The sequence below is a fragment of the Achromobacter mucicolens genome, assembly GCF_029866465.1.
GTDB classification, from domain to species: domain Bacteria; phylum Pseudomonadota; class Gammaproteobacteria; order Burkholderiales; family Burkholderiaceae_B; genus Achromobacter; species Achromobacter mucicolens.
In genome coordinates this window covers 2,099,856-2,157,526 of record NZ_CP123364.1, presented here as the reverse complement: position 1 = coordinate 2,157,526, position 57,671 = coordinate 2,099,856, and the positions used below count along the sequence as shown (strand labels likewise).

Annotated in this window: 48 protein-coding genes, 1 tRNA gene and 1 riboswitch (2 of these 50 cut by a window edge); of the genes, 27 read left to right on the top strand and 22 right to left on the bottom strand. The window is 67.7% G+C overall.

Features of this window, described 5'->3' with window-relative positions; translation table 11 throughout:
- Together QEP15_RS09800 and QEP15_RS09795 are read right to left on the bottom strand one after the other, a co-directional pair.
- Nucleotides 1–699, bottom strand: the start of a protein-coding gene (locus tag QEP15_RS09800) for an NAD(+) synthase (RefSeq protein ID WP_280148727.1). The gene continues 1,368 nt to the left of window position 1, outside the view; only the first 699 of its 2,067 coding nucleotides appear in the window; its start codon is at nt 697–699; its stop codon lies off the left edge, out of view.
- A gap of 102 nt (nt 700–801) precedes the next feature.
- Nucleotides 802–2,175, bottom strand: a complete 1,374-nt coding sequence (locus QEP15_RS09795; protein ID WP_280148726.1) for a mechanosensitive ion channel family protein — start codon at nt 2,173–2,175, stop codon at nt 802–804.
- A 136-nt stretch (nt 2,176–2,311) separates the two neighbouring features.
- Between QEP15_RS09795 and argH the strand changes: the two genes are divergently transcribed.
- Nucleotides 2,312–3,733, top strand: a complete 1,422-nt coding sequence (gene argH / locus QEP15_RS09790) for an argininosuccinate lyase (protein ID WP_056316393.1) — start codon at nt 2,312–2,314, stop codon at nt 3,731–3,733.
- Between the two features lie 128 nt (nt 3,734–3,861).
- A complete protein-coding gene (locus tag QEP15_RS09785; RefSeq protein ID WP_280148725.1) occupies nt 3,862–5,880 on the top strand; it encodes a PEP/pyruvate-binding domain-containing protein in 2,019 nt (672 codons plus the stop codon).
- A gap of 127 nt (nt 5,881–6,007) precedes the next feature.
- Here QEP15_RS09785 and lpdA read toward each other — a convergent pair whose 3' ends face one another.
- The 6 genes from lpdA to cadR form a co-directional block, all read right to left on the bottom strand.
- The gene (gene lpdA, locus QEP15_RS09780; RefSeq protein WP_175157362.1) at nt 6,008–7,411 is read right to left on the bottom strand and encodes a dihydrolipoyl dehydrogenase; all 1,404 of its coding nucleotides are present in this window, start codon (nt 7,409–7,411) and stop codon (nt 6,008–6,010) included.
- A gap of 2 nt (nt 7,412–7,413) precedes the next feature.
- Nucleotides 7,414–8,814 (bottom strand): dihydrolipoamide acetyltransferase family protein, encoded by a 1,401-nt coding sequence (locus tag QEP15_RS09775; RefSeq protein WP_217617893.1) that lies wholly within the window; start codon nt 8,812–8,814, stop codon nt 7,414–7,416.
- 1 nt (nt 8,815) lies between these two features.
- The gene (locus QEP15_RS09770; RefSeq protein WP_063952498.1) at nt 8,816–9,859 is read right to left on the bottom strand and encodes an alpha-ketoacid dehydrogenase subunit beta; all 1,044 of its coding nucleotides are present in this window, start codon (nt 9,857–9,859) and stop codon (nt 8,816–8,818) included.
- A 2-nt stretch (nt 9,860–9,861) separates the two neighbouring features.
- Nucleotides 9,862–11,094: a 3-methyl-2-oxobutanoate dehydrogenase (2-methylpropanoyl-transferring) subunit alpha gene (locus QEP15_RS09765; RefSeq protein WP_056316373.1), complete on the bottom strand. Its 1,233-nt coding sequence runs from the start codon at nt 11,092–11,094 to the stop codon at nt 9,862–9,864.
- A 199-nt stretch (nt 11,095–11,293) separates the two neighbouring features.
- Nucleotides 11,294–11,887, bottom strand: a complete 594-nt coding sequence (locus QEP15_RS09760; RefSeq protein WP_253857013.1) for a nitroreductase family protein — start codon at nt 11,885–11,887, stop codon at nt 11,294–11,296.
- 105 nt (nt 11,888–11,992) lie between these two features.
- On the bottom strand, nt 11,993–12,427 hold the full coding sequence (cadR, locus tag QEP15_RS09755; protein WP_056316368.1) for a Cd(II)/Pb(II)-responsive transcriptional regulator: 435 nt from the start codon (nt 12,425–12,427) through the stop codon (nt 11,993–11,995).
- 97 nt (nt 12,428–12,524) lie between these two features.
- Here cadR and QEP15_RS09745 point away from each other — a divergent pair, with 97 nt between their 5' ends.
- The 5 genes from QEP15_RS09745 (at nt 12,525) to QEP15_RS09725 (ending at nt 19,131) form a co-directional block, all read left to right on the top strand.
- A complete protein-coding gene (locus QEP15_RS09745; RefSeq protein WP_483069189.1) occupies nt 12,525–14,927 on the top strand; it encodes a heavy metal translocating P-type ATPase in 2,403 nt (800 codons plus the stop codon).
- Nucleotides 14,928–15,006: 79 nt separating this feature from the next.
- Complete coding sequence (locus tag QEP15_RS09740) at nt 15,007–15,906, top strand: helix-turn-helix domain-containing protein (RefSeq protein WP_280148724.1); 900 nt, start codon at nt 15,007–15,009, stop codon at nt 15,904–15,906.
- 149 nt (nt 15,907–16,055) lie between these two features.
- The gene (locus tag QEP15_RS09735) at nt 16,056–17,741 is read left to right on the top strand and encodes a thiamine pyrophosphate-binding protein (RefSeq protein ID WP_280148723.1); all 1,686 of its coding nucleotides are present in this window, start codon (nt 16,056–16,058) and stop codon (nt 17,739–17,741) included.
- Nucleotides 17,742–17,791: 50 nt separating this feature from the next.
- Nucleotides 17,792–18,781, top strand: a complete 990-nt coding sequence (locus QEP15_RS09730; protein ID WP_152384124.1) for a tripartite tricarboxylate transporter substrate binding protein — start codon at nt 17,792–17,794, stop codon at nt 18,779–18,781.
- 32 nt (nt 18,782–18,813) lie between these two features.
- Nucleotides 18,814–19,131, top strand: a complete 318-nt coding sequence (locus tag QEP15_RS09725; RefSeq protein WP_056316357.1) for an NIPSNAP family protein — start codon at nt 18,814–18,816, stop codon at nt 19,129–19,131.
- 21 nt (nt 19,132–19,152) lie between these two features.
- Here QEP15_RS09725 and speG read toward each other — a convergent pair whose 3' ends face one another.
- Nucleotides 19,153–19,737, bottom strand: coding sequence for a spermidine N1-acetyltransferase (gene speG, locus QEP15_RS09720; protein ID WP_056316355.1), 585 nt, complete (start codon nt 19,735–19,737; stop codon nt 19,153–19,155).
- 181 nt (nt 19,738–19,918) lie between these two features.
- Between speG and QEP15_RS09715 the strand changes: the two genes are divergently transcribed.
- Nucleotides 19,919–21,415: a M81 family metallopeptidase gene (locus tag QEP15_RS09715; protein WP_280148722.1), complete on the top strand. Its 1,497-nt coding sequence runs from the start codon at nt 19,919–19,921 to the stop codon at nt 21,413–21,415.
- 72 nt (nt 21,416–21,487) lie between these two features.
- Here QEP15_RS09715 and QEP15_RS09710 read toward each other — a convergent pair whose 3' ends face one another.
- Nucleotides 21,488–22,192, bottom strand: a complete 705-nt coding sequence (locus QEP15_RS09710) for a riboflavin synthase (RefSeq protein ID WP_062840838.1) — start codon at nt 22,190–22,192, stop codon at nt 21,488–21,490.
- A 101-nt stretch (nt 22,193–22,293) separates the two neighbouring features.
- The gene (locus tag QEP15_RS09705; RefSeq protein ID WP_174245458.1) at nt 22,294–23,730 is read right to left on the bottom strand and encodes an aldehyde dehydrogenase family protein; all 1,437 of its coding nucleotides are present in this window, start codon (nt 23,728–23,730) and stop codon (nt 22,294–22,296) included.
- Between the two features lie 294 nt (nt 23,731–24,024).
- On the opposite strand from QEP15_RS09705, the gene QEP15_RS09700 reads away from it, so the two are divergent.
- From QEP15_RS09700 to QEP15_RS09680, 5 genes are all read left to right on the top strand, one after another.
- A complete protein-coding gene (locus QEP15_RS09700) occupies nt 24,025–24,828 on the top strand; it encodes a FadR/GntR family transcriptional regulator (protein WP_175236109.1) in 804 nt (267 codons plus the stop codon).
- 17 nt (nt 24,829–24,845) lie between these two features.
- Nucleotides 24,846–25,628 (top strand): 3-oxoacyl-ACP reductase, encoded by a 783-nt coding sequence (locus tag QEP15_RS09695; RefSeq protein ID WP_280148721.1) that lies wholly within the window; start codon nt 24,846–24,848, stop codon nt 25,626–25,628.
- A gap of 86 nt (nt 25,629–25,714) precedes the next feature.
- Nucleotides 25,715–25,936: a hypothetical protein gene (locus tag QEP15_RS09690; RefSeq protein ID WP_063952506.1), complete on the top strand. Its 222-nt coding sequence runs from the start codon at nt 25,715–25,717 to the stop codon at nt 25,934–25,936.
- Nucleotides 25,937–26,263: 327 nt separating this feature from the next.
- Nucleotides 26,264–27,046, top strand: coding sequence for an exodeoxyribonuclease III (gene xth, locus QEP15_RS09685; RefSeq protein WP_175157358.1), 783 nt, complete (start codon nt 26,264–26,266; stop codon nt 27,044–27,046).
- Between the two features lie 68 nt (nt 27,047–27,114).
- Nucleotides 27,115–27,190: transfer RNA gene (locus QEP15_RS09680), tRNA-Ala, on the top strand.
- 417 nt (nt 27,191–27,607) lie between these two features.
- Here the strand turns inward: QEP15_RS09680 and QEP15_RS09675 are convergent.
- The gene (locus QEP15_RS09675) at nt 27,608–29,059 is read right to left on the bottom strand and encodes a sodium:solute symporter family protein (RefSeq protein ID WP_280148720.1); all 1,452 of its coding nucleotides are present in this window, start codon (nt 29,057–29,059) and stop codon (nt 27,608–27,610) included.
- A gap of 98 nt (nt 29,060–29,157) precedes the next feature.
- Nucleotides 29,158–29,264: riboswitch (TPP riboswitch) on the bottom strand.
- A 181-nt stretch (nt 29,265–29,445) separates the two neighbouring features.
- Between QEP15_RS09675 and QEP15_RS09670 the strand changes: the two genes are divergently transcribed.
- Entirely contained in the window at nt 29,446–30,747 is a 1,302-nt protein-coding gene (locus QEP15_RS09670) for an LLM class flavin-dependent oxidoreductase (protein WP_280148899.1), read from the top strand.
- A gap of 103 nt (nt 30,748–30,850) precedes the next feature.
- Here QEP15_RS09670 and QEP15_RS09665 read toward each other — a convergent pair whose 3' ends face one another.
- Nucleotides 30,851–31,534, bottom strand: coding sequence for a MarC family NAAT transporter (locus QEP15_RS09665; protein ID WP_056316331.1), 684 nt, complete (start codon nt 31,532–31,534; stop codon nt 30,851–30,853).
- Nucleotides 31,535–31,785: 251 nt separating this feature from the next.
- Between QEP15_RS09665 and hutG the strand changes: the two genes are divergently transcribed.
- On the top strand, nt 31,786–32,589 hold the full coding sequence (gene hutG, locus QEP15_RS09660; protein ID WP_152384067.1) for an N-formylglutamate deformylase: 804 nt from the start codon (nt 31,786–31,788) through the stop codon (nt 32,587–32,589).
- Nucleotides 32,590–32,621: 32 nt separating this feature from the next.
- On the top strand, nt 32,622–33,635 hold the full coding sequence (locus tag QEP15_RS09655; RefSeq protein ID WP_056316326.1) for a LysR family transcriptional regulator: 1,014 nt from the start codon (nt 32,622–32,624) through the stop codon (nt 33,633–33,635).
- 9 nt (nt 33,636–33,644) lie between these two features.
- On the opposite strand, the gene QEP15_RS09650 is transcribed toward QEP15_RS09655, so the two are convergent.
- From QEP15_RS09650 to QEP15_RS09630, 5 genes are all read right to left on the bottom strand, one after another.
- The gene (locus QEP15_RS09650) at nt 33,645–34,577 is read right to left on the bottom strand and encodes an electron transfer flavoprotein subunit alpha/FixB family protein (protein ID WP_175157355.1); all 933 of its coding nucleotides are present in this window, start codon (nt 34,575–34,577) and stop codon (nt 33,645–33,647) included.
- A complete protein-coding gene (locus tag QEP15_RS09645) occupies nt 34,577–35,326 on the bottom strand; it encodes an electron transfer flavoprotein subunit beta/FixA family protein (RefSeq protein ID WP_056316320.1) in 750 nt (249 codons plus the stop codon). The genes QEP15_RS09650 and QEP15_RS09645 overlap by 1 nt, the downstream gene beginning before the upstream one ends.
- Nucleotides 35,327–35,394: 68 nt before the next feature.
- The gene (locus QEP15_RS09640; RefSeq protein WP_175157354.1) at nt 35,395–36,024 is read right to left on the bottom strand and encodes a HutD/Ves family protein; all 630 of its coding nucleotides are present in this window, start codon (nt 36,022–36,024) and stop codon (nt 35,395–35,397) included.
- On the bottom strand, nt 36,008–37,195 hold the full coding sequence (locus QEP15_RS09635; protein WP_175157353.1) for an NAD(P)/FAD-dependent oxidoreductase: 1,188 nt from the start codon (nt 37,193–37,195) through the stop codon (nt 36,008–36,010). The genes QEP15_RS09640 and QEP15_RS09635 overlap by 17 nt, the downstream gene beginning before the upstream one ends.
- 111 nt (nt 37,196–37,306) lie before the next feature.
- The gene (locus QEP15_RS09630; protein ID WP_280148719.1) at nt 37,307–38,200 is read right to left on the bottom strand and encodes an AraC family transcriptional regulator; all 894 of its coding nucleotides are present in this window, start codon (nt 38,198–38,200) and stop codon (nt 37,307–37,309) included.
- A gap of 164 nt (nt 38,201–38,364) precedes the next feature.
- Here QEP15_RS09630 and QEP15_RS09625 point away from each other — a divergent pair, with 164 nt between their 5' ends.
- The 4 genes from QEP15_RS09625 (at nt 38,365) to QEP15_RS09610 (ending at nt 41,897) form a co-directional block, all read left to right on the top strand.
- The gene (locus QEP15_RS09625; protein ID WP_280148718.1) at nt 38,365–39,120 is read left to right on the top strand and encodes an SDR family oxidoreductase; all 756 of its coding nucleotides are present in this window, start codon (nt 38,365–38,367) and stop codon (nt 39,118–39,120) included.
- A 213-nt stretch (nt 39,121–39,333) separates the two neighbouring features.
- Nucleotides 39,334–40,332: an aliphatic sulfonate ABC transporter substrate-binding protein gene (locus tag QEP15_RS09620; RefSeq protein ID WP_180100109.1), complete on the top strand. Its 999-nt coding sequence runs from the start codon at nt 39,334–39,336 to the stop codon at nt 40,330–40,332.
- A gap of 18 nt (nt 40,333–40,350) precedes the next feature.
- Nucleotides 40,351–41,121, top strand: a complete 771-nt coding sequence (locus tag QEP15_RS09615; protein ID WP_056316301.1) for an ABC transporter permease — start codon at nt 40,351–40,353, stop codon at nt 41,119–41,121.
- Nucleotides 41,109–41,897, top strand: a complete 789-nt coding sequence (locus tag QEP15_RS09610) for an ABC transporter ATP-binding protein (protein ID WP_152384062.1) — start codon at nt 41,109–41,111, stop codon at nt 41,895–41,897. The genes QEP15_RS09615 and QEP15_RS09610 overlap by 13 nt, the downstream gene beginning before the upstream one ends.
- Before the next feature lie 45 nt (nt 41,898–41,942).
- On the opposite strand, the gene QEP15_RS09605 is transcribed toward QEP15_RS09610, so the two are convergent.
- Complete coding sequence (locus tag QEP15_RS09605) at nt 41,943–42,878, bottom strand: LysR substrate-binding domain-containing protein (RefSeq protein WP_056316296.1); 936 nt, start codon at nt 42,876–42,878, stop codon at nt 41,943–41,945.
- A 94-nt stretch (nt 42,879–42,972) separates the two neighbouring features.
- Here QEP15_RS09605 and QEP15_RS09600 point away from each other — a divergent pair, with 94 nt between their 5' ends.
- Both QEP15_RS09600 and QEP15_RS09595 read left to right on the top strand, forming a co-directional pair.
- Nucleotides 42,973–46,584, top strand: a complete 3,612-nt coding sequence (locus QEP15_RS09600; protein WP_280148717.1) for an ABC transporter ATP-binding protein/permease — start codon at nt 42,973–42,975, stop codon at nt 46,582–46,584.
- 357 nt (nt 46,585–46,941) lie between these two features.
- Nucleotides 46,942–48,828: an ABC transporter ATP-binding protein gene (locus QEP15_RS09595; protein WP_280148716.1), complete on the top strand. Its 1,887-nt coding sequence runs from the start codon at nt 46,942–46,944 to the stop codon at nt 48,826–48,828.
- 16 nt (nt 48,829–48,844) lie between these two features.
- Here the strand turns inward: QEP15_RS09595 and QEP15_RS09590 are convergent, their stop codons facing one another.
- On the bottom strand, nt 48,845–49,519 hold the full coding sequence (locus QEP15_RS09590) for a DJ-1/PfpI family protein (RefSeq protein ID WP_217617882.1): 675 nt from the start codon (nt 49,517–49,519) through the stop codon (nt 48,845–48,847).
- A 108-nt stretch (nt 49,520–49,627) separates the two neighbouring features.
- On the opposite strand from QEP15_RS09590, the gene QEP15_RS09585 reads away from it, so the two are divergent.
- Nucleotides 49,628–50,530: a GlxA family transcriptional regulator gene (locus QEP15_RS09585; RefSeq protein ID WP_280148898.1), complete on the top strand. Its 903-nt coding sequence runs from the start codon at nt 49,628–49,630 to the stop codon at nt 50,528–50,530.
- 706 nt (nt 50,531–51,236) lie between these two features.
- Here the strand turns inward: QEP15_RS09585 and QEP15_RS09580 are convergent.
- Nucleotides 51,237–51,959 (bottom strand): SDR family oxidoreductase, encoded by a 723-nt coding sequence (locus QEP15_RS09580; protein ID WP_280148715.1) that lies wholly within the window; start codon nt 51,957–51,959, stop codon nt 51,237–51,239.
- On the bottom strand, nt 51,956–52,948 hold the full coding sequence (locus QEP15_RS09575) for a Bug family tripartite tricarboxylate transporter substrate binding protein (RefSeq protein ID WP_253857043.1): 993 nt from the start codon (nt 52,946–52,948) through the stop codon (nt 51,956–51,958). Before QEP15_RS09575 ends, QEP15_RS09580 begins: the two co-directional genes overlap by 4 nt.
- 103 nt (nt 52,949–53,051) lie before the next feature.
- Here QEP15_RS09575 and QEP15_RS09570 point away from each other — a divergent pair, with 103 nt between their 5' ends.
- From QEP15_RS09570 to QEP15_RS09555, 4 genes are all read left to right on the top strand, one after another.
- The gene (locus QEP15_RS09570; protein ID WP_152384058.1) at nt 53,052–54,092 is read left to right on the top strand and encodes a cyclase family protein; all 1,041 of its coding nucleotides are present in this window, start codon (nt 53,052–53,054) and stop codon (nt 54,090–54,092) included.
- A gap of 3 nt (nt 54,093–54,095) precedes the next feature.
- On the top strand, nt 54,096–55,700 hold the full coding sequence (locus QEP15_RS09565) for an AMP-binding protein (protein ID WP_280148714.1): 1,605 nt from the start codon (nt 54,096–54,098) through the stop codon (nt 55,698–55,700).
- 13 nt (nt 55,701–55,713) lie between these two features.
- Nucleotides 55,714–56,457, top strand: a complete 744-nt coding sequence (locus QEP15_RS09560; RefSeq protein WP_108696996.1) for a GntR family transcriptional regulator — start codon at nt 55,714–55,716, stop codon at nt 56,455–56,457.
- A gap of 173 nt (nt 56,458–56,630) precedes the next feature.
- Nucleotides 56,631–57,671 carry the 5' portion of an ABC transporter substrate-binding protein gene (locus QEP15_RS09555; RefSeq protein WP_416372814.1) on the top strand. Its footprint extends 189 nt past the window's final position, so 1,041 of the gene's 1,230 nt are visible here — the first part of the coding sequence; the start codon lies at nt 56,631–56,633; its stop codon lies beyond the right edge, outside the window.

Genomic DNA, 57,671 nt, shown 5'->3' with positions numbered 1-57,671 from the left:
GTACATATAGGCCGACAGGCAGCGCGCCGATTGCTGCGACACGAGCTGGTGACGGTAGGCGGACTTGCCGACGACGATATTGGAGGCCGACAGGTTGACCAGCACCGTGGCGCCGGCCAGCGCGGCATAGGACGACGGGGGAATGGGCACCCAGACGTCTTCGCAGATTTCAACGTGGAACTGGAACAGGGGCAGCTTTTCCATCTGGAACAGCAGCTCGGACCCGAACGGCACCGTCTGGCCCAGCAGGTCGATCTGCGTGCCGATGGCGCAGTCAGCCGCGCTGAACTGGCGGGCTTCGTAGAACTCGCCGTAATTCGGCAGATACGTCTTGGGCACGACGCCAAGCACCCGCCCGCCGGCCGCCACCACCGCGCAGTTGAACAGTTGGTGCGCCACCCGCAGCGGCGCCCCCACGACGATGGCGATATCCAGGTCGGCGGTCGCCTCGACCACCTGAGCCAGCGCCGCCTCGCAGGCGTCCAAGAGGGCCTTCTGGTGAAAGAGGTCGTCGCAGGTGTAGGCAGATAAGCCCAGTTCCGGGAAAGCCGCCAGCACCGCGCCGCCTTGGGCAGCCTGCTGCGCCAGCGCGATGGTCTGCGCGGCATTGAACGCGGGATCGGCGACACGGCACTCGGGCACGCCGACCGCGACCCGGGCGAAGCCGTGGGAATACAGGTTGAAGAACGGATTCGACATCGGGGATTTCGCCTGGGAGGTTCGCCTGGAGATTGCGACGTGGAGGGGTGCGCCGGGGGGGCTGGAGGCCCGGGAATCAACGGCCGGATTATCTCACGGGCCCTATTCCGCCTGGCGCGGCATCTTGCCGTCGGTCAGGCCGCGCTCGAACGGCAGCGCCGGACTGCCGTCCATGGATCCTTGCCGGTCGCGCACGGCCGACAGCGCCGCCTGGATGGCGCTGTCGCGCAGGTATCCGCCCATGGCGCCGATGTCGGCGCCGGACGGCTGCTGGTACAGGCGCAGGCCCAGCTCGGGCAGGATCGCCAGCAGATGGTCGAACACGTCGCCCTGGATGCGTTCGTATTCCACCCACGCGGTCACGGCGGTAAAGCAATAGACCTCGACCGGAATGCCCTCGGAGGTGGGCTCCATCATGCGCACCATCATCGCCATGTCCTGGCGGATTTCCGGATTCTGCTTCAGGTAGGCCAGCGCATAAGCGCGCAGCGTGCCGATGTTGGTCAGACGGCGCCGGTTGGCCGGCACGCTGGCCAGTTCGCCCAGCGTCTGGTTGGCCTGGACGATGTCCTGGGTCTTGCTTTGCAGATAGTCGTGCAGCAGCCGGAACTTCATCAGCCGCTGCGCCTCGTCGTCGGTCAGAAAGCGCACGCTGGCCGCGTCGATGCGGATGGTGCGCTTGATGCGGCGGCCGCCGGATTCGAACATGTGCCGGTAGTTGCGGTAGCTTTCCGAGAACAGCTTGTAGGTCGGCACCGTGGTAACGGTGTTGTCCCAGTTCTGCACCTTCACGGTGTGCAGCGCAATGTCCTTGACGAAGCCGTCCGCATTGCATTGCGGCATCTCGATCCAGTCGCCGATGCGCAGCATGTCGTTGCTGGTGAGCTGCGTGCTGGCCACCAGCGACAGGAGCGTGTCTTTGAACACCAGCAGCAGCACCGCCGACAGCGCGCCCAGGCCGGAGATCATCCAAAGCGGCGAGCGGTCGATCAGGATGGAAAGCACCAGGACGGTGCATACCGCCATCAGGATCAGCTTGCCGATCTGGATGTAGCCCTTGATGGAGCGGGTCTGCGCGCGGGTCGTTGCCGAATAGGTGTCCTGCCAGGCGCTCAGCACGCCCGAAAACGCGATGAACACGCAGATCCAGGCGCCCGCGTGCGCCAGCCGGCCCACGATGGTGACCACCCGCTCGGCATGGGGCACCAGGTCGATGCCCATGGAAACCACCGCAAACGGCACCGCGTACCAGAGGTTCTGGTACGCGCGGCGGCGCTGCAGCGCCTTGTCCCAATCGCCGTGGCCGCTGACCACGAGCAGCCGGTGCGCCAGCAGCAGGACCACCCGCGCGACCACCCACTGCACGAACAGCGCGGTCAGGATGAGCGCGCCAATGCCGATCAGCGTCTGCGCCCAGATTTCCCGGGGCATATGGGTATCAATTTGGGTGACTAGCTCTTCCCATTCCAGGGGCATGGATCCGTACTCGCTCTACAGGGTCTAGAAATTGATCTGGATTATCCGACAACTCACGCCATCTGCGCGTTCCGGCCCAGCAAAACCGGGGCCGCCGTCGCCCCGCGTGGCGCAAGGCCCTATAATCCTGCCCATCATGGCAAACACTCCCTCCTCCGATCAAAACCAGTTCGCCAACAAGGCGCAGGCCTGGTCCGCCCGGTTCTCCGAGCCGGTTTCCGAACTCGTCAAACGCTACACGGCGTCCGTGGATTTCGACAAGCGCCTGGCGCGCCACGACATCCAGGGCTCGCTCGCGCACGCCGACATGCTGGCCGCCCAGGGCATCATCGGCGCCCAGGATCTGGCCGACATCCAGCGCGGCATGACCCAGATCCTGTCCGAGATCGACGCTGGCTCGTTCCAGTGGCTGCTCGACCTGGAAGACGTCCACCTGAACATCGAAAAGCGCCTCGTGGAACTGGTGGGCGATGCGGGCAAGCGCCTGCATACCGGCCGTTCGCGCAACGACCAGGTCGCCACCGACATCCGCCTGTGGCTGCGTGACGAAATCGACACCCTGCAGGATCTGCTGCGCCAGCTGCGCCACGCCTTGGCCACGGTCGCCCTGGAAAACGCCGGCACCATCATGCCCGGCTTCACGCACCTGCAGGTCGCCCAGCCCGTCACCTTCGGCCACCACCTGCTCGCCTACGCCGAAATGTTCGGCCGCGACGCCGAGCGCCTGGCCGACTGCCGCCGCCGCGTCAACCGCCTGCCGCTGGGCGCCGCCGCCCTGGCCGGCACGTCGTTCCCCATCGACCGCGAACGCGTCGCCAAGACGCTGGGCTTCGAGGGCGTGTGCCGCAACTCGCTGGATGCCGTCTCCGACCGCGACTTCGCCATCGAATTCTGCGCCGCCGGCGCGCTCATCATGACGCACGTCTCGCGCCTGTCCGAAGAGCTGGTGCTCTGGATGAGCCCGCGCGTGGGCTTCATCGACCTGGCCGACCGCTTCTGCACCGGCAGCTCGATCATGCCGCAAAAGAAGAACCCCGACGTGCCCGAGCTGGCCCGTGGCAAGACCGGCCGCGTCAACGGCAACCTGGTCGCCCTGCTGACCCTGATGAAGGGCCAGCCTCTGGCCTACAACAAGGACAACCAGGAAGACAAGGAAGGCCTGTTCGACACGGCCGACACGCTGCGCGACACGCTGACGATCTTCGCGGACATGGCCGGCGGCATCAAGGTCAAGGCCGACAACATGCGCGCCGCGGCCCTGCAGGGCTTTGCCACCGCCACCGATCTGGCCGACTACCTGGTCAAGCGCGGCGTGCCCTTCCGCGACGCCCACGAAGTCGTGGCCCACGCCGTGCGCGACTGCGAACAGCGCGGCTGCGACCTCGCCGACCTGTCCACCGCCGAACTCACGGCCTACCACCCCAGCATCACCGAGGACGTGCACCAGGTCCTGACGCTGGAAGGCTCGGTCGCCGCGCGCAAGCACGTGGGCGGCACCGCCCCCGAACGCGTCGCTGAAGAAGCCCAGCGCGTGCTGGCGGAAACGGCGCAAGGCTGATTTCGGCTTGCCGTAGATGCATTGGATGCAAGGCCCCCATTTGGGGGCCTTGTTGTTTCCGCCCTCAGGCAGCAATCCCGCTCCCGGGCCGGATATGATGGCGCCTTTGCCGCTCTGTCCCCGAGACCATGATCCTCGCGCGCGCGCCGCTCAGGCCCCTTATTCCACTGCGGATGTCGCTGGCCGTGCTGGCCGTCTCCGCGCTGCTCGTTGGCGCCGGCGCGCCGCCCGTCCAAGCCCAAACCGCCCGCAAACCCTCCCCGTACGAAAACGGCCGCCCCCTGCGCCCCGACGAGGTCGAGGCGCGCAAGGCCGAGGACGCGCGGTGGGGAGGCCCGCGATTCCTGGCGCAGATCAAGACCCGGGCCGAATTCGATCAACTGGCGCGGGTCTATAACGCCGGCACGCCGCTGGAAATCCCCCATGTGCTGTTCATCATCGACCGCCAGCGCGCCGACCGCATCTATTACGTCAACACGCCGCGGTACGCGCTGCACGAGACCTTTGCGCGCGAGCGGCGGCTGCTGTCCGGCGACCGGGCCGCGCTGGTGGCGCAGTACAAGGATCCCAATCGTCGTCTGCTGTTCGGCACGCTGAGCTGGCAGAACAGCCTGCCCGGCTTTACCTATGAGTTCTGGGAAGGCGATCTGCTGACGCCAGAATTGCTGACCCTGACGGCGCAGCGGCTCGCGGCCACCTTCCCCGAGCCGCTGAAATTCAAGAGCAACTCCACGCTGCAGGAAGCGACCGCACGGCGGGCCGGGCTGGACTTCGTCACGCAGGAGGCACTGCTGCGCGAGCAGACCTTCTTGCCGCTGAACACCGGGCGCGCGCAAGGACGGCTGCGCATCGTCAAGGCCGTGGATGAAACGGCTGACCTATCACCCACCGACATCGTGGTGCTGGACGAGGTGCCCGTGGCGCTGACGCCTGTGGCGGGCCTGGTCACGCAGCGCCCATCCACGCTGCTGTCCCACGTGAACCTGCTGGCAAAGGGCTGGCGCATTCCCAATGCCTATGTGCGCGACGCCGTGGCGGCCTTGCGCGAGCATGATGGCCAATGGATCGAACTGACCGTTGAAAGCAACGGCTACCGTGTGCAGCGCATCGCGCAGCCGGCCGCGTCGCCAACCACGGCGGCAACTCCATCCGCTGCCGCCTCGCTGCCCACGCCCGACCTGTCGGTGCGCGCCCTCAAACCGCTGTCCGGCATGACCACGCGCGACAGCCGCCACTGCGGGGTCAAGGCGGCAAACCTGGGCGCGCTGACGGCCGTGTTGCCGCCCGCGGCCAGCGTGCCGGATGGATTCTGCATCCCGTTTGCCCAATACGCGGCGTTCATGGACCAGTTGGGCGTGCCCGCGCGCTTGGCGGCGCTGGCGCAGCGGGCCGACTTTGCCAGCGACGCCAACGTGCGGCGCGCCGAACTGGCCAAGCTGCGCCAGGACATCGTCGACGCAACGCCCGACCCCACCCTGTCGGCCGCCTGGCGCGCCCGCTGGGAAAAGCAGTTGGGTGGCCACGGCGTCTTCGTGCGCAGCTCGTCCAATTCCGAAGACCTGCCGGGTTTCAGCGGCGCGGGCCTGTACACCACCGTGCCGAACGTCACGCAGGCCGATGCGCTGGCCCGGGCCGTGCAGACGGTGTGGGCTTCGGTCTACAACTTCGAGGCTTACGAGGCGCGCCGCACCGCAGGCTTCGGGCAGGACGCCGTCGTCATGGCGGTGCTGGTGCAACGGGCCGCGGCGTCGGACAGCTCGGGCGTCATGATCACGCGCGATCCCTTCGACGCCTCGCGCCGCCACGTCACCTACCTGTCCGCCAAGCGCGGATTGGGCATCAAGGTGGTGGAAGGCAAGCGGCAGGCCGAACAGGTCATGTACTCAAGCTGGTCCAAGGCGGTTCAGGTGCTGAGCCGTTCCGCCGAAGACACGCAGCTCGTGGCGGATGCGGGCGGCGGCGTGCGCGAAGTGCCCATCGAGGGCGGCCGGCAGGTGCTGAACGATGCGCTGGTCGCCCGGCTGGCCGCCGTGGGACGGCAGGTGAAAAAGCGCTTGGAAAATGGAGACCAGGACATCGAATGGGCCGTGCAGGCAGACAAGATCCTGATCCTGCAGGCGCGGCCTTACATCGACGGGAGCCGCTGAAGGCCAGCGCGCCAGGCGTCCGATGGGACCGCCGCGCAGGTTCTGCATGCGGCATGAACAGGACGAAAGCAAACACGGCGCGGCCTTTGCGGGCCGCGCCGTGCCGGGGCATCAGGTCTGCAGACCGTCAGATATGCAAAGCATGCCCCAGCGCCTTGAGCGCGGCCTCCTGCACCGCCTCGCCCAGCGTGGGATGCGCGTGGATGGTGCCCGCCACGTCTTCCAGCGTGGCGCCCATTTCCAGCGACTGGCCAAACGCCGTCGATAGCTCCGACACCGCACGGCCTACCGCCTGCCACCCCACGATCAGGTGGTTGTCGCGCCGGGCCACCACGCGCACGAACCCGTCGGTGGATTCCAGCGTCATGGCGCGGCCGTTGGCGGCGAAGGGGAAGGATGCCGTCACGCAATCCAGGCCGGCGGCTTCAGCCTCGTGCGGCGACAGGCCCGCCACCACGACCTCGGGATCGGTGAAGCACACGGCCGGGATGGAGGCCGGCTGGAAGTGGCGGCGCTTGCCCGCCACCAGTTCGGCCACCATCTCGCCCTGCGCCATGGCGCGGTGCGCCAGCATCGGTTCACCGGCGATGTCGCCAATGGCCCAGACGTCGCGCATGGACGTGCGGCATTGGTCGTCGATGCGCAGCGCGTTGCCCTTGCGATCCAGCTGCAGGCTTTCCAGCCCCCAGCCCTGCGTGCGCGGACGGCGTCCCACCGAGATCAGCACGCGGTCGGCCGGCAGCAGGGTTTCGGCGCCGCTGGCGTCCTGCACCCGCACCGCGTCGCCCTTGCCGTTCAACCCCAGCACCTTGCGGCCCAGGTGCAACGCCACGCCCATCTTGCCCAGCGCGGCCGAGACGGGCTTGGTGAGCTCGGCGTCGTAGGTTGGCAGGATGCGGTCCTGCGCTTCCACCACCGCGACTTCGGCGCCCAGCTTGCGGTACACGGTGCCCAGTTCCAGGCCGATGTAGCCGCCGCCCACCACCACGAGCTGCTTCGGGATGCTGGCGGGCGACAGCGCCTCGGTGGACGACACCACCATGCCGCCGAAAGGCATGGACGGCAGCGGCGTGGGTTCGGAGCCAGCGGCCAGCAGCAGGTGCTCGCACTGGATGCGAACGCGCCCCGCGTCGGGCGTTTCGACTTCGGCCGTCTTGCCGTCCAGAAGCGTCGCCCAGCCGCGCACGACTTCCACGCCGTTCTTCTTGAGCAGCGCGCCCACGCCCCCCGTCAGCTTGCCGACGATGCCGTCTTTCCAGGCGACCGTCTTGGCGATGTCGATGCGCGGCGTGTCCACGGCGATGCCGAGCGCCGATTCGCCGGCGTAGTGGCGCGCCTTGTCGAATTCCTCGGCCGCGTGGATCAGGGCCTTGGAGGGGATGCAGCCGATGTTCAGGCAGGTGCCGCCCAGCTGCGCGCCCTCGACCAGGATGGTAGGCACGCCCAGCTGCCCGGCGCGGATGGCGGCCACGTAGCCGCCGGGGCCGCCGCCGATCACCAGCAATGTCGTTGTCTTTGTGATCTGGCTCATGCTCACTCCACGAAAAGCAGCGCGGGTTGTTCCAGCAGCGCGCGCACGGCCTGGATGAAGCGCGCCGCGTCCATGCCGTCCACCACGCGGTGGTCGAAGGACGAAGACAGGTTCATCAGCTTGCGCGCCACCACGGCGCCGTTGCGGAAGGCGGGGCGTTCGACGATGCGGTTCACGCCCACGATGCCGACCTCGGGATGGTTGATGACCGGCGTGGTGACGATGCCGCCCAAGGGACCCAGGCTGGTGATGGTGATGGTCGAACCGGACAGCTCGTCGCGGCCGGCCGACCCGCTGCGCACCGCCTGCGCCAGCCGATTGATCTCCGCAGCCATGGACCACAGGTCGCGCGCCTCGGCGTGGCGCATCACCGGCACCATCAGGCCGCCGTCGCTTTGCGTGGCAATGCCGATGTGCACCGCGCCATAGCGCGTGACCACCCCCGCCTCGTCGTCGTAGCGCGCATTGATCTGCGGGAAGTCGCGCAGCGCCACCACCATCGCGCGGGCCAGGAGCGGCAGCAGCGTCAGCTTGCCGCGCGACTCGCCCCATTTGGCGTTCAACTGCACGCGCAGGTCTTCGAGCTCGGTCACGTCGATTTCCTCGACGTAGCTGAAATGCGGAATGCGGCGCTTGGACTCGGCCATCTTCTGCGCGATCTTCCTGCGCAGACCGATGACCGGCACGGCGTCTTCGTCGTTGCGTTCCACATAGGCCGACCCGGCGCGTGCGCTGCTGGCCGACCCCTGCCCTTGCAGCCAGGCGTCCAGGTCTTCGTGCAGGATGCGCCCGGCCGGGCCGCTGCCCTGCACGAAGCGCAGCTCCACGCCCAGGTCCCACGCGCGCTTGCGCACGGCGGGCGAGGCCAGCGGCTTTTCACCGGGCTGGCGAATGGCCGCGGGCGCGCCGCCGGATTGGCGGGTGGCTGGCGACTTGGCCGGCGCCGACGCGGGGCCAGAGGCAGATGCGGATGTTGATGCAGATGATGATGACCTGGCCGGCGGGGAAGTTGCGGGCGTCGATGCCGCCACGCCACTTTCCACCAGACTCGGACCACCAGCGCGCTGCGCGCCGTCGGCAGCAATCCCGCCAGCCGCAGGCACAGCCGCTTTCGCCGCCGGCGCCGCCGCCGCAGCAGCGCCCGCCTTCACATTCCCTTCGCCTTCGACTTCCAGGCGGATCAGCTCCCCGCCCACGGCCATCACCTGGCCAACATCACCGCCCAGCGAGATCACCTTGCCCACCACCGGCGACGGGATCTCGACCGTGGCCTTGTCCGTCATCACGTCCGCCAGCGGCTGGTCCTCGGCGACCGTGTCGCCCACCTTGACGTGCCAGCCCACCAGCTCGACCTCTGCGATGCCTTCGCCGATGTCGGGCATCTTGATGATATGAATCCCCATGTCATGCCTCCATCGCGCGTTTGAACGCTTCGCCGACCCGGCGCGGGCCGGGGAAGTACGCCCATTCCTGCGCGTGCGGATAGGGAGTGTCCCAACCGGTCACGCGCTCGACGGGCGCCTCCAGGTGATGGAAGCAGTGTTCCTGCACCAGCGCAATCAGTTCCGCGCCGAAGCCGCAGGTGCGCGTGGCCTCGTGCACGACCACGCAGCGCCCCGTCTTCTTGACGGAGTTGACGATGGCGTCCAGGTCCAGCGGCCACAGGCTGCGCAGGTCGATGATTTCGGCGTCGATGCCGGTTTCCTCGGCCGCGGTCAGCGACACGTGCACCGTGGTGCCGTAGGTCAGCACCGTCAGTTCCGAACCCGGCCGCACGATGGCCGCCGATTCCAGCGGCACGGTGTAGTAGCCCGTGGGCACGACGCTGCCGGGACGGCCGGTCCACGGCGTGACCGGCCGGTCGTGGTGGCCGTCGAACGGGCCGTTGTAGAGCCGCTTGGGTTCCAGGAAGATCACCGGATCGTCGTTCTCGATGGCGGCGATCAACAGCCCCTTCGCGTCGTACGGGTTGGACGGCATCACCGTGCGCAGCCCGCAGACCTGCGTGAACATCGCCTCGGGACTCTGGCTGTGCGTCTGCCCGCCGTAGATGCCGCCGCCGCAAGGCATGCGGATGGTCATGGGGGCAATGAATTCGCCGACCGACCGGTAGCGCAGGCGCGCGGCCTCGGACACGATCTGGTCCGAAGCCGGATAGAAGTAGTCGGCGAACTGGATCTCGCACACCGGCCGCAGACCATAGGCGCCCATGCCCACCGCCACGCCGACGATGCCTCCTTCGGAGATGGGGGTGTCGAACACGCGCGAGCTGCCGTACTTGGCCTGCAGGCCTTCGGTACAGCGGAACACGCCGCCGAAGTAACCGACGTCCTGCCCGAACACCACGACGTTGTTGTCGCGCTCAAGCATGACATCCATGGCCGAGCGCAAAGCCTGGATCATGGTCATCGGCGCCGAGGCCGGACCAGCGTTGTTATCGATTGCCATGGTCAGACTCCGAGCTGCTGGCGCTGCCGGCGCAGATGCTCCGGCATGTCCTTGTACACGTCTTCAAAAATGCTGGCGGCGCTGGGGACGTGGCCGTCCACCAGGGTGCCGTAGCTCTCGGCTTCCTTTTGGGCCGCCAGGATCTCGGCGTCGAGTTCGGCGCGGACCGCGTCGTGCTCGGCGTCGGACCAGATGCCCAACAGGATGAGATGTTTCTTGAAGCGCTCGATCGGGTCGCCCAGGGGAAAGTGGCTCCAGTCGTCGCCGGGCCGGTACTTGGAGGGATCGTCCGACGTTGAGTGGGGCCCCGCGCGGTACGTCACCCATTCGATCAGCGTCGGGCCCAGGTTGCGGCGGGCGCGCTCGGCCGCCCAGCGCGAGGCGGAATAGACCGCCAGGAAATCGTTGCCGTCCACCCGCAGCGACGCAATGCCGCAGCCCACGCCACGGCCCGCGAAGGTCGCGCCCTCGCCGCCGGCGATGGCCTGGAAGGTGGAAATGGCCCACTGGTTGTTGACCACGTTCAGGATGACGGGCGCGCGGTAGACGTGCGCGAAGGTCAACGCGGTGTGGAAGTCGGCTTCGGCGGTGGCGCCGTCGCCGATCCAGGCCGAGGCAATGCGGGTGTCGCCCTTGATGGCCGACGCCATGGCCCAGCCCACCGCCTGGATGAACTGCGTGGCCAGGTTGCCCGAAATCGTGAAAAAGCCGTTTTCGCGGTCGGAATACATGACCGGCAGCTGGCGGCCCTTCAGCGGATCACGCTCGTTGGACATGAGCTGGCACATCATCGTCACCAGCGACACATCGCGCGAGAGCAGGATGCTTTGCTGGCGATAGGTGGGAAAGCACATGTCCCCCTTTTCCAGCGCCATCGCGTGGGCGGTGCCGATGGCCTCCTCGCCCAGGCTCTGCATGTAGAACGAGATCTTCTTCTTGCGCTGCGCGGTCAGCATGCGCCCGTCGAAGATGCGGGTCTTGAGCATCGCCCGCATGCCGGCGCGCAGCATGTCGTGGCTGATCTCCGGCGCCCACGGCCCGACGGCATGGCCGTCATTGTCGATGACCCGGACCAGGCTGTAGGCCAGGGGACCGGTGTCGACCGCGGCAACATCAATGGGGGGTTTGGGCACCTCGCCGGGCGGCGATAGATGCAGATAGGAGAAGTCTGTCTTGCAACCCGGTCGCCCTGTCGGCTCGGGGACGTGCAACTTCAGCGGCCCATATTGGCTCATGTATTGTCTCCACGCTTGATCGTGTCATGCGTTTTCTTCCTACCAAGGCATTGCCAGAGGCGTGTGACCTCGGACGCTGCCGTCGCCGGCCTGCGCCCGGGGATACATGGGCAAGGCCGTTGACGAGATTAGCACAGGGGACAGGGCCGATGAGCGGGCCGCGCGGCCTTTTGGGGCCGCATTGGAGTGAGGGTTTTCCTCAGGCGGCGCCGGTCCATTCCGTGACGAATTCACGGTAATCGGGACGCTTGGCGGGGGGCACCGCGCACGCGGGCGTGCCCACGGCCAGAAAGCCCAGGAAGCGGTAATCCAGCGAGTCCAGACCCAGCGCGTTCTGCACGTCTTCGACGTAGGTGCCCAGGCCGGTGCTCCAGAAGGCGGCGTAGCCCAGCATGTGGACCGCGTTCAGGATGTTCATGACCGAGCAGCCCGTGGCCAGAAGCTGTTCCTGCTCGGGGATCTTGGTGTTGTCGTGGGCGATCTTCTGGGCCACGGCGATGAACAGCGGCACGCCGGCCATCCATTCGCGGACGGACTTTTCCTTTTCAGGCGTCATGCGCGGATCGCCGCTGCGCTTGACCGCGTCCAGCGCCATGTCCGCCAACTTGCCGATGGCTTCGCCCTGGATCACGACGAAGCGCCACGGGCGCAGCGCGCCATGATCGGGCGCCGCCATGGCGGCCTGCAGGATCTGTTCGAGTTCGTCGGGGTTGGGCGCCGGGGCCCGCAGGAACTTGAAGGAGCGGCGCGAAGTCAGGGCGTGGAGCGGGGTGGCGGTCTGGGTGACGGTCATTGATCGATGCGCAAATGGGAAAAAAACAGATTCTCATAGTACGCGATGACGGCCGCCGGATCGCCGATCCCCTGGCCTGCAACAAGGACATCCCGCCCCGCGCGGTCACCCCAGGTGGGTATGGCGCTCCTGCCGCTCTTCGACCTGCATTTCGGTCAGGCCGTGCAGGATGCCGCAGTCGTCCGTGTCCGGGCGCGCCGAGACGCAGCGCTGACGCAATTCGCTCAGTTGGGATTTCAGCTGCATCAGTTCGGCAATGCGCTCGTCCACGTGCGAGATGTGCTCGTCGAACAGCTGGTTGATCGGGCCGCAACCGGTGCGGTGGTTGTCGGCCACGGACAGGATGGCGCGGATCTCGTCCTGCGTCATGTCCAGCGCCCGGCAGTTGCGGATGAGGCGCAGGCGCTCCAGGTGCATCTGCCCGTAGCTGCGGTAATTATTCAGTCCCCGCTCCGGCGCGGGCAGCAGTCCTTCCTTTTCGTAGTACCTGACGGTTTCGACCGTGGTGCCGGCCGCCGTGGCCAATTCGCCGATACGCATCGCTGCCTCCCGGATCCGATCCGATGATTAGGGGTTGACCCTATAGTAACTCCAAGGTGTGGAATTGCGTCACCAGCTTATTTGAAGGGTCAAGCCGATGTCTTTACCTCCGGTCAAACAACGCGAACATCAGTCGGGCGCGCACGGCGGCGCCTGCTGCGGGCACGATGATGGCCAGGCGCCGCACACGGCCCCCGGTCACGCGGGTCATGGCCACGACGGCCACCGTCACGACGGCCACGATCACAGCGAACCGGGCCACCAGCACGCCGACGCGGCCCCAGGCCACGCCCACGGCGCGGATGCCTGCTGCGGCCACGCGCACGCCGATGCAGTCCTGCAGCCGGCCGCCGCCGCCGCGACGCTCACCGCCGGCCCCGGCCAGCTGCTGGCGCGCCTGCGCATCGGGCAGATGGACTGCCCCACCGAGGAAACGCTGATCCGCAAAAAGCTGGACGGCGTGGATGGCGTGCATGCGCTGGACTTCAACCTGATGCAGCGCATCCTGACCGTCGTCCACGCGGAGGGTGCGCTGGACCGTATCGTCGCGGCCATCAAGTCGCTGGACATGACGCCCGAACCGCTGGCCGATGGCGCGGCCGCCGCGCCCGCCCCCGCCGCCAAGGCGGTGAACTGGTGGCTGATCGGCGGCGCGGGCGTGCTGGCCGCGTTGTCGGAAGCCTCGCACTACCTGAATGCGCCGCTCTTCGTGACCGCCTTGCTGGCCGTGGCCGCCATCCTGGCTTGCGGCGTCAGCACCTACCGCAAGGGCTGGATCGCCGTGCGCAACGGCAACCTGAACATCAACGCCCTGATGAGCATCGCCGTCACCGGCGCGGTGCTGATCGGCCAGTGGCCCGAGGCCGCCATGGTGATGTTCCTGTTCAACGTGGCCGAACTCATCGAAGCCCGCTCGCTGGACCGCGCCCGCAACGCGGTGCGCGGCCTGCTGGACCTGGCGCCCGAGACGGCGACCCTGCGCCAGGCGGACGGCAGCTGGGTCGAAGTGCCCGCCGCGTCGCTGCAACCGGGCGGGATCGTGCGTGTGCGGCCGGGCGAGCGCATCGCGGCCGACGGCATCGTCGTGAACGGCACGTCGGCCGTGGACCAGTCGCCGATCACGGGCGAAAGCCTGCCCGTCGAAAAGACGCAAGACGATCCCGTCTTCGCGGCCACCATCAACACCTCCGGCTCCTTTGAGTACCGCGTGACCGCCGCGGCCGGCAACACCACGCTGGCGCGCATCATCCACGCGGTGGAACAGGCGCAAGGCGCGCGCGCGCCCACGCAGCGCTTCATCGACCGCTTCTCGCGCATCTACACGCCTGCGGTCGTCGCGATTGCGCTGGCCGTGGCGGTGCTGCCGCCGCTGCTGTGGGGCCAGCCGTGGTTCGATGCCCTGTACCGCGCGCTTGCGCTGCTGATCATCGCCTGCCCGTGCGCGCTCGTGATTTCCACGCCGGTCAGCATCGTCAGCGGCCTGACCGCCGCCTCGCGCCGCGGCATCCTCGTCAAGGGCGGGGTCTATCTGGAAGAAGGCCGCAACCTGAAATGGCTGGCGCTGGACAAGACCGGCACGCTGACGCACGGCAAGCCCGTTCAAACCGACCTGCAGGACTGGGACGCGGCGGCGCCTGGCCCTCACTCCGCCGCCCTCATCGCGGCAAGCCTGGCGGCCCGATCGGATCACCCGGTATCTCTGGCCGTGGCCAACGCCGCGCGCCAGGCCGGCAGCACGCTGCTGGAAGTCGAGGCCTTTACCGCCCTGCCCGGACGCGGCGTCAGCGGCCAGGTGGGCGGGCAGACGTACCACCTGGGCAACCGCCGCCTGATGCGGGAATTGGGCGTCTCCAGCGCCGCGCTCGACACGCGCTTTGACGAGCTGGAAAGCCAGGGCAAGAGCGTCATCGCGCTGTCGGACGGCAGCCGCGTGCTGGCGGTGGCCGCCGTGGCCGACACGGTCAAGCCCACCAGCGCGCAGGCCATCGCCGACCTGCACGGCCTGGGCGTGCGCACGCTCATGCTGACGGGCGACAACACGCCGACCGCGCAGGCCATCGCGCGCCAGGTCGGCATCGACGAGGCGCGCGGCGACCAATTGCCCGAGGACAAGCTGGCCGCCATTGAAAGCAAGCTGGCGCCGGACGTCCGGGTCGGCATGGTGGGCGACGGCATCAACGACGCGCCCGCGCTGGCCCGGGCCGACATCGGTTTTGCCATGGGCGCGGCCGGCACCGGCACGGCGATCGAGACCGCCGACGTGGCCCTCATGGACGACGACCTGCGCAAGATCGGGACCTTCCTGCGCCTGTCGCGCGCCACGCACCGCATCCTCGTGCAGAACATCGCGCTGGCGCTGGGCATCAAGGTGGTGTTCCTGGCGCTGGCCGTGACGGGCCACGCGACGCTGTGGATGGCGGTGTTTGCCGACGTGGGCGCGAGCCTGCTGGTGGTGGCGAACGGCCTGCGGCTGCTGCGCGCCGCCCCGGCCAGCCGGTAAGCGAAGCGGGCGGCGCGGCGAATCCCCGTATGATGGCGAAAAACAGAGCCGCCCCGCGCGCCATCAAGGAGACGCCCGCTTGTCCGCAGGTACGATTTCGCCCGTCCCGGAGACCTTTCCCACCTTCGAATCCTCGGATTTCTCGGGAGAGGGATCCTTTTACTTCGACCTCGTGCGCCTGCAGGACCACGACGACATCCCGCGCGGCTTCCTGCACCGGCACCGTTATTACCACCTGTTGTGGATGACCGAGGCGCAAGGCACCCACCTGCTGGACTTCGAGCAGCACGCCGTGCGCGACCACTCGGTCTTTTTCCTGTCGCCCGGCCAGATCCACGCCTGGACGTCGTCGGTCAAGCCCAGCGGCTACGTCATGAACATCAGCACCGAGTTCTTCGCGCAGATGTTCCCGCGCGCCGACGACATCGCCAAGTTCCCGTTTTTTCACCTGGCGGGCGGATCGCCGGTCATCTACCTGACGCGCGAGCAGCACGACGCCATGCTGCCGCTGCTGGCGGAAATCGAGCGCGAAACGCGCGACCGCCAGACAGGCCGTTTCGACGTGGTGCGCTCTTACCTGCTGATCCTCCTGACGCAACTGCGCCGGCTGTACCCCGCCGACGAACGCGAAACCGCCGCGGGTCCCAGCTATTCGCTGACCAAGCGCTTCACCATGCTGATCGAAGAGCACTACCTGGATTTCTCGGCCATCCGCCAATACGCCGACGCGCTGTGCATCAGCGAACGCCAGTTGAACGAGGCGGTCAAGCGCAGCGTGGGACGCACGGCCAGCCAGCTCGTGCAGGAACGCATCGCGCTGGAGGCCAAGCGGCTCCTGTGCAACACGGATCTGGGCATCGCCGAGATCGGCTTTCAGCTGAACATCGAGGATCCGGCCTATTTCGCGCGCTTTTTCAAGAAGCACACCGGCTGCACGCCGGGCGACTTCCGCAAGAAGTACTACCGCCCCATCGAGTGATGGCTGAGTGACCGGCGAACTGCGGCCGCGCAGGCCGGCCCGCAAAAAAGTGCAAAACAAGCTCTGATCTGTCCTAACGCGCCCTGACCGGGGCTGCGTAAAGTTCATCCGGACTCAACCCGCCGCGCTGCGGCCAGATTGAAATTGCGATGAACGACACTTCGACATTGATGACGGGCGGCCAGCACGTGGTGCGGGCCCTGCTGGACCACGGCGCGGATACCGTATTCGGCGTACCCGGCGAGAGCTACCTGGACGTATTGGACGCGCTGTACGCGCACAGCGACCGCATCCGGCTGGTGTCCTGCCGCCACGAAGGCGCGGCGGCATTCATGGCCGAAGCGCACGGCAAGCTGACCGGCCGCCCCGGCATCTGCATGGTCACGCGCGGCCCCGGCGCCACCAACGCCAGCATCGGCGTGCAGACGGCCTTTCAGGATTCCACGCCGCTGATCGTGCTGGTGGGCCAGGTCGGCAACGACATGGTCGAGCGCGAGGCGTTCCAGGAGATCGACTACCGCCGCATGTTCGGCCAGTTCACGAAGTGGGTGGCGCAGATCGACAGCGCCGCGCGCGTCACCGAATACCTGAACCGCGCGTTCTCCGTCGCCACGTCCGGCCGCCCCGGCCCGGTCGTCCTGGCGCTGCCCGAGGACATGCTGACCGACGTGGCCCCGGCCCTGCCCTGCGGCACGATCCAGGTGCCGCAGGCCTATCCGGCGCCCGACGCCCTGGCCGACATGCGCACGCTGCTGGCGGGCGCCGAGCGCCCCTTGATGATCGTCGGCGGTTCGGGCTGGACCGATGCGGGACTGGCAAGCCTGACCCGCTTTGCCGAACTGAACGGCCTGCCCGTGGCGTGTTCGTTCCGCCGCCAGGATCTGTTTGACAACCACCACGCGCAATACGTGGGTGAAGTCGGCATCGGCGTGAACCCCGAGCTGGCCGAGGCGGTGCGCCAGGCCGACGTCATCCTGGCGGTGGGCGCGCGACTGGGCGAGATGGTGACGGGCGGCTATTCGCTGCTGCAATCGCCGGTGCCCAGCCAGACCCTGATCCACGTGCTGGTCAGCCCCGAAGAGCTGGGCCGCGTGTACCAGCCGGCCGTGAAGATCCAGGCCGGCATGGACGCCTTCGCCAAGACGGCGGTGGAGCTGGAGCCCGTGGACGCATCGCCGTGGCGCGCGTGGGCGCAGCGCCTGCACGACAACTACCTGCGCTACACCGAGCTGCCTGCCCCGCGCACGGGCCTGGACCCGGCGCGCGTCATTGCCGCGCTGCGCGACCAGCTGGACCCCAGCGCCATCCTGACCAATGGCGCGGGCAACTACAGCGCCTGGGCGCATCGTTACTACCGTTTCACCCACCCGCGCACACAGCTGGCGCCGACCAGCGGCGCGATGGGTTACGGCGTGCCCGCGGCCATCGCGGCCAAGCTGCGTCATCCCGACCGCCAGGTGATCTGCCTGGCGGGCGACGGCTGCTTCCTGATGACTTCGCAGGAGCTGGCCACCGTGAAGCAGCACCAGCTTGGCATCGTCTTCATCGTGTTCAACAACGGCATGTACGGCACGATCCGCATGCACCAGGAAGTGCACTACCCCGGCCGCACCATCGGCACGGACCTGTGCAACCCGGATTTCGTGGCCTACGCCCAATCGTTCGGCGTGACGGCCGAACGCGTACAGACGCATGAAGCCTTCACGCCCGCGCTGGCGCGCGCGCTGGACAGCGGAACCCCGTATCTGATCGAACTCAGCCTGGACCCGGAGGTGATCACGCCCCGGGCCACCCTGACGAGCCTGCGCGAAAAGGCGCGCACCGCCGGCGCCTGAGAGACCAGGCCCGGCAACCCATAAAAAAACCCAAAACACTGGAGAGAGACATGACGAAAACCCTGACCCCCGTGCGGCGCCTGGCCGCCACCGTTCTGATGGCCGCCGCGTCGCTGGGCACGGCCGCAACGGCCGCCGCGGCCGACTTCCCCGAACGCCCCTTGCGCATCATCGTGCCCTTCGCCGCGGGCGGCGCCACCGACGTGATCGCGCGCACCGTGGCGCAGGCCATGTCGACGCGGCTTGGCCAGCCCGTGGTGGTGGAAAACAAGGCGGGCGCCAACGGCAACATCGGCGCCGTCATGGCTGCGCGCGCCGAGCCCGACGGCTACACGCTGCTGATGGCCACGTCCAGCCACGCCATCAACGCCACGCTCTATCACAAGCTCGACTACAGCCTGACGCGCGACTTCGCCGGCCTGTCCAACCTGGCGTCGGTGCCGCTGCTGCTGGTGGTGAACCCATCGGTGCCGGCCAAGACCCCGCAGGAACTGGCGGCCTATGCCAAGGCCAACGGCAACCGCGTGAACTACGCCTCGGGCGGCACCGGCACGGCTTCGCACCTGGCCGGCGCGCAGTTCAATTCGCTGGCTGGCGCGCAGATGACACACGTGCCGTACAAGGGCGGCGCGCAGGCGCTCAACGACCTCATGGGCGGACAGGTCCAGATCATGTTCGCCAACCTGCCCGAAGTGCTGTCGCAGGTGCAGGCCGGGCGCCTCACGCCCATCGCGGTCACCGGCACGCAGCGCCACTCGGCGCTGCCCAACGTGCCCGCGTTCTCCGAGGCGGCCTACCCGGCCATGAATGCGCGTTCGTGGTTCGGCCTGTTCGTGCCGGCCGCCACGCCCGCACCGGTGGTCGAAAAGCTTTCCAAGGCCGTCACCGACAGCGTCGCCGACCCGGCCGTGCAGGACAAGTTGAAGGGCCTGGGCGCCGATCCCGTGGGCGACGGCCACGCCGCTTTCCAGAAATACGTGAACACCGAAGTGGAACGCTGGAGCGAGCTGGTCAAGCAGTCCGGCGCCACGGCCGAATAACACGCTTTCCGCTACCCCTATCAAGGATCAACATGCTTTACGACGTCCGTACCTACACGTGCCGCGCCGGCACCATCAAGAAACACCTGGCGCTCTATGCCGAGCACGGCTACGAGGTGCAGAGCCGCCATCTGGGCAAGCCGCTCGCCTACATGCAGACCGAAACCGGCAACGTCAACACTTACATGCACATCTGGGTGTATGACAGCGCCGCCGACCGCGAAGCCAAGCGCCAGGCGCTGCAGAAGGACCCGGCCTGGGCGACCTACCTGACCAAGAGCGCCGAAGCCGGCTACCTGATCAGCCAGGAAAACCGCCTGATGACGCCGACGGCGTTCTTCAAGCCCTGATGTAGCACGCAGCAGGCGGCGCTAGCCCGCCTGCTCTTCCTGCGGCCAGTCCCGCAGCACGGGCGCGTCCGGCGCGCCCGGTCCCACGTCGCGCAGATGGTCATGCTGCAACAGCGCCATCCGGTAGGCATCGCGGTACGCGCCGTTGGAAAAGAATTCTTCCTTGAGCAGGCCTTCGATCTGGAAGCCGCACCGTTCGTAGATGTGCACGGCGGCGGTATTGTCCTTGTCCACCACCAGATACACCTTGTGCAGGTTCAGCACCCGAAACGCATAGCCCACCGCAATGCGCGTCGCGGCCTTGGCGTAGCCCCTGCCCTGGTAGCTGGGCGCGATGATGATCTGGAATTCGGCCCGGCGATGGATGTAGTCGATCTCCACAAGCTCGACCAGCCCGGCCGGCTGCCCCGTGTCGTGCTCGATGATGAAGCGCCGCTCGTTCTGGTCGTGAAGGTGGCGGTCGTACAGCGCGACGAGTTCGTCATAGGCTTCATACGGCTCTTCGAACCAGTAGCGCATGATGACGTCGTTATTGTTGATCTTGTGCACGAAGTGCAGGTCGCCGCGTTCGAGCGGGCGTAGTTTGATATCGGATGTGGCCGACATGGGTACCTCCGTGAGTCAGGGCATTGTATGCCGCGGCCGCGCGCGCAATCCGCATTGTCCCTGATGCCCGTGGCGCGCGCGCGCCGTTCCAACGCGCCGCATACACGGTATCCTGGACAGCTTCATGCGCCGGCTGTTGCGCGTCCGACGCGCGGGGCGGCCCCCTTCACAGGAACCGAACATGCACATCCTGGTTGCTGGCTTCCAGCACGAGACCAACACCTTTGCGCCCTCCAAGGCGGGTTACGACAATTTCGTGCGCGGCGAAGGCTTTCCCGCGATGGTGCGCGGCGCGGACATGCTGGCGCTGCGCGAGGTCAACATCCCGGCCGGCGGCTTCATCAATGCCGTGGCGGCTGAAGGCCACACCGTGCAGACGGTGATCTGGGCGGGTGCCAGCCCGTCGGCCCACGTGACGCGCGATGCCTACGAGCGCATTGCCGGCGAGATCCTGGACGCGGTGCGGGCCGGCGGCTTTGACGCCATCTACCTGGACCTGCACGGCGCCATGGTCACCGAGCACCTGGACGACGGCGAAGGCGAACTCCTGGCCCGCGTGCGCGAGATCGTGGGACCCGGCTTGCCCGTGGTCGCCAGCCTGGACCTGCACGCCAACGTCACCGCGCGGATGCTGCAAAGCGCGGACGGCCTGGTGGCGTTTCGCACCTATCCGCACGTGGACATGGCCGATACCGGCGTGCTGGCCGCGCGGCTGCTGATGGCGCGCATTCAGGCCGGAGAACAATGGACCCGCAGCGAACGCCGCCTGCCCTTCCTGATTCCCATCAACGGCATGTGCACGATGCTGCAACCCTCGCAGGGCGTGTACGCGCTGCTGAGCGAACGGGAACAGACGCCGGGGGTTGCCTCCGTGTCTTTCGCGCCGGGCTTTCCGGCGGCGGATTTCCCGGAGTGCGGGCCGGTGGTGTGGGCCTACGGCACGGACGCCGCCGCGGTCGACGCGGTCACCGAATCGCTGTATGCGCGCGTGCTGGAACTGGAACCCGAGTGGTCGCCTGATTTCCTGGAACCGGCCGAAGCCGTGCGCCGCGCGCAGGCCCTCGCCGCCGGCGCCACGCGGCCCGTCGTGATCGCCGACACGCAGGACAACCCCGGCGCAGGCGGCGACGCCAACACCACCGGCATGCTGCGCGCGCTGGTGCAAGCCGACGCGCAGAACGCGGCGCTGGGCTTGCTGTACGACCCCGAGGCGGTGCGTCGCGCCACGCAGGCTGGCGTCGGCGCCACGGTTGCGCTCAGTCTGGGCGGGCAGTCCGGCGTCGCGGGCGACGCCGCGTTCGAAGGCGAATTCGTGGTCGAGGCGTTATCGGACGGCAAGCTGCGCTTTGACGGGCCGATGATGCACGGCATGGACGTGGACCTGGGCGCGACGGCCACGCTGCGGATCGGCGGGGTGCGGGTGGTGGCCAGCGCCGGCAAGGCGCAGATGCTGGACCGCAACCTCTTCCGCGTCGGCGGCGTGCAGCCCGAACAGATGGCGATCCTGGTGGTGAAAAGCTCGGTGCATTTCCGGGCCGACTTCCAGCCGATTGCGCACGAGGTGCTGGTGGCCAAGGCGCCCGGCCCGATGCAGGCGGATCCCGCGGATCTGCCGTGGACGCGGCTTGAGCCCGGGATGCGGGTGCGGCCGCAGGGGCAGCCGTTCAGGGCGGCGTGAAAACGACATGGCCGGCGCGAAGGCGCCGGCCATTGCAGCCAAGGCGGCCACGGCGGCCGCGCTTGGGCAGTATTACTTCAGCTTGCCCTGCGGGCTGACAAAGTCTTCCAGCGTCAGTCCCTTTTCCTTCAGGATCGCTTCCAGCAGCGGTTGCAGCTTGCCCAGGCTTTCCTGAACGGTTTCGCGCACGGTGTCGACGATGACCTGCGTGCTGCGTTCGATCTCGATGTTGACCGCATCGCCCACCTGCTTGTCCTCGAAGACCGTCGTGCGGCGCGTCTCGGGAATCAGCCAGACCTCGAACCAGCCCTCGGCGCGGTTCACTTCCGACACGGTGAGGCTGGCGCCGTTGATGGCGATGTAGCCCTTGGCGAACACGTATTTGCGAAAGGCCTCGGGGATGCTGAAGCGCATCAGGCGATTGGTGTCCGACGATTTCACCATCAGCACCTGCGAGGTGAAGTCCACGTGGCCGGACAGCGGATGGCCGCCGATCTCGGCGCCGTCCTTGGCCGCGCGCTCCACATTCGCGCTGTCGCCCTCGGCATAGCTGCCCAGCGTGGTGATCGCCAGGCTTTGCAGCATGACGTCGAACGTGGCCTGGTTCTCGGACAGGATTTCCGTGACGGTCAGGCAGACGCCGTCCGTCGAGACGCTGGCGCCGATGGCCAGGTCAGTGCAGAAACCAGGGGGAAAATCCAGCGTGAAGGTGCGCAGGCCTTCGCGATCCGCGATCTTTGCGATCTTCGCGGTGCCTTGAACAATACCGGTGAACATACGGATCCTGAATGCGGGGCGGCAGGCCCCGGAAGCAAAACATCAACGTTAACCGATATTTTGCCCGGGTCCTGGGTCAGGGCCGCCGCCCCGCCCCGCGATCAGTGGCGGATCGCGATGGTCTTCAAGGACGTGAAGCCGTACAGCGCTTCAAAGCCCTTCTCGCGGCCGTAGCCCGACTGGCGCGAACCGCCGAACGGCAGTTCCACGCCGCCGCCCGCGCCGTAGTTGTTGACGAACACCTGGCCCGCGCGCAGCTTGCGCGCCAGGCGCATCTGGCGGCCGCCATCGCGCGTCCACACCCCGGCCACCAGGCCGTACAGCGTGCCGTTGGCGATTTCCAGCGCTTCTTCCTCGGTGTCGAAGACCATGGCGGCCAGCACCGGACCGAAGACTTCTTCCTGCGCGAGGCGGCTGTCCGGCGGCACGTCGCGGAACAGGACGGGCGGCTGGTAGAAGCCGGCCTCGGGCGTGCCGTCCTTCAGCTTGCCGCGCGCCGCAACCTTCATGCCTTGCGCTTCGGCTTCGGCCAGGAAGCCGCGCACGCGGTCCTGCTGGCGCGCGTTGATCAGCGGACCCACATCCAGGTCGGCCGCCGCCGGGCCGGTCACCGTGGCCGAGAACGCGTCGGACAGGCGCTTGAGCACGGTCTCGTACACGCCGCGCTGGATCAGCACGCGGCTGCCGGCCGAGCACGTCTGACCGGCGTTCTGGATGATGGCGCCCAGCAGCACCGGCATCGCGGCGTCCAGGTCGGCGTCGTCAAACACGATCTGCGGCGACTTGCCGCCCAGCTCCAGCGTGACGGGCACGTGGTTTTCGGCGGCGGCATGGGCCACCATCTTGCCCGTCTGCGGCGAGCCCGTGAACGAAATGTGGTCGATGCCGGGATGCGCGGACAGCGCGGCGCCCGCCTCATGGCCGTACCCGGTGACGATGTTCAGCGCGCCGGCGGGCAGGCCCACTTCGGCGGCGATCTCGGCCAGCTTCAGGAGCGACAGGCAGGCGTCCTCGGCGGGCTTGACCACGCAGGCATTGCCCGCGGCCAGCGCCGCGCCGACGCTGCGGCCGAAGATCTGCAGGGGGTAGTTCCACGGCACGATGTGGCCAGTCACGCCGTGGGGCTCGCGCACGGTCAGCACCGTGAAGCCGGGCGTGTAGGGAATGGTCTCGCCGTGCAGCTTGTCGACCGCGCCGGCATAGAACTCGAAGTACCGCGCCACCGCGGCGGCGTCGGCGCGTGCCTGCTTGATGGGCTTGCCCGTGTCGGCCGATTCCAGCTGCGCCAGTTCCTCCTGGCGGTCCAGCAGCGCGAAGGCGATCTTCATCAACAGGCGGCTGCGCACGGCGGGCGCCATCTGGCCCCACTCGCCCTCGAAGGCCTGCCGGGCGGCCTTGACGGCACGGTCCACGTCCGCCTCGTTCGAGCGGGCCAGTTCCTCGAAAGGCTTGCCATCGGACGGGTTCAGGACGGGAATGGTTTCACCGGTGGCCGCGGCCACCCATTGGTTGGCGATAAAGTTCTTCTGAGTCACGATGTGCGGAGTAAAGTAGCGGCCGAACGGCCGGTTGGGGGAAGTTGCATGTCTCGGTGCGCTTGCCAGCGGCTGGGCCGGCTGCGCCGCCGGCGCGTCGTGCGCGCGGGCGTTGTGGTTTGAATGGCAAGGTACGGGAGCCGCTTGCAACTTGTCAATTGGAATGACAGCTTTAATCCCAACCTTCAGGATATTTTCCTGGATGATCGGGTTATCCCTAACAATTCAGGGGCTTAGCGTCCCGCGGGTTAGTCATGCCGCATGACAACCCGTCCCCAAATCACAGGAGCACGTCCGATGAGCAACGTACGTGACCCGCAGCTGGAATCGCTGCTGGCCGCGGCCACCCGCCCCCGTCCCGAACTGGACGTTCTGGCCGAGGTGGCGTCCGGCCTGGGCTATGTCCGCGCCGAGCGTTTTGCCGAGCGCGTCTACGAAAGCCTGTTCTACGCGATCGCCACCGGCAAGATCGCGCCCGGCAACAAGTTGCCGACCGAACTGGAACTGGCCGCCCTCTTTGAAGTGTCGCGGCCCGTCGTGCGCCAGGCGCTGGACCGGTTGCGTGAAGACCAGCTCGTGGACTCGATCCGGGGGTCCGGCACCTACGTGAAGTCCAAGCCTGACCTGATGGGCGGCATGCCCGCCGTGGACCCGGCGCGCCGCGTGGGCCATATCCTCGAAGGCCTGGAACTGCGCAGGGTGATCGAGCCCGAATGCGCCCACCTTGCCGCGCTGCGCCGCACGCCCGAAGACCTGCAGGAAATGGACCGCATGCTGACCGGCTACGAAGAGGCCGACGCGTCCGGCGCCATCGCCCACCATCATGACTACGGGTTTCACCGCGCCATTGCGTCCGCCACCGGCAACCAGCGCTTCGTGCAGGTGCTCAAGTCGCTGGAGTACGACGTCAGCCACGCCGTGAACGTCATGCGCCATCTGGTCCACAGCGAACCGTGGAAGCGCACGCGCGCCGCCATCGACGAACATCGCCACATCTATAAACTGATCCGCGATCAGGATGCCGAGGGCGCCCGCAACGTCATGCGCGCCCATATCGAAAAAGCCCGCAGCCGCATGCTCAACAGCGGCTCGGAACACTAAGCAGGAAGCTTCAATTCATGTCATCGCAACGCCCGCAACCCACCCTGGACCAGCAACTCGTCATCGTCACCGGCGCCAGCCGCGGCCTGGGCGCCGCCATCGCGCAGGCCTTTCTGCGTGAAGGCGCCAAGGTCGTCATCAACTACCTGAACAGCGCCGACCGCGCGCAGGCCCTTGCTGCCACCGCCCCGGACCGCGCCCTGGCCGTGCAGGCCGACGTGCGCGACCCCGCGGACGTCGCCGCCATGGTCGCCCGCGCCAGCCAGCATTTCGGCCAACCGGTCCACACCATCGTCAACAACGCGCTGCCCGCCTTCCAGTTCAATGGCGATGCCCGCCCCCACGCCGACACGCTGGACTGGGCGCAGATGAACGCCCAGCTCGAAGGCAGTGTGCGCGCCGCGCTGAACACCACCCAAGCCGCCCTGCCCGGCATGCGCGCCGCCGGCGGCGGACGCATCATCAACGTCGGCACCAACCTCGTCCAGAACCCGGTCGTGCCCTACCACGACTACACCGCCGCCAAGGCCGCGTTGCTGGCCTTCACCCGCACGCTGTCGCACGAGCTGGGCGCGGACGGCATCACCGTCAACATGGTGTCCGGCGGCCTGCTGCGCACCACCGACGCCTCCGCCGCCACCCCCGACGCCGTCTTCGACATGATCGCCGCCGGCACCCCGCTGCGCGAGGTCACCACGCCGGAACAATTCGCCGACGCGGTCCTGTTCTTCGCCAGCCCGTGGTCGCGCGCGGTGACCGGGCAGAACCTGATTGTGGATGGCGGATTGGTCAAAGGCTAAGGAAGCGGATCGGGCTGCTGCCCGGACAACGCCGTTGTCTCGTGTGTTACGGTGGAACGGCAATCCACCGCAACCCAGGAGGCAAGATGAAGACACAGATCAGTTATCGAAAGCTCGACGGCAGCGACGGCGTGGCGCTGGTCAATGGCGGGATCTCCGATAGCCAGCAGGCGAAGCAGGAACTGGCAAATTGGCTGGACCTGCCGGCGGCAGACGCGGCGGGCGGAAATCCGGACGATGTCGACGGCCGGCTGCGGCGCGGCGGCATCGAACCGGGCTCGGTCGAGTTCAATCACATCAGTGAGTAGCAAAAGAAAAACCCCGATTCGCAGGAATCGGGGTTTTTGCTTGAAGGGGTCAGACACCTTGCGGCGACGGTGGAGCTTCGCTGGCCGGTGTCTGACACCCGTTGGGACGCCGCCACGAACTGAGGATCGTCTCCCCAGGGTGTCAGACACCTTGCGGACCTTGCGGAGATCAGCAGGCAGAAGAAGACAGCATGAGCGGGTATCATCTGGCCTTATCCCCGGCGAATGCCAACCACGCCCCGGATGCGTAGCCAGATGAGTAGCTAGACCGGGGTTTTGGAAGGCGCCACCGCCAAGAACCGCCTGAATAAACGGTCTGAAGAAAACATGAAACTCGCCACCTGGAACGTCAACTCCCTGAACGTGCGCCTGCAACAGGTCCTCGACTGGCTTGCCGCCAATCCCGTCGACGTGCTGTGCATCCAGGAACTCAAGCTCACCGACGACAAGTTCCCCGAGGCGGCGTTCAAGGAAGCCGGCTATCACGCCGTCTGGGCCGGCCAGAAGACCTATAACGGCGTCGCGATCATCTCGCGCATGCCCGGCACGACGATGGTGCGCAACATTCCCGGCTTTGAGGATTCGCAGCAGCGCGTGCTGGCCCTGACCTTTCCCAGCCCCGAAGGCGACGTGCGCGTCGTCTGCGCCTACTGCCCGAACGGCCAGTCGGTCGGTTCCGACAAGTACACCTACAAGCTGGAATGGTTCGAAGCCATGCGCAAGTGGCTGGCCGAAGAGATCAAGCAATTTCCCCGCCTTGCCGTGCTGGGCGACTACAACGTCGCCCCTGCCGACGAAGACGTGCACAACCCCGAAAAGTGGGAAGGGCAGGTCCTGGTGTCCGAACCCGAACGCCAGGCCTTGCGCTCGCTGCTGGACCTGGGCCTGACCGATTCGTTCCGGCTGTTCGAACAACCGGAAAAGTCGTTCAGCTGGTGGGACTACCGCCAATTCGCCTTCCGACGCAACGCCGGCCTGCGCATCGACCACGTGCTGCTGTCCGCCCCGCTGGTCAAGCGCTGCGTCGCCTGCGTCATCGACAAGGAACCCCGCCGCAACGAGCAGCCCTCGGACCACGCCCCGGTCATCGCCACCCTGCAATTCGTTTGAAAATTCGGTGCCGGCGCATGTTGCGCACCCAGGCCGAATTCCTGTATATTTCTGCTCTTGCTTGATTTGGGGCGGTAGCTCAGCTGGGAGAGCGTCGCGTTCGCAATGCGAAGGTCGGGAGTTCGATCCTCCTCCGCTCCACCAAATTCCAGACGGAAAAGCCTTGGACACTTTTGTGTGCCAAGGCTTTTTTGTTTCTGTGCGTCTGATTTACTTCGTGTAGGCGTTGGCCGCCGTCGCTGGCGGGCCCAGAATGTTCGCCATCGGGCCGCAATGGCCGAGCGGACTCTCTTTATGCCTTTCATCAAAGTTCAGCACACGTCCGAACCGCGGTATACCGCAGCGGGAGATCGCGTAGCCGAGCAAAGTCGCAGTAGCGATTTGAGCCTCTTCGACAATCCAGCCCCAGCCGTCCGGCCAAGCCGCCATACATGCCTAGGCTCGCTAATGGCAGCCATCGCTCATGAAGCCGGCCCACTAAGTGACGAGGAGGTCGAAATCTTCGATCTTGTTCGGGACAAGACGCCTGCCAAGCCCTTGCCTATCCGCTAGGCCCTTCCCTCAAACCCGCTCCTGATCCAACCTGCGCACCGCCCCGCTCAGCGTCGCAAAATCAAACTCCTTGCGCCCGCGCATCATCAGCCGGATCAGCACCGTCGTCACCACTGGCACAAACGCGGCCAGCAGGAACGATTCCAGCAGGAACACGGGCTTGTCGCCCGGTGCGGGAAAGAAGAACAGGCCGGCGACGAGGCCGGTGATGGTCGAGAGCGTGGCAGTGAAACCGTCATGCTTGCGGCTGAAAAGGCCGTAGAACACCGGGAACGCGGCGGCCGAGCACAGCAGGTCGGCAAGCAGGAACAGGTACAGCACGCTGTAGCCCTGCGAGGCCACGATCATCACGGGAATGGCCATCAGCAGCACCAGCGAGCGCGCCAGGCGCTTCATGGTGCCGGCAGTGGCGTTGGGCATCAGGCGGCGCAGATCGACCGCGATGATGCTGGTCACCGCGCTGATGGCGGTGTCGGCGGTGCTCATGACCAGCGCCAGGCCCAGCGGGATCAGGGCGATGACGAACCACACCGGAGCGTGCGGCATGATGACGCTGAATAGCGCAATGGAACTGTCGCCCGCCGGGGCCAGGCCGACAAACGCCAGGCCGAACAGGCCCATCAGGAAGATGAACGGCGCCACCAGCACGCCGCCCAGCAGAAAGCCGTTGCGCATCGTGCGCGCGTCGCGCGCGGCGTAGATGCGTTGCCAGTTGCCCTGGTGGAAGATGCCGGTCAAGAGGATGGCGACAAAGAAGGTCAGGCCGGCTTTGACGCCCACCGGGTCGGTCACATCCAGCAGTTGCGGCGCCTTGGCCTGCAGCGCCTCGATGGTGGGCAAGGCGCCGCCGGCCGCCTGCCAGCCCACGACGCACAACACCACCAGCAGCGGCACGATGATCATCATCTGCACCTGATCGGTGAAGATCGAAGAGCGCAGCCCGCCGTAGGTGGTGTAGAGCAAGGTCGTCCCCATCACGATGGCGGCCGTGGTCCACAACGGCACGGGCGCCAGCATCGCAACCAGCTTGGCGATGGCCGTGACCTCGGCGGACAGCGCGATGAAGAGATAAAAGAGCATGATGAACAGCGCCAGGCCATACATGGGCCGGCCGTAGCGCGCCATCAGGAACTCCGTCAGCGTGTGACCGTGCGGGATCAGTTCGCGCATGCGGCGTCCCAGCGGAATCATGACCAGCCGCGGCGACATCGAGCCCAGCGCGTAGCCGATCACGGCCGCCAGGCCGCCCCAGGTGGCCGCCTGCGCGGGCGAGAAAAGAATCCAGGCGCCCAGCGTGGACGCCATCAGCGTGAGGATCGTGCCAAACGACCCCTGGCTGTTGCGCGCGACGATGTAGTCTTCAAGCGTGCTGCGCTTGCGCCGGGTGTACAGCACGCTGGCCACGGCAAAGCCGCCCGAGAACAGCAACAGCCATATCAGGGCGGTGGTTTGGGTCAACATGAAGGTCGGTCCTCCCGCGGGCGGCCTGCGGCCACACGCGTAACGCGGCGGCCCGCCGTCGGAAGGCCGCAAGATGAGTGGAATCAGGGAGGGCGCGCGAGACTTGCGGAGTCCTTCCCTTCGCCGGCATTACCCGGATCAGGTTCAAAGGGTTACCGCGTTGCCGCGGAATCTCAGCCCATGCAGGGCTCCCCCAGGAATTGCCGCAAGGTTAGGAGAGCAGCGCGGCGATGTCAACGCGCGGCGCAGGCCGGTGTGGCGGGCGGGGGTGGCTGGCAAGGGTGGCGGGCGCCCGCGCGGGCGATTTATGCTAATTTCGCCCGCTTGCGGCACCGGCGGGCGTGCCGGACGCGGCAACCGATGACGCCAACGAAGACCTGATCGCCATGATGCACCTGAACCTGTTCATTTTCGGCTGCGGCCACCACCGCGCGGCCTGGCGCCACCCGGACTCGGCGGCAGAGCGGCTGGGGGACATCGCCTATTACGAAAGCCTGGCGCGCACGGCCGAACGCGGCAAGCTGGACGCCATCTTCTTTGCCGACGGCCAGTCGATGGACAACATCGGCGACGGTCCGCGCTGGTACCTGGAACCGCTGACCACGATGGCGGCCATCGCCCGCGCCACCACGCACATCGGCCTGATCAGCACGGTATCCAGCACATTCTTCACGCCCTTTCATGCGGCGCGCATGGTGGCCTCGCTGGATCACATCTCCCGCGGCCGCATGGGGTGGAACGTGGTGACGTCGATGTTCGACGCCGAAGCGCGCAACCACGGCTACGAAGCCATGCCCGGCCACGACTGGCGCTACGCGCGCGCCGAGGAGTTTGTCGACGTCGCGCTGCGGCTGTTCGACTCGTGGGACGACGACGCACTGGCCATCGACCGCAACGGCCACTTTGGCGTGCCCGACCGCCTGCACAAGATCGATCACCACGGCGAACATTTCCTGGTGGACGGCCCGTTGACCGTGCCGCGACCGCCGCAAGGCCATCCGGTGCTGTTCCAGGCGGGCGCCTCGGACCAGGGCCGCGATCTGGCGGCGCGGCGCGCGGAAGCCATCTACGCGGTGGCCTACGACCTGCCGGCCGCGCAAGCCTATTACCGCGACATCAAGCAGCGGGTGCGGGCCGCGGGCCGCGACGCCTTCGTGCCGATCATGCCCGGGCTGGTGACCTATGTCGGCTCGACCGAAGCCGAAGCCCGCGCCAAGCAGCGCGAACTGGACGAGCTGCTGCCCGCGGACGCCTCGCTGCGACAGCTGGGCATGTTCGTCCTGCAGGATTGCTCGGGTTGGGAACTGGACGCCCCCGTGCCGCCCCTGCCCGCCTTGTCCGAGTTCAAGGGGCCCAAGGGCCGTTACGCGACGATCCTGCGCATCATCGAGACCGAACAGCCCACGGTGCGCCAGTTGCTGGGCAGGCTGGCCGCGGGCGGCGGGCACTGCACGATGGTGGGAACGCCAGAGCAGATCGCCGACCGGATGGAACACTGGTTCCGGAACGAAGGCGCCGACGGCTTCAATCTCATGCCCCCGTCACTGCCGGGCGGCATCGACGATTTCGTGGAACAGGTGGTGCCGGTGCTGCAAAAGCGCGGGCTGTTCCGCAAAGACTACGAACACGCCACGCTGCGCGGACATCTGGGCTTGGATCGGCCGGAACGGCGAATGGCGGGAAACTGACGGGCCGTCAACGGGACCAGAACCCGCCGGACGCCCGTCACGCACGCGAGGCAGGCCCGCCCAATCAGGCCCAGGTCACGAATTCGCGGTCGGGGCCCGGCATCTACAGATTGGGGTACGTGCCCACGATCTCCAGCACGCCATTGATGACGAACTGCACCCCCATGCAGACCAGCAGAAAGCCCATGACCCGCGAGATGGCCTCGACGCCGCTCTTGCCGATCACGGCGACGATGCGGCCCGCCCAATGCAGGCAGATCCAGAACAGCAGCCCCAGCAGCGAGAAGACGATGACGGGCGCCACGGCGACCACCCAGCGCACATAGTCGGGCGCAATGGCGGAATCGACCGAGGATGCGCCGCTGATGATCATCGCGATCGTGCCCGGGCCGGCGGTGCCCGGCAGGGCCAACGGCACGAAGGCGATGTTCGGGCTTTCGCGCTCCAGCGCATCGGCCGTGGCTTCGGCCTCCAGGGCGCGTGGATGGTCCGACGGAAACAGCATGCTGAAGCCGATGGTGACCACGATGAGCCCGCCCGCGATGCGCAATCCGGGGATCGAAATGCCGAAGGTGTGCATCAAGAGCGCGCCGGCGTAGTACGTGACCAGCATGATCCCGACGACATAGAACGCCGCCTGGGTCACCTGCTTCTGCCGTTCCTTGAACGGAATCTGGTTTCCGAGCGACAGCAGCAGCGTCATGGAAGTCAGCGGATTGGCCAGCGGCAGCATCAGCGCCAGACCCAGGCTGACCAGCTTGCCCAGTTGAATCAGTTCATCGATCATGAAGGCTCGCTAGAGTGTGCGAGCCATCTACTCTACCTCACCCCGCCCGGCGGTTTGCTGCCGCAAGGACACGAAGCGGGCGCGTTCCCCCGCGTCCGCGACTTGGTCAAGGCGTTCAGCATCGCCCCGGCTAATCATCAGCATCCATTAAACTGATGCAATTCCCGCGGCGGGCCGCGCTGCCTAGCATACAAGCGCCCGCCGCCCGCGGTTCTGCCGCGGCGCATTGCCATTGCCACCCGGAGTTTCTCTTGAGCGACATCTATCACTTCAGCCGCGGCACCGCCCCGCTGCTGATCTCCATTCCCCACCTCGGTAGCCAGATTCCCGAGGCGCAACAGCCGCAAATGACGTCCGTCGCCCTGCAGTCGGGCGACACGGACTGGCACCTGGACACCCTGTACCAATTTGCCCAGGCGCTGGGCGCCTCCGTGCTGGGCGCGCGCTATTCGCGCTACGTGGTCGACCTGAACCGTCCGCCCAACGACGAAAGCCTGTATCCCGGGCAGACCAAGACCGGCCTGTGCCCCACTCAGGCGTTTCGCGGCGATGCCCTGTACCAGAACGAGGCCGTGCTGACCGACGGCGAACGCGCCCAGCGGCTGGAGGCGTACTGGAAGCCGTATCACGCCAAGCTGCGCGAAGAGCTCGACCGCATCAAGGCCGAGCACGGCACGGTGCTGCTGTGGGAAGCCCACTCGATCGCCAGCGTCCTGCCCCGCCTGTTCGAAGGCAAGCTGCCGGACCTGAACATCGGCACGTCTGACGGCGCGTCGTGCGCGCCCGATATCCTGGCCGCCGTGCAAGGCCAGCTGAATGCGTGCACCGACTACTCCTGGGCCGTCAATGGCCGCTTCAAGGGCGGCTACATCACCCGCCACTACGGTGCCCCGGCGGACAACGTCCACGCCATCCAGCTCGAGATGTGCCAGTCCACCTACATGGACGAAACGTACCCGTACGGCTATCGCCCCGACCTGGCCGGCAAGGTCATCCCGGTGGTCGAAGGCATGGTGACTGCCGCGCTGCGCCAGACCACCGCGCGCCAGCGCTGACCCACCGCCCCTCGCAGCCGGACGCCAACGCCATGACCCGCTTTTCGTTCAGCACCACGGAAAACTATCCGGAATGGAACCTGCTGCTGACCTGGGTGGCGGTCGTGGAGGCCGCGTCGGTGTCCGGCGCGGCGCGGCTGCTGGGGTTCTCGCAGGCGGCGGTGTCGCAGCGGATCAAGCAGCTTGAAGCCGCCATGTCGACCGAACTGCTGGACCGCAGCACCCGCCCGGCCCGGCCCACGCCGGCCGGCGAGCTGCTGTTCGAACACGCCGCGCGGCTGCTGGCGCAGGCCGGCGACATGACCGAGAGCGTGCGCAACCTTAGCCGGGCCAAGCGCAACATCGTGCGTTTCGGTTGCGTGGATTCCTTTGCGGGCACGCTGGGGCCCACGCTGATCCATGGCCTGTCCGGCGCGTCGCGCCAGATCCGGCTGTGGTCGGGCATCACGCCCGTGCTGGACAAGCAGCTGGAGGACCGGCAGCTGGACCTCGTCGTCACCACCAGCGCGTCCGCGGGCAAACCCAACATCCGCAAGTACAGCCTGTTCAGCGAGCCCTACGTGCTGATCGTTCCGCGCTCGATGAACATGGACCGGATCGATACGCTCAAGGAATTGGGCAAGCGCGCGCAGTTCATCCGCTACAGCGCGCGTTCGTTCATCGGCGCCGAGATCGACCGGCTGGTCGAGTCTCACGGCGTGACGATTGAACGCACCTACGAATTCGACAACACCGACCCGCTGCTCAGCCTGGTCACCGCGGGCCTGGGTTTTGGCATCAGCACGCCGCTGTGCATCTGGCAGTCGCGCCACTTTCTGGACCAGTTGCGCGTGCTGCCGCTGGCGCCGTATCTGGGCGCGGCGCGGGCCGACGATCCCAGCCTGTCGCGCACGCTGTTCCTGGCCGCGCGCCAGCAGGAAGTGGGCAAGCTGCCCTTCGAGGCCCGCGACGTGATCCTGATGGCCATGGAACGCCTGATCCAGAAGGAACTTGCGCCGGCCCTGGGGCTGCCGCCGGCCACGCTGTGGCGCAGCCTGCGGCGTTGACGCCCCTGATTACGGCAGCGATGCGGTCAGCGCCGGCACGGCCTCGAACAGGTCGCCGACCAGCCCGTAGTCGGCCACGCCGAAAATCGGCGCATCGCCATCCTTGTTGATGGCCACGATGACCTTGGAATCCTTCATGCCCGCCAGATGCTGGATGGCGCCCGAGATGCCGACTGCCACGTACAGCTCCGGCGCGACGATCTTGCCGGTCTGGCCGACCTGCCAGTCGTTTGGCGCGTAGCCCGCGTCCACCGCGGCGCGCGAGGCGCCCAGAGCGGCGCCCAGCTTTTCGGCCAGCGGATCCAGCAACTTGAAGTTCTCGGCGCTGCCCAGGCCGCGTCCGCCCGACACCACGGCGCGCGCGCCGCCCAGGTCGGGGCGTTCGGACACCGCGATCTCGCGGCTGACGAATCGCGCCAACCCGCTTCCAGCGACGGCTTCGACCGTTTCAACCGTGGCGCTGCCGCCGTCGGCGGACGCGGGGTCGAAGGCCGTGGGCCGGATGGTGGCGACGATCACCGGGTAACCGCTCTTGACCGTTGCAATGGCATTGCCGGCGTAGATGGGACGCTTGAACGTGTCGGGCGCCAGCACTTCAATGACATCCGATATCTGCGCCACGTCCAGCAAGGCGGCGATGCGCGGCGCCACGCCCTTGCCCTGCGCCGTCGCGGGCAGGAACAGGTGCGAGTAACCGGGGGCAAGCGCGACCGCCTGCGCGGCCAGGGCTTCGGGCAAGCCATCGGCAAGCTGCGGCGCTTGCGCCAGCAGCACCTTGTCCACCCCGGCAACGCGCGCGGCGGCGTCGGCCACGGGCTGCGCGTCGCCGCCCGCCACCAGCACGTGGACCGGCAGGCCCAGCCGGGTGGCCGCGGCGATGGTGTTGAGCGTGGCGCCGATGAGCGCCCGATTGTCGTGTTCGGCAATAACAAGGACCGTCATCAGATCACCTTGGCTTCGTTCTTCAGTTTGTCGACCAGCGCGGCCACGTCCGCCACCTTGATGCCGGGCGCGCGCGCCGCGGGTTCCTCGACGCGCAGCGTCTGCAGGCGGGATACGGGATCCACGCCCAGCGCGTCGGGCGTCTGGACATCCAGCGGCTTCTTCTTGGCCTTCATGATGTTGGGCAGCGTGACGTAGCGCGGCTCGTTCAGGCGCAGGTCCGCCGTGACGATCGCGGGCAGGGTCAGTTCCACCACTTCCAGCCCGCCGTCGACCTCGCGCGTGACGCGCGCCGTGCCGTCGCCGATGGCGATGGCGCTGGCGTTGGTGGCCTGCGGCCAGCCCAGCAGGGCCGCCAGCATCTGGCCGGTCTGGCAGGCGTCGTCATCGATCGCCTGCTTGCCCAGGATCACCAGCGCGGGCGCTTCCTGCTCCACGACGGCGCGCAGCAGCTTGGCCACTTCCAGCGGCTGCAGCGCGGCATCCGTCTGCACCAGCACGCCCCGGTCGGCGCCGATGGCCATCGCGGTGCGCAGCGTCTCTTGCGACTGGGCCGTGCCGCAGGACACGGCCACGACCTCGGCGGCAGCGCCCTGCTCTTTCAGGCGCACGGCGGCCTCGACGGCGATTTCATCGAACGGGTTCATCGACATCTTGACGTTGCCGATGTCCACGCCGCTCTGGTCGGCCTTGACGCGTACGTTGACGTTGTAGTCAACCACGCGCTTGACCGCGGCAAGTACCTTCATGGAAACACTCCTGAGTGAAAGGAATCAACGGCCGTTACCGCGTCGCGGCGGAAACGGATGCAGCTTGTTCAGCCGGGGCTGGCAGCGGAGACGGCGACGGTGAGGATCACGGCGAATCCGGCGGCGGGGGTGGCCGGCAGCGGGTGGGCGTGTGGTGCGGGGACGCCCCGCCACAGCAGGTATTCGCCTGATTCCAGCTCCCCCGGAAAACCACCCCGACCGCCCGCGCCACCCGCGTCCGCGGCCACGATCAACTGCGTGACCGCGCGCCCCGCCATCGCGCCGGGCAAACCGCCCACGTCGCATCGGCCCGCCGCCACGCCCGCGCAAGTCACCGACGCCACCGCCTCGCCACGCCGGACAAAGAGGTTCAGCACGCGCACGGGCCCGCCGATCAGCGTGGACTGCAGCCCGTCATCGCCCCCGAACGGCGCGGGTTCGCGAGGCCGCAGCGCCACCAAAACCCCTTCCCCTTGCAGCGTCACGCCTTCCCCGGACAGCACCACCGACACGCGGTCGTAGCCGGGAAAGCGCGAGTACGGACCGTCGCGCTCGATATCGGCGATGCTGACGCGCCAGCGCCCGTCCGGGTCAGCTGCCAGCGTGCGCGTGACGCCGCCGCCGTTCTTCCAGGGCTCGGGCGGCAGCGCCAGCCAGCTGGCGCGCTGCGGCGCGGCCAGATCAGGACACCGCGCCAAGGCCGTACTTCCCGGTCAACAACGCGCCGCGCTGAAAGCGGCCAAGTTCATAAGGCGTGAGCGACACGTCAGTCGCCAGGCCCAGCGCCTCCTGCGCCAGCACGCGACCCACCGTGGGCGACAGCTTGAAGCCGTGGCCCGAGAAGCCAAAGCCCACGATCAGGCCTTGCACGCCGGGCACGCGGCCCAGCACGGGATTCCAGTCCGGCGTCACGTCATAGACGCCGGTCCAGGACGACGCCAATCCGGCCGTCTCGTAGGCCGGAAAGCGGTCTGCGACCTGCGCGCCGACTTCGGCCACGTAGTCCAGCGGAATGTCGCCCTGTTCGGCGTCGCTCTTTTGCAGCGCCTCGCCCACGATGCCCTCGCTCACCAGCATCTGGTTGCCGCCGTAGCTGCGGCAGTACAGCATGCCGGGCGACGCCAGGTCCTTGAAGACGGGCATCGAATACGTATAGGGCGCCGCGTCGCATTCCAGCGCCAGCACGGCGTGGCGCTCAGGCACGACGGGCATGGCAACGCCCGTCCAGCCGGCAAGCTCGGGCGTCCAGATGTTCTGCGTGCTGATGACCATTGGGGCGTGGTAGTCGCCTTCCGAGGTGGAAACGCCCGTCACGCGGCCGTTGTCGATAAGCAGACGCTGGACATTGACGTTCTCGCGGATGGTGACGCCACGGCGGCGCGCGCCGCGCGCAAAGCTGGTGGCCACCAGGTACGCGTCGGCAAAGCCCGCTTCCGGCTCGTAGCCGATCAGCGCGGCGTTGTCGAAAGACGCGATGGGCAACAGTTCACGGGCCTGGGCGGCGTCCAGCAATTCCAGCGCGATGCCCTGCGCCGTTTGCTGCGCCAGCGCGCCGCGCAGCGGTTCCAGCTTGTCGTCGTCGGCGGCGGTGATCAGGTAGCCGCATTTGACGAGTCCGCAGGAGGCCTCGTCGTCGCCCAGGTAGCTGGCGAAATTGTTGAACACGCTCCAGGAGCGTTGGGCCAGCTCCACGTTCTCGCGCACGGAATAGTGCGTGCGCAGGATGCCGGACGACTGCGACGTGGTGCCCGCCCCGATGGTCTCGCGGTCCAGCACCAGCACGTTCTTCGCGCCGAGCTCGGCCAGGTGAAAGGCCACCGAACTGCCGATCACGCCGGCACCAATCACGATCACGTCATAACTTTTCACGACAAGGCTCCAAGGACAAGTGCCGCGAGTGTGGGCCCGGCCTTTCGGCGCCGCGGCAATATAAGCGCCGCGAATACTTAATAAAAGCGTTCTGGAAAAGCGCGCCGGGTGTCAGGCGGCGGCGCTGGCGGCGGCGCGTATCGCCTCGGCATCCCTGCCCGGCGGCAGGCCGAACATCCGCCGGTATTCACGGGTGAACTGCTGCACGCTTTCATAGCCCACGGCGAACGCCGCGCTGCTGGCGGACGCGCCCTCGGCCGTCATGCGCCGGCGCGCCTCGATCAGGCGCAGTTGCTTCTGGAACTGGCGCGGCGACAGCGACGTGGCCGCACGAAAGTGCTGATGGAACGATGATGCGCTCATGCCGGCCACGGCCGCCAGCCGCTCGACCGGCAGCGGTTGCGCAAATTCCGCCCGCAGCAGCCCGACGGCGCGCGCGATGCGCGGGGCGGCGCTGGCCGGCCCGGCCAGCTGGCGGATTGCCTGCCCGTGGCGGCCGGCCAGCAGCCAATAGTGCATTTCGCGCACCAGCTGGGCGTGCAGAATGGGCAGCGCCGCCGGCCTTTCGACCAGGCGCAGCAGACGCAGCGCGGCGTCGGCGACTTCGGCATCCGTCTGCTCCACCCGCACCGGCGCGCCGGGCTCTCCCGGCCCCAGCTTCATTTCCAGGGCCAGTCCGGCGATGACGGCCAGATCCAGATCCAGGACCAACGACAGATACGGCTGCGCCGCGCTGGCGCGCGTGATCTGGCTGACGGTGGGCACATCGGCCGTGATCAGCAGCGAATCGCCCGCGCCGAAATCGAAGATGTCCGCACCCAGCGACACGCGCTTGGCGCCCTGCAGCACCAGGCACGCAAGCGGCCGCGAGATCGCGTGGTCCAGCCCGCTGGGCTGCACGGCGCGGATGACGGCGAGTCCCGGGATGGGGGTTTGTGCCAAACCGGCCGGCCCGGCGTGGCACGCCGCGTAGCGGCTGGCGGCCGCGCGCAAGGCGTCGTTCATGGAGGATTCGCAAGAGGTTGCCACCAGGCCATCGTAATGGGTTCTCGCCTGGCCGGGCGCACATTTGGAGGATCAGGCCAACAACGTCAACGTTCAGGCAAAGGCCATCGGCGGCATCCGCCACAGAATGGAAGCCTCACCGCAAGCCACCAAGGAGCCATTCCATGAGCAAGATTTCTCTCGTCACCGGATCGAGCCGCGGCCTGGGCCGCAGCGCCGCCCTGGCCCTCGCCCGCCACGGCCACGATGTCGTCATCACCTACCAAAGCCGCGAGGCGCAGGCCAACGAGGTCGTCGCCGAGGTGGAAAAACTGGGCGGCAAGGCCGTGGCGTTGCAGCTCGATGCAGGCAACGTCGCCGCGTTTCCGGATTTTGCCGCCCGCCTGCAGGCGGCGCTGGCCCGGACATGGCAGCGCGACCGCTTCGATCATCTCGTCAACAATGCCGGCCATGGCGAGATGGCGCCGATTGCCGACATGCGCGTCGAGGCCTTCGACAAGCTGGTCGACGTGCACTTCAAGGGCGTGTTCTTTCTGACGCAGCACCTGCTGCCGCTGCTGGCCGACGGCGGCCGCATCGTGAACCTGTCCAGCGGCCTGACGCGCGTGTCGGCGCCCGGCTGGGCGGCGTATGCCGCGGCCAAGGGCGCCGTCGAGGTGCTGACGGTTTACCTGGCCAAGGAGCTTGGCCACCGCGGGATTGCCGTGAACACCGTGGCGCCGGGCGCCATCGAAACGGACTTCCTCGGCGGCGCGGTGCGCGACACGCCCGAGTTCAACAAGGCGTTCGCGGACATGACCGCGTTGGGACGCGTGGGCGTGCCCGACGACATCGGGCCGATGATTGCCAGCCTGCTGTCCGAAGACAACCGCTGGGTCAACGCCCAGCGCATCGAAGTCTCGGGCGGCCAGGGCATCTGACACGGGCGCCTCGGGCACGGCCGCGCGTTGCGGCCGCGCCCGCCTTTCCCTTGCTGCCTGCGGCGCGCCGATTAAGCGCCGCTGATGTTGACCATCGCCGCTCCTTATATTCATGCCGCGGCCGGATGCTCGGGCGAAAGTCTCGTCTGCCGCACCCCAGAGTGCCGGCGACATGGAATCCATCGGTCAATCTACAGACAGTAGGGGAAAAATATGAACATGAATCGCCGCGCCATGCTGGTGCGTACGGCCGCGCTTGCGGGCGCCAGCGCCCTGGGCTTTCCGATGATCGGCCGCGCCGCGGGCGCGTCCTACACCTATGGCGGCTCCGCGTGGCTGGGCCATTACTCCGCCTACATCGCCATGAAGACGGGGCTGTTCGCCAAGCAGGGCCTGGACATCAAGTGGCAGAGCTTTGCCACGTCGTCCGACCGCATGAGCGCGGTGATGGCCGGCAACATCGATCTGGCGGGCACCGGCGTGGTGTCGTCGCTGGCGCTGATGGCCGCGGGCGCGCGCCAGTTCCAGGTCATCGCCACCCCGAACAACTTCGGCCGCGCCGAGGGCGTGCTGGTGCGCGAGAACGTCAAGTCGGTGGCCGACCTGAAGGGCAAGAAGATCGGCGTCACCTACGCCTCCAGCGCCCACGTGCTGCTGCTGGACGTGCTGCGCCAGGCCGGTCTGAACCCCGACCGCGACGTGGCCATCATCAACCTGCCGGCCACCAACCTGCTGTCGGCCTACCAGGGCGGGCAGATCGACGCCGCCGTGGCGTGGACGCCGGCCTTTGACCGCATTAAGGCCGTGCCGGGCACGCATGTGCTGCTGGACGATACGGCGTTCTCGCTCTACAAGCAGTACGCCATCACCCCGGGCCCCGATGTGCTGCTGACCCATGCCAAGCTGGGCAAGGAAAACCCCGAGGCCGTGCGCAAGTTCCTCACGGCGGTGTTCCAGGCCAATGCGATGCTGACGAACCAGCCCGAGGAGGCCGCGGGCGTGCTGCTGGCGCTGACGGGCCTGTCCAAGGACGAGCAGCTTGCGGTCATTAAGCAGACGCAGTGGTATTCGGCCGAGGACCAGAAAGCGCTGATGATCGAACCGGGCAACTTCGTGAACGGCATGCAGAAACTGGCCGAGATGCTGGTGTCGCTCAAGCAGATCGACCGCGCGCCCGCCGTCAAGGACTGGGTCCAGTCCGCGTATCTCTGAACCCGGGACATTCTGCCTATGTCCGCACGTTCTTCTTCACGCGAAACACGCCTGCTCTGGGTCAGCGTGTTTTCGCTGCTCGGTTTTCTGTTGCTGTGGGAGGGGCTGTGCCGCGCCGGCGCGGTCGATCCCATTTTCCTGCCCGCGCCGTCCCAGGTCCTGGCGCGGGCGCTGTCCATGTCCGACCAGGGCACGCTGTTCTACAACGTGCTGGCTTCGACCCGGCGCGTGATGGTGGGCTTTCTGGCCGCGGTGATCGTCGCGATTCCGCTGGGCATTTTGCTGGGCACCTCGAAGGTGGCGCGCGCCGTCTTCGATCCCATCATCTCGTTCCTGCGTCCGCTGCCATCGATGAGCTGGATTCCGCTGTCGCTGCTGTGGTTCGGCATTACCGAAACGCAGAAGTACAGCATCGTCTTCATGGGTTCCTTTGTGCCCGCCCTGCTTTACGTGATGGAAGCCTCGCGCAGCATCGATCCGGTGCTGGTGCGCGCCGCGCGCAACCTGGGCGCCAACCGCTGGCAGGTCATGCGCGAGGTGCTGTTTCCCGGCTGTCTGCCGCAGATCCTGTCGGGCATGAAGATCATCCTGGGCCTGTCGTGGACTTGCGTGATCTCGGCGGAACTGGTGGCGTCCAAGGAAGGCCTGGGGTTCATGATCATGAACGGCAAGGAATTCTTCCAGACCGACACGGTGGTGCTGGGCATGGTGCTGATCAGTTTCACCGTGCTGGTGACCGATCTGTGTTTGCGGCTTCTTGAACGGTGGGTGCTGGCATGGCAGCGATAAACGACACGATGATCCGGCTGACGGACGTCTCCAAGGCCTACGGCGACGTGCCCGTGCTGGACAAGGTGAACCTGGAGGTCAAGCGCGGGGAATTCCTGGTGCTGCTGGGCGCCTCGGGCTGCGGCAAGTCGACGCTGCTGAACCTGATGGCCGGCTTCATCACGCCCAACACCGGATCGGTGCAGATCAACGGCAGAGCGGTCACTGACGTGACCGCCGCGTGCGGCATGGTGTTCCAGCAGTACGCGCTGTTTCCGTGGCGCACGGTGCAGGAGAACGTGGAGTTCGGCCTGAAGATGCGGGGCATGTCCCGCCAGGAACGCGCGCCGATCGCCCGCCGTTTTATCGAGATGGTGGGACTGAAGCACGCGGCGGACAAGTATCCGCATGCGTTGTCGGGCGGGATGAAGCAGCGCGTGTCGATCGCGCGCGTGCTGGCCAACGACCCGGACGTGATGCTGTTCGACGAGCCCTTCGCCGCGCTGGACGCGATGACGCGGCAGGTGCTGCAGGATCAGCTGTTGTCGATCTACGAGCAGAGCGGCAAGACCATCGTCTTTATCACGCACTCCATCGACGAGGCGCTGACCCTGTCGACGCGCATGGCCGTCATGGGTTCCAAGCCCGGCCGCATCGTGCAGGACATTCAGAACGACCTGCCGCATCCGCGCAGCGCGGACGTGCAGTTGTCGCCCCGCTTCGTGGAACTGAAGCGCGCCATCTGGGAGCGCGTGCAGGAGGAAGTCACGCGCAGCATGGAGCTGGCGGCCGACTAATGGCGGGGGGACCCGATGGGCGCCCCGCCCTTCCCCCAAGCCCTGCTACGCGCGGCGGCCTTCCTCGGCCAGGAACTCCACCAGCGCCGGCAACGAAGGATCCATCGGCCGGTTGGCATGGATGCGCATCACATAGCCCCACGAACCCGCCATGCGCAGGTGGGGCGCCAACGGCACCAGCCGGCCACTCGCCAGGTCTTCGTCGATGAGCGGCGCGCGGCCCAGCGCGATGCCGACGCCCGCCGCCGCGGCGGCCACCACGGTGCTCAGGCCGCTCAGCACCATCGGGTCCTGCCAGTCGTCCGGGGCCAGACCCAGCCGGGGACGCCACGTTCGCCAGTCGGTCTCGGGACTGTCGATGTGCTTTTCCTCCAGCCAGCGATGGCGCAGAAACACGCCCGGATCGTTGCGCTCGGCCTCGGGCACCAGCGCCGGGCTGCACACCGGCACCACGGTTTCGGTCATGAGCGGGATGTCGCCCGGCGCGGCAATGTGCGGTCCCATCGCCCGCACGTGCAGGAAGGCAAGATCGATGTCCTGGGTTTTCCAGGCCGGATCCTGGCTGGCGTGCAGATACACCTGAATGTCGATGTCCGGATGCAGTTCGATGAACCGCCCGATGCGCGGCGCGAGCCATAGCGCGGCCAGCGAGGGGTTGGCGGACACGTTCAACGTATAGCGCCGCTTGCCGCGGGCGCTGGCCCGGACATTGCGGCAGGCTGTCTCCAATAGGGTCAAGGCCTGTTGTACGGACGCCAGCAGCGCCGCGCCCGCTTCCGTGGTCTCGGCGCGCCGCACGGTGCCGCCCCGTCGCAGCAGCGGCGCCCCCAGATCGGCCTCAAGCGCCCGCAACTGATGGCTGACGGCGCTTTTCGTGACGTTCAGCTCTGCGGCAGCGCGGCTCAGGCTGCCCAGCCGGGCCACGGCTTCGAAGGCGCGCAAGGCGGCCAGCGGCGGAGTGCGGGTGGAGGCGTCGGACATCGGTTGAGTTTATCTCAACCCTTGATTGAAAATTCATCGCTTTCGCATGCAGGCCGGATCGGGGACCATGCAGCCTCTGGATGGAGTAATGGCTATGTATTTCGATTCGAGGCTGTGGCGCCTGACCGAGGGTCTGCGCGCCGGCATGGCGGGCGGCATCTTTCTGGGCCTGCTGGCCCTGGCAGCCGGGATTGCACGCTACGTGTTCCTGGGCCAGTTACTTGCTCGCGTGTTCGACGGTGCGCCGTGGCAGGACTGGGCGGCGCCCGCGCTGTGCGTGGCGGCGATGGTGCTGCTGCGCGCGTTCCTGGACGACTGGCGCACCGTGCAGGCCAACCGCACGTCGGCCGCCATCCAGCACACGCTGCGCGCGCGCCTCTACGACCGCATGGTCGCGCTGGGGCCGGCATGGTTTGCCAACCAGCGCACCGGCGGCATCATGCTCACCGTGGTGGACGGCGTCGAACAGTTGCAGACGTTCTTCGGACAGTACCTGCCGCAGGTCGCCATCGCAGCGGCCGCGCCGTTCGCGATCTTTGCCGTCATCGCATTCTGGGACGTGCCGACTGCCCTGGTGTTCCTGGCCGCGGCGCTGTTCGCGCTGTTCGGGCCGATGGCGGTGCACATGCTGGACCGGCGCGCCAGCCTGGCGCGCAGCCGGTCGCTGAACGAATTTGGCGAAGAATTCCTGGACGCCGTGCAGGGCCTGCCCACGCTCAAGTCGTATGGCCAGGGCAAGGCCTGGGGCGAACGGCTGGCCGCCCGCGCACGCAGCCTGTCGGACAACACCTTCTGGGTCCTGTCCGTCAGCCTGCTGACGCGCGGCATCAGCGACCTGGGCGTGGCGCTGGGCGCCGCGCTGGCGCTGACGCTGGGCGCATGGCGCGTCGCCGCCGGCGACATGAGCGTCGAGGCGCTGCTGATCGTGCTGATGGCGGGCACCGAGATCTTCCGGCCGCTGCGTGACCTGCGCGCGGTGCTGCACCGGGGCATGCTGGGCCAGTCGGCCGCCGCCAGCATCCACGCGCTGATGGACGCGCAGCCGCTGACGCCCGCCCCGGACACCGCCGGGCGAGCGGGCACCGTGCGAGCGGGTGCCGCCCGCCTGGCGCCCACCATCGAGTTCGACGACGTGGCGTTTTCGTATACGCCCGAACGCGCCGCCCATCAGGGCCTGGCGTTTCGGATCGCGGCGGGCGAGCGCGTTGGCGTGGTCGGCCCCAGCGGCGCGGGCAAGTCCACCATCGTGCGGCTGCTGCTGCGCGAATGCGTGCCGCAAGGCGGCGTGGTGCGGGTCGGCGGACACGACATCAACACGCTGGACACGCAGTTCCTGCTGTCGCACTTTGCGCTGGTCAGCCAGGACATCACGCTGTTTCACGGCACCATCGACGACAACCTGCGGCTGGGCCGCCCAGACGCCACGCGTGACGAGGTGCGCGCGGCCGCGCGCGCCGCCAACATCGACGACTTCATCATGGCGCTGCCCGACGGCTACGCCACGCGCATTGGCGAACGCGGCCTGCAGTTGTCGGGCGGCCAGCGCCAGCGCGTGGCGATCGCCCGCGCCCTGCTGCGCGATGCGCCCATCCTGATCCTGGACGAGGCGCTGTCGTCGGTGGATACCGAGAACGAGGCGCTGATCCAGCAGGCGCTTGACCGTCTGATGGCCGGCCGCACAACGCTCATCCTGGCCCACCGCCTGGCCAGCGTGATCGGCGCCGACCGCATCCTGGTCCTGGACCAGGGGCGCGTGGCGGCATCGGGACCCCATGCCGCGCTGATGCGCCAAGGCGGGCTGTACCACCGGCTGATGCACGAACAGGCCGCCGCGCATCGGAATCCCGCCGCGGGCACGACGCCCGCCGCGCGGCCCGACACGGCGCGGGCGGCTGTCCCAGACGACGGCAACGGCCAGGGCCCCGCCCTGCGCTCGCTGGACGCCGACGCCGAACAGGTCGGCTGGCGCGCCACGCTGGGCACGCTGTTGTCGGTGGTGCGGCCGTGGCGCGGCACGCTGATTGCGACCATCCTGCTGGGCGTGGCGCGCGTTGCCGCCTTCATCGGCGTGGGCGTGTTCAGCGCCCTGATCGTGGCCGCTATCCGCGATGGCCGCGAGACCGGCGCGCTGGTCGCTGGCCTCTTGATCGCCGCGCCGCTGGCCGCCCTTTTCCACTGGCTGGAGTCGTGGCTGGCGCACGCAATGGCCTATCAGCTGCTTGCCGACATGCGCGTCAAGCTCTACGACAAACTCGAACGCCTGGCGCCCGCCTATCTGCTGCAGCGCCGCTCCGGCGACCTGGTGGCGCTGGCCACCCAGGACGTGGAAATGGTGGAGTATTTCTACGCGCACACCATCGCGCCGGCCATCGTGTCGGTGCTGGTGCCGCTGTCCGTGCTGGGCTTTCTGGGGTTCTACAGCTGGCCGGTTGCGCTGGCGCTGCTGCCCTTCCTGGCCTACGCGCTGCTGTCGCCGGTGCGCGGCCGCCCGCGCGTGGACGCCCTGGGCGACAAGGCGCGCCAGGCGTTGGGCGAAATGAGCGCCCACACCACCGACACCATCCAGGGCCTGGCGGACCTGACCGCCTTCCAGGCCACCGGCCGGCGCCGCGACCAGTTCCTGAAGGTCGCCGACCACTACCGCGCGCGGCGCCTTGCCATTCTGCGCGACCTGTCGCGCCAGACCGCCTGGTTCGAAACCGCGATGGGTCTGGGCGGCCTTGCCGTGGCGGTCGTGGGCGCGTTGCAGGTGCAGGCGGGCGCGCTGTCCGCCGGCATGCTTCCCCTGCTGGTGCTGATTGCGCTGGCCACGTTCCTGCCGGTGTCGGAGATCTCGCAGGTCAGCCGGCAACTGGCCGACACCATCGCCGCCACGCGCCGCCTGCACGTGGTCGCCAACGAACCCGAACCGGTCGTGGACGGCCCCCTGCCCGCGCCGGTGGCGGCCCACGGCCTGTCGCTCGCCTTCGATCACGTCAGTTTTGCCTATCCCGGCAAGCGCCAGGACACCCTGCACGACCTCAGCTTCACCGTGCCGGCCGGCGCCACCGTGGCGATCGTGGGCGCCTCGGGCGCCGGCAAGAGCACGGTGGCCAGTCTGCTGTTGCGCTTCTGGGACCCGCGCGAAGGCGCGGTCAAGCTGGACGGCGTGGACGTGCGCCAGCTCAGGCTCGACGGCCTGCGCGAGCGCGTGGCGCTGGTGACGCAGGACACCTACCTGTTCAACGACACGCTCGAAGGCAATATCCGGCTGGCCCGCCCCGAGGCCAGCCGCGAAGACCTGATGCGCGCGCTGGAACAGGCGGCGCTGGGCGACTTCGTCAAACGCTTGCCCGAGGGCCTGGCCACGCGCGTGGGCGAACGCGGCATGCAGTTGTCGGGCGGCCAGCGCCAACGCATCTCGATCGCGCGCGCCTTCCTGAAGAACGCGCCGGTGCTGATTCTGGACGAGGCCACCTCGCACCTGGACACGCTGTCGGAAATGCAGGTGCGCGGCGCGCTGGACGTGCTGATGCGCCACCGCACCACGCTCGTGATTGCGCATCGCCTGTCCACCATCCGCGACGCCGATCTGATCCTGGTGCTGGACCGCGGCACGCTGGCCGAGTCCGGCACGCATGATCAGCTGCTGCGCAAGCAAGGCGTGTATGCGCGGCTGGCAAGCCATCAGGGCGGCTACGCGGCCGCGGCGTCGCAGGCCGGCTAGCGCCGCGTTGAAAAAAACCGACAGCCCATTTCGTCCCCCCGCACGGCCCGTTGATTCGCCTACATCACTTCGATAGAATCAGCAATTCGGGCCGTTGCCCATTCCTTTTTTCCCCCTCACCCACCGACAGGGAGGCTGCATGATGTACCCCATGCCGAACGCCGTCCCGCGCGTGTCCCCGCGACGCCATTAAGTCGTCGCCCGCGCGGCCCCGTCGCCAGTTCCTTATCTGGCGACCGGTCCGCCGTGCCTATCTGAACCCTTGAACGCAGTGGCCAGCGCCCAACAGGCGCCCGGCGTGTTTTTCCCTCTTTCCTTACAAGGAACCTGGCGCGTTCGTCCCGCCAGACCATGGCAATGGCTAGAAAAAAAATCGACTTTCGAGGACAGGCCTTCAAGGATGTCCTGGGCTTTACCTTCCGTTATTGGGGCCGGCAACCCTTGCGCATCGTGGTCATCGTGGCGCTGGCCCTGCTGTCCGCCGTGGCCGACGTGCTGACGCCGATGTACGCCGGCCGTCTGGTCGACGCAGTGGCGTCGGGCGCGGCCGGCGACCAGCTTGCCTGGAATGCCGCCATCACGGCCTTCTGGCTGCTGGTGGCGCTGGGCGTGGGCGGCACGCTGCTGCGCCAGGCCGTCTTCCAGAACATCATCACCTTCACGCTGCAGATGATGAACGGCATCGCCTCCAACGCGTTCTACCGCGTGCAGCGGTTTTCCACCGACTGGCATGCCAACAGCTTCGCCGGCTCGACGGTGCGCAAGATCACGCGCGGCATGTGGGCGGTGGACCTCTTGAACGACACGCTGCTGGTGGCGCTGCTGCCGTCGGTCGTCATGCTGGTGGGCGCCACCGCCCTCTTGGGCGCGCACTGGCCGCTGATGGGGCTGGTGGTGGGCCTGGGCTCGGTGTTGTACATCGCCGTCACCGCCACGCTGTCGCTGGCCTATGTGGCGCCCGCGGCGCGCCTGGGCAACGCCTGGGACACGCGCATGGGCGGCGCGCTGGCCGACGCCGTCAGCTGCAACGCCGTGGTCAAGGCCTTTGGCGCGGAGACGCGTGAGGAAGCGCGCCTTGACCGGGTCATCGACAAGTGGCGCCGGCGCACGCGCCGCACCTGGATCCGCGCCACGTTCAACGGCGGCATCCAGGGCGCGATGCTGGTGGCCATGCAGGCGTCCATCCTGGGCGCGTCGCTGCTGCTGTGGTCGCGCAACCAGGCCAGCGTGGGCGACATCACGTTCACGCTGACCATGTTCTTCGTCCTGCAGGGCTATCTGCGCGACGTCGGCATGCACATCCGCAACCTGCAGCGGTCCGTCAACGACATGGAGGAGCTGGTGTCGCTGGAAAAGCAGCCGCTTGGCGTGGAAGACCGGCCGGGCGCGGGCGCCATCGCCGTGACGGCGGGCGAGATCCGCTTCGAGGACGTGACGTTCCGCTACGGGTCGCACCACACCGCGCTGTACGACCGGTTCTCGGTGCGGATCGCGCCGGGCGAACGCGTGGGCCTGGTCGGTCACTCGGGTTCCGGCAAGACCACGTTCATCAAGCTGATCCAGCGCCTGTATGACGTGAACGGCGGGCGCATCACTATCGACGGACAGGACATCGCCCAGGTAAAGCAGGCGTCGCTGCGCAGCCAGATCGCGATCGTGCAGCAGGAGCCCGTGCTGTTTCACCGGACGCTGGCGGAGAACATCGCGTACGCGCGGCCCGGCGCGTCGCAGGCCGACATCGAGCAGGCGGCCCGGCTGGCCAGCGCGCATGACTTCATCATGGCGCTGCCCAAGGGCTACGACACGCTGGTGGGCGAACGCGGCGTCAAGCTGTCCGGCGGCGAACGCCAGCGCGTGGCCATTGCGCGCGCATTCCTGGCCGACGCGCCCATCCTGATCCTGGACGAAGCCACGTCCAGCCTGGACAGCGAAAGCGAGGTGCTGATCCAGCGCGCGATGGACCGCCTGATGGAAGGCCGCACGACGCTGGTCGTGGCGCACCGCCTGTCGACGGTCCGCGCGCTGGACCGCCTCTTGGTCATGGACCATGGCCGCGTGATCGAGGAAGGCAGCCATGACGCGCTGATCCGCCTGAAGGGCGGCCTGTACCGGCGGCTTTTCGAGCGCCAGGCGCTGGAGCTGACGAAGGGGCTGGACCCGGCCGAACTCCTGGAAGACGGCGCCGTCCCGCCGCCCGCGCAGGCGGACGACGTGGACGCCGCCTCGTTCGCCTTCGGGAAGTGATGCAGGCGCGGCACGGTCAGGGCATGGCCGCCGCCGCCCGGTCCACCGCCGCGCGGCGCCGCTCGAAACGCGCCTGCGACATCGCCAGATAGCGTTCCACGATCGCCGGGTCCGACGTCTTCGGCGTGCCGCCCGGAAACGGCGGTTTCGGGTCGTACTCGATCTGCAACTGGATCAGCTTGGCGACGTCCTCGCCGCAAAGCGCCGCCACCACCTTCAACCCCATGTCGATCCCCGACGTCACGCCGCCCGCGGTGAACACGTTGCCATCCACGCACAGGCGCTCGTCGCTCGGCGTGGCGCCGAAGCGCGCCAGGAGCTCCCGCGCCCGCCAATGGCTGGACGCCCGTTTGCCCCGCAACAGGCCGGCCGCGCCCAGCAGCAAAGAACCCGTGCAGATGCCGAACAGGTACTTCGCGGCCTGGCCCTGCTGGCGGGTGAACGCCACCCAATCCGGGTCGACGATGGCGTCATCCGTGCCCGGCCCGCCCGGCACGACCAGCAAGTCGCAAGGCTGCGCCGACGCGATCGTCTGCGTGGGCACGAAGCACAATCCCCGGTCGCAACGCACCGGTTCCATCGTTTTTGCGACAAAATCCACCGTAAATCCCGGCGCGTTCGCCAGCACTTCGTAAGGCCCGGTCATATCAAGCTGGGTCAGCCCTTCGAACAAGACGATATTCACCTTCATGACGATGCTCCCATGGAAACGCCAGAACCCAGCATAGGCGAACGCGCCACGCACGGCGCGCCAGAATGCGCGCCAAATGCGCCAATCGCGCCAACCGCGCCACAACGCGTGATGTTCGTGCTGTACGACGGTTTCCAGCCGCTGGACCTGGCCGGACCGTGGCAGGCCTTCAGCTCGGCCAACGAAGAGGCGGGCCGCCAGCTGTACGCCCTGCACACCATCGCGGCGGCGCCAATCGTCGCCACGTGGGAACAGGGGCTGCGCATGCAGGTCGACGGCACCTTCGAGGCCGACGGCGATGCGCCCATCGACATGCTGCTGGTGCCCGGGGGCCCCGGCGTCGACCGGGCCGCGGCGCACGGCGAAACACGCGCCTGGCTGCGGCGGCGCGACGCCGGCACGCGCCGCACCAGCAGCGTCTGCACCGGCGCGTTCGTACTGGCGGCGGCCGGACTGCTGGACGGCCGCGCGGTCACCACACACTGGCGCTCGGCCGACCGGCTGCGCCAGCTTTACCCCGGCCTGCGCGTCGACGACGACCGCATCTTCATCGAAAGCGGCAAATACTGGACGTCAGCGGGGGTCACGGCCGGCATCGACCTCGCGCTGGCGCTCATCGAGCGCGACTTCGGCGCCGCGCTGTCCCAACAGGTCGCGCGCCGCCTCGTCGTCTTCATGCGCCGCAACGGCGACCAGCGCCAATACAGCCAGACGCTGCGGCTGCAGGACCGCGTGGCCGCCCCGTTTCGCGAACTGGTCGAAAAAATGGAAGCGCGGCTATCGGCCCGCTGGTCGGTGGACGACATGGCAGACGCCTGCCAGATGTCGCGCCGCACCTTCCAACGCAAGTTCGCCGCGCACTTCGGCGTCGCGCCCACCGAAGTCCTGCGACGCCTGCGCGAGGAGCGCGCAGGCGCCCTTGAGAGCGCCGGCAAGATGACCAGGAAGGCCGTCGAGCAACACGTGGGCCCGGTGCCCAAGCGCCCCGGCAATAACGGCAAGGCCGCGTGAGATCGTCGAAGGCCGCCCGACGTTGCGGTCATCGTGGTCGGGGCAGCACCTCTGCGCGGCCGCCGATCGTCCGCCGCTGCCGGTGTCTGACACCCTTGGTAGATGAACTTGATATGAAGCCAATCTCACCAGGGTGTCAGACACCTAGGACAATTGCTGCCACCCGGGTGCCGGCGATCAGCATCGTCTGCCGCTGCCGGTGTCTGACACCCTCGGTAGATGAACTTGGTATGAAGCCAATCTCACCAGGGTGTCAGACACCAGACGCAGAAGCAGCCACACGCGAAGCGCCATCGCGACGACGCAAGACACCGCGTAAGCCCACGAAGGCCGCCCGCGCGGCCGCCCGGGGGCGGGCCCCGCAAGACCTTTCTCTAACACCCAACCGTGTGCAAGAACCTAAAGAACCCAGCTCCCCCCGCCACCCGTAAAGATTCAACCATAGAGCCCGGTGTGGCGTGGGCCTGGGGTGGGCGGGGCGTTTAGATGCGCCCGGCGGAAACCGAAGGGAGCCGAAGGCGTACGAGGTTGAGCCCGGGGTAGTCCGGAGCGAAGGCTCCGGACCGCAATCGGAGCCCCGCCCGCCCCAGGCCCACGCCGCGCCGGGCGTCTCAAGAACCCCGCCCGACCACCAGCACCAGCACCGGCACCGGCACCAGCACCAGCAACGGCAACGGCAACACCAACGCCAAGCCCAATCCCCCCGTCACCCCACCAACCCCACCGACATCCCCCCACAAACAAAAAGCACCTGCCCCGTAACAAACCCGGCACGCCGATCCAGGAACATCGACACGGTATGCGCCACCTCATTCGGCTGGCCGACCCGCCCCACGGGAATCGCCGCCTCCAGCGCCAGCGTCTTCGGCGCACCTGGCGGATTGGATTGATTGAACAGCTCGGTCGCGACCGGCCCCGGCGCCACGGTGTTCACCGTGATCCCATCGCCCGCCAGCTCCAGCGCCCAGGTCCGTGTCATGCCCGCCAGCCCGGCCTTCGACGCCCCGTACACCGACCGCCCGCCCTTGCCCAGCGCGGCCCGGCTGCCGATGTTCACCACGCGCCCATACTTCGCCTGCCGCATCCCTGGCAGCAGCGCCTGCATCAGCAGGATCGGCGCGGTCAGGTTCAGCGCCATCGTGCGCGCCAGTTCCTCTTGCGTGATGTCCTCGATGTTGGCGACCTGGATCATGCCCGCGTTGTTGACCAGATTCAGCACCGGCTGCTGCGCCGCAAGCTCCCGGGCGGCGGCAATGGTTGCGGCCGCGTCGCACAGGTCCACTGACCGGAACGTTTCCCCCGGCAGGAGCGTCTCGGGCGACGTACGGCTGAAATTGACGACCTGAAAGCCGTCTTCGATCAGGCGCGCCACGATGGCGCGGCCGATTCCCCGGCTGGCGCCGGTGACGAGAGCGATGGGTGGGTTCATTGCGCCTTGATTCCCTGGTCTTTGATGAGTCCGCCCCACTTCTTGCGTTCGGCGGCTTCGAACGCGGCAAGGTCCGCCCCGAACAGCGTCCCCGGCTTGGCGCCCATGGTGGCGAAGTTGGCCGCGATGGCCGGCGTCTGCAACCCGCTGCGCGCGGCGGCGATCAGTTGGTCGACGACCGGCTGGGGCGTATTGCGCGGCGCGTACAGCGCGAACCACGCCGTCACGTCAAAACCAGGCAACCCGGACTCGGCAACCGTGGGCAAGTCCGGCACCGACGGATCCCGCGCGGCCGAGGTCACGGCCACCCCGCGCACCAGATTGCCGTCCTTGATCTGCGCCAGCGCCCCCGGCAGGTTGTCAAATAGCAGGTCCACCTGCCCGCCCGCCACCGCCGGCAGCGACGCCGACGTGCCCTTGAACGGCACATGCAGCATCGTGACCCCGGCCATGGCCTCGAAGTACGCGCCCGTCAGGTGCACGGAGGAGCCAATGCCCGGCGATGCGTACGTCAGCTTCTTGTCCGGCGACTGCTTGGCGGCCCGGATCACGTCCGCCACCGTTTTGTACGGCGACTTGGCGCTCACCGCGATGACGTTCGGCGTGGTCGACACCAGCGCGATCGGCACCAGGTCGCGTTCGGGGTCGAACGGCATGTTGCTGTAGAGAAACTGATTGATCGTCTGCGTGCCGATCGTGCCCAGCCCCAGCGTGTAGCCGTCCGGCTTGGCTCGGGCCACGTATGCCATGCCGATATTGCCGCCCGCCCCCGGCTTGTTTTCGACCAGCACCGTCTGCTTCAGGCCGGGCTGCAACGCGTTGGCGATGGCACGGCCAAAGAGGTCTGCGCCGCCTCCGGGCGGATACGGCACGACGACGGTCACGGGATGCTCGGGATAGCCCGCAGCGTGGGCTGCGGGTAGCGCCAGAACGGCCAGCGCGGCAAGGGCAATGCGCCATCCGGCGCGCGGCTGCGGCAAATGCGTCATGGTCTCGTCTCCTATCGAACCCGCTGATTGCGGATTTCTTTTTAAAGTACGTAAATACGTACTATATTCATAAGAACATAGAAAACCGACAGGAGACAAGCAGATGAAACGCTGGACGCAACGCCCCGAAGGTTCCACCTGGGGCGACTTCGGCCCCGACGACGAACTGGGCCGCCTGAACCTCCTGACCGAGGAAAAGGTGCTGCAGGCGGTGCGCGAAGTGCAAGCCGGCAAGGTCTTCTGCCTGTCGCTACCGCTGGATCTGCCCGGCGGCAACGTGCTCAATCCCCGCCGCCACGCGCCCACGCTCAAGCCCACCTTCCGCGAGGGCACGCCTTATTTGAACTTCGCCATGTCGCAGGTGCAGCCCGAGGCGGTCGACGTGCTGTCGGACGATCAGGTCACCCTGTCCATGCAGTACTCCACGCAATGGGACGGACTGTGCCACGTGGGCGCGATGTTCGACATCCAGGGAGACGGCCAGGCGCGACGCGTCTACTACAACGGCTACGCAGCCGGCGTGGACGTGTTTGGCGGCGCGGATCCCGACAACGCGCAAGCCCCCTGCTGCCCGCCGGGCGGCTCCTTTGCGCGCAAGCTCAGCGTCAGCCGCTACGCCGAAAAAGGCATGCAGGGCCGCGGCGTGCTGGTCGATCTGGCGCGCGCGTTTGGCCCCGGCCGCACTCTCGTCGGCCATGACGAGCTCCAGGCCGCCATGCGCGAGCAGGACGCCGTGCCCGAGGCCGGCGACATGCTGGTGCTGCGGACCGGATTCGCGGAAGCCATCGTGGCCATGAACGGCCAGCCCGATCCGCACAAGCTTGAGGAAACCGGCGCGGTGCTGGACGGGTCCGACCCCGCTCTGCTCGACTGGATCACGCAGTCCGGCATTGCGGCGATCTGCGCCGACAACTATGCGGTGGAGGCCTATCCCGCGCGCACCGCCGGCCCGGGCCACTCCATTCTGCCGCTGCACCATCATTGCCTGTTCAAGCTGGGGGTGCCGCTGGCCGAGCTGTGGTACCTGAAGGACCTGGCCGACTGGCTCCATACGCACGGCCGCAGCCGGTTCCTGCTGACCGCCCCGCCCTTGCGCATGCCCGGCGCGGTGGGTTCGCCCGTGACGCCCATTGCCACGGTATAAGCCATGCCGCTGTCCCACTCCACGTTCTCCCAACACCTGGATGCGCTGGCGGCCCGTCAGCCCGATGCCATCGCGCTGATCGACCGCGACCAGCCGCTGCGCCTTGCCGACCTGCGCGCGCGCAGCCGCGCGTTGGCGGCTGGCCTTGCCCGCATCGGTGTGCAGCCCGGCCACCGCGTCGCCGTCTGGCTGCCCAATTGCGCCGCCTGGGTCGAAACCTTTCTGGCATGCGCGCATCTGGGCGCGCTGGTGCTGGCCGTCAACACGCGCTTCCGGTCGGTGGAGGTGGCCGACATCCTGGGCCGCGGCCGCGCCGACTGGCTGGTGTACTGGCCCGACTTCAAGGGCATCGACTTCCAGGGCATCCTGGATGGCGTGGCGCCCGTGGATGCGGAGCCGTTGCAGGGCGCGGTCGCCCTGGCCGGACCGGACGAACTGCCCCCGGCATCGCTGCACGGCAAACCGGTGCACCGGTACGACGCGCTGCTGGCCTGCGCCGACCCTGCGCCCGCCGCCCACCCCAATGCCGGCGTGCTGTGCTTCACCACATCCGGCACTACTTCCAAGCCCAAGTTCGTCCTGCACGACCAGAAGACCCTCTTGCGGCACGGCGCCATGGTCGCGCAAGCGTTTGGCTACGACGACCGGGCCTGCGTGCTGGCCAGCGCGCCATTCTGCGGCGCCTTCGGGTTTGCCACGCTGGTGGGCGGCCTGGCCCGCGGGGTGCCCGTCGTCTGCGCGCCCGTTTTCGATGCAGCCCAATCGGCACGCGCCATCGCCCGCCACGCCGTCACGCACACCTACGCCAACAATGAGGCCCTGGTCGGCATGATGCAGGCCGCCGCGCCCGGCACGTTCTCGTCCGTCCAGTTGTTCGGTTTTGCCAGCTTCACGCCCGCGCTGGACAACATGCTGGACCTGGCCCGCGCGGCCGGCGTCCCGTTGACCGGCCTGTACGGCTCCAGCGAACTGATTGCGCTGGTGGCCGGCCAGCCGCGCGATCCCGCCGAAGGCGACGTGTCGGCGCGGCACCAGCCCGGCGGCACGCTGATCTACCCGGGCGCCCGCGTGCGGGCCCGCGATCCCGAAAGCGGCCAGGTGCTGCCGCACGGCCAGTCCGGCGAGATCGAGATCCTGTCGCCCAGCCTGATGCTGGGCTACCTGGACAATCCGGACGCCACCCGCGCGGCCCTGACGGCCGACGGCTACTTCAAGACCGGCGATCTGGGCTATACGCTGACCGACCGGCAATTCGTGTTCCAGACCCGGATGGGGGATTCGCTGCGGCTCTCGGGCTTTCTGGTCAATCCGGTGGAGATCGAGCAGGTCGTCGAAACCCTGCCGGGCGTGCGCGCCTGCCAGGTGGTGGGCGCCACGCGCCACGGCAAGATCGTGCCCTACGCCTTCGTGCTGCTGCACGCGGGCGCCCAGGCCGACCCGGCCGGTTGGACCGCCGCGTGCAAGGCGGCCATGGCGGGTTTCAAGGCGCCCGCCGGGTTTACCGTGCTGGACGCCTTTCCGTCGGTCGAGAGCGCCAACTCGGTCAAGATCCAGAAGCACCGGCTGCGCGAGATGGCGGACGCTATGCTCTCGGGTTCCGCGTCATAACCATCCGCCCGCCATGCCCGCCCGCAAGCTTTTTTCGCGCAGTCCCCAGCCGCTTTATCTGCAGGCCGCCGCGCTGTTTCGCAGCCACATCCAGAACCGGACGTGGCGGCCCGGACAGCAGATTCCGCCGCTGGAATCGTTGATGGAAACCTACGGCATCTCGCGCGCGACGATCCGCCAGGCGTTCGGCCTGCTGGAAGAGGACGGCCTCATCCGGCGCTCGCGCGGGTCGGGCACCTTTGTGAACGCCGAGCTGCCGGAAACGCCCACGCTGCTCATTCCCAAGACCTGGGCCGAAACCGTCGAGCTGAGCAACCAGCTGGGCACCGTGTCGCTGGTCGAGTCCAATGCCGACTCCCCCCTGCCCGACACGCTCGGCATGCCGTGCGGCGCCGACCGCAGCGGCAGCTTCCAGTACCTGCGGCGCATCCACACGACCGATGCAGGCCCCTTCTGCTACAGCGAGGTCTTTCTGGACAGCGGCCTCTTTCGCAAGCATCGCGCCCGCATCCAGAAGAGCACCGTCGCGCCGGTGCTGGACCAGTTCTACGGGGCGCGCATCTCCGAAGCGCGCCAGGTCCTGAACGTGATCGAGGCGGGTCAGGAGTCGGCCGAATCGCTGCAGATTCCCGTGTCCTCGCCGGTGGCCGAACTGCGCCGCTATGCCTGCATCGACGGCCGCGTGGTGTATTTCGCGCGGCTGGAATTTCCGTTTCGCAAAGTGCGGATGGAATTCGACCTGCTCACCAACCGCTGACCGACTTGCGTACCCGCCTCAAGGAGACCATCGCCCACCCATCGCCCGCCCGCTGTCCCAACCCCACACAAGGCGCCAGATCAATAAAACCAGGACACGCGCCCGCACTATCCGAAAAGAATCCGGCATACAGGGAGACAACCATGAAGCATGCCGACAAGACCCGGATTTCAATGCAGTGCCGCAGCACGATCATCCAATTGTTTACCGCCACGGCGATAGCTGCCGCCGCCGGCGCACACGCGCAATCGCCTGCGCCCGCCGTCTCTGACGACGTGGTGCGGCTGGGCCTGATCCTGGACATGAGCGGCGTCTATGCCGACGTGACCGGCAAGGGCAGCGCCACCGCCGCCGAGATGGCGATCGCCGATTTCGGCGGGACCGTGCTGGGCAAGAAGGTGGACCTGCTGGTGGTGGACCACCAGAACAAGGCCGACATCGCCGCCGCCAAGGCGCGCGAGTGGTACGACACCCAGAAGGTCGACGCCATCATGGACGTCGCCGGCTCCGCGCCCGCGCTGGCCGTGCTGGAAGTGGCGCGCGAAAAGAAGAAGATCGTCGTCTTCAGCGGACCGGGCACCGAGCGCATCACCAACGACCTGTGCTCGCCCTATTCCGTGCACTACACCTACGACACCTGGTCGCTCGCCAACACCACCGCGCGCGCCACCGTCGAGCAAGGCGGCAAGAGCTGGTACTTCCTGACGGCCGACTACGCGTTCGGCCACACCCTGCAGGCCTCGGCCACCGACGTCGTAAAGGCCAACGGCGGCACCGTGCTGGGCGCCTCGCGCCACCCGCTGGGTTCCAGCGACTTTGCCTCGTACCTGTTGCAGGCGCAAGCCAGCAAGGCACAGATCGTCGGGCTGGCCAACGCGGGCGGCGACACAGTCAACGCCATCAAGGCGGCCAGCGAATTCGGACTGACCAAGGGCGGGCAGAAGATGGCGGGCCTGCTCCTGTACATCAACGACATCCACGCCATCGGCCTGGACGCCGCCGCGGGCCTGACGCTGACGGAAGCCTTCTACTGGGACATGAACGACCAGACCCGCGCCTGGTCGCAGCGCTATTACGACAAGCTCAAGAAGATGCCCAACATGAGCCAGGCGGGCACGTATTCGTCGGTGATGCACTACCTGAAAGCCGTGCAGGCGGCGGGCACCGACGAACCCACTGCCGTCATGAAGCAGATGAAGGCCACCCCCATCAAC

Coding starts and splice junctions, on each gene's coding strand:
- QEP15_RS09795 (WP_280148726.1), bottom strand. CDS start 2,175: ATGCCCCTGGAATGGGAAGAGCTAGTCACCCAAATTGATACCCATATG.
- argH (WP_056316393.1), top strand. CDS start 2,312: ATGGCAAACACTCCCTCCTCCGATCAAAACCAGTTCGCCAACAAGGCG.
- QEP15_RS09785 (WP_280148725.1), top strand. CDS start 3,862: ATGATCCTCGCGCGCGCGCCGCTCAGGCCCCTTATTCCACTGCGGATG.
- lpdA (WP_175157362.1), bottom strand. CDS start 7,411: ATGAGCCAGATCACAAAGACAACGACATTGCTGGTGATCGGCGGCGGC.
- QEP15_RS09775 (WP_217617893.1), bottom strand. CDS start 8,814: ATGGGGATTCATATCATCAAGATGCCCGACATCGGCGAAGGCATCGCA.
- QEP15_RS09770 (WP_063952498.1), bottom strand. CDS start 9,859: ATGGCAATCGATAACAACGCTGGTCCGGCCTCGGCGCCGATGACCATG.
- QEP15_RS09765 (WP_056316373.1), bottom strand. CDS start 11,094: ATGAGCCAATATGGGCCGCTGAAGTTGCACGTCCCCGAGCCGACAGGG.
- QEP15_RS09760 (WP_253857013.1), bottom strand. CDS start 11,887: ATGACCGTCACCCAGACCGCCACCCCGCTCCACGCCCTGACTTCGCGC.
- cadR (WP_056316368.1), bottom strand. CDS start 12,427: ATGCGTATCGGCGAATTGGCCACGGCGGCCGGCACCACGGTCGAAACC.
- QEP15_RS09745 (WP_483069189.1), top strand. CDS start 12,525: ATGTCTTTACCTCCGGTCAAACAACGCGAACATCAGTCGGGCGCGCAC.
- QEP15_RS09735 (WP_280148723.1), top strand. CDS start 16,056: ATGAACGACACTTCGACATTGATGACGGGCGGCCAGCACGTGGTGCGG.
- QEP15_RS09730 (WP_152384124.1), top strand. CDS start 17,792: ATGACGAAAACCCTGACCCCCGTGCGGCGCCTGGCCGCCACCGTTCTG.
- QEP15_RS09725 (WP_056316357.1), top strand. CDS start 18,814: ATGCTTTACGACGTCCGTACCTACACGTGCCGCGCCGGCACCATCAAG.
- speG (WP_056316355.1), bottom strand. CDS start 19,737: ATGTCGGCCACATCCGATATCAAACTACGCCCGCTCGAACGCGGCGAC.
- QEP15_RS09715 (WP_280148722.1), top strand. CDS start 19,919: ATGCACATCCTGGTTGCTGGCTTCCAGCACGAGACCAACACCTTTGCG.
- QEP15_RS09710 (WP_062840838.1), bottom strand. CDS start 22,192: ATGTTCACCGGTATTGTTCAAGGCACCGCGAAGATCGCAAAGATCGCG.
- QEP15_RS09700 (WP_175236109.1), top strand. CDS start 24,025: ATGAGCAACGTACGTGACCCGCAGCTGGAATCGCTGCTGGCCGCGGCC.
- QEP15_RS09695 (WP_280148721.1), top strand. CDS start 24,846: ATGTCATCGCAACGCCCGCAACCCACCCTGGACCAGCAACTCGTCATC.
- QEP15_RS09690 (WP_063952506.1), top strand. CDS start 25,715: ATGAAGACACAGATCAGTTATCGAAAGCTCGACGGCAGCGACGGCGTG.
- xth (WP_175157358.1), top strand. CDS start 26,264: ATGAAACTCGCCACCTGGAACGTCAACTCCCTGAACGTGCGCCTGCAA.
- QEP15_RS09675 (WP_280148720.1), bottom strand. CDS start 29,059: ATGTTGACCCAAACCACCGCCCTGATATGGCTGTTGCTGTTCTCGGGC.
- QEP15_RS09670 (WP_280148899.1), top strand. CDS start 29,446: ATGATGCACCTGAACCTGTTCATTTTCGGCTGCGGCCACCACCGCGCG.
- QEP15_RS09665 (WP_056316331.1), bottom strand. CDS start 31,534: ATGATCGATGAACTGATTCAACTGGGCAAGCTGGTCAGCCTGGGTCTG.
- QEP15_RS09655 (WP_056316326.1), top strand. CDS start 32,622: ATGACCCGCTTTTCGTTCAGCACCACGGAAAACTATCCGGAATGGAAC.
- QEP15_RS09650 (WP_175157355.1), bottom strand. CDS start 34,577: ATGACGGTCCTTGTTATTGCCGAACACGACAATCGGGCGCTCATCGGC.
- QEP15_RS09645 (WP_056316320.1), bottom strand. CDS start 35,326: ATGAAGGTACTTGCCGCGGTCAAGCGCGTGGTTGACTACAACGTCAAC.
- QEP15_RS09630 (WP_280148719.1), bottom strand. CDS start 38,200: ATGAACGACGCCTTGCGCGCGGCCGCCAGCCGCTACGCGGCGTGCCAC.
- QEP15_RS09625 (WP_280148718.1), top strand. CDS start 38,365: ATGAGCAAGATTTCTCTCGTCACCGGATCGAGCCGCGGCCTGGGCCGC.
- QEP15_RS09620 (WP_180100109.1), top strand. CDS start 39,334: ATGAACATGAATCGCCGCGCCATGCTGGTGCGTACGGCCGCGCTTGCG.
- QEP15_RS09615 (WP_056316301.1), top strand. CDS start 40,351: ATGTCCGCACGTTCTTCTTCACGCGAAACACGCCTGCTCTGGGTCAGC.
- QEP15_RS09610 (WP_152384062.1), top strand. CDS start 41,109: ATGGCAGCGATAAACGACACGATGATCCGGCTGACGGACGTCTCCAAG.
- QEP15_RS09605 (WP_056316296.1), bottom strand. CDS start 42,878: ATGTCCGACGCCTCCACCCGCACTCCGCCGCTGGCCGCCTTGCGCGCC.
- QEP15_RS09600 (WP_280148717.1), top strand. CDS start 42,973: ATGTATTTCGATTCGAGGCTGTGGCGCCTGACCGAGGGTCTGCGCGCC.
- QEP15_RS09595 (WP_280148716.1), top strand. CDS start 46,942: ATGGCTAGAAAAAAAATCGACTTTCGAGGACAGGCCTTCAAGGATGTC.
- QEP15_RS09590 (WP_217617882.1), bottom strand. CDS start 49,519: ATGAAGGTGAATATCGTCTTGTTCGAAGGGCTGACCCAGCTTGATATG.
- QEP15_RS09580 (WP_280148715.1), bottom strand. CDS start 51,959: ATGAACCCACCCATCGCTCTCGTCACCGGCGCCAGCCGGGGAATCGGC.
- QEP15_RS09575 (WP_253857043.1), bottom strand. CDS start 52,948: ATGACGCATTTGCCGCAGCCGCGCGCCGGATGGCGCATTGCCCTTGCC.
- QEP15_RS09570 (WP_152384058.1), top strand. CDS start 53,052: ATGAAACGCTGGACGCAACGCCCCGAAGGTTCCACCTGGGGCGACTTC.
- QEP15_RS09565 (WP_280148714.1), top strand. CDS start 54,096: ATGCCGCTGTCCCACTCCACGTTCTCCCAACACCTGGATGCGCTGGCG.
- QEP15_RS09560 (WP_108696996.1), top strand. CDS start 55,714: ATGCCCGCCCGCAAGCTTTTTTCGCGCAGTCCCCAGCCGCTTTATCTG.